The sequence below is a fragment of the Saccharibacillus sacchari genome (assembly GCF_037722395.1).
Classification (GTDB): domain Bacteria; phylum Bacillota; class Bacilli; order Paenibacillales; family Paenibacillaceae; genus Saccharibacillus; species Saccharibacillus sacchari_A.
In genome coordinates this window covers 115343-173013 of the sequence record NZ_JBBKAR010000043.1, presented here as the reverse complement: position 1 = coordinate 173013, position 57671 = coordinate 115343, and the positions used below count along the sequence as shown (strand labels likewise).

The following is a 57671-nucleotide window of genomic DNA, read 5'->3' as shown; positions in this document are numbered from 1 at the left end:
GCTTTCCTTTTTGCGGCTCACCTTCCCATTCCATCGCAATCCGTTCAAATGCCCCGGACATTCGGCCCAACTCGACGAGCGCGGTTCGTCCTCCTTCGCGAGACAGCGTATGCGCAGCAGCGATTGCTGTATGGGTTGCCCCGCAACCCTGAAAATTGCCGAGCACCGCAATTGTGGATGTTCCGCCGATCCCTCCATTCAACGCAGCTTCGCGCTCAATCGGTTCAGGTTGAAGGATTCGCTTGATATCGCCAATATGCGGGTAACGCTCTTCTCGTCGATAACTAAGCATCCGGCGAATCGCGGGCACCAGCGCCGAAGGAAGATCGGGCCGCAGCGCTCGCTGCGCTTCCGGTGTCCATTCGCTAAAACGACCACCCGTGGAGAGGTACAGCAGCAACGCACCCAGCGCATATTGGTCACTGGACGGATCACTTTGTCCTTCATACTGCTCGGGTGCGGCAAATCCAATGGTCCCCAGCTTCACCGTGTCGGCGCTCTTGTCCGGATTGGCACTGCGTGCAATCCCAAAGTCGATTAGACGGATCGTTCCGTCTTCACCGATCATGACATTGCCAGGTTTCAAATCCCGGAAAACGACAGGCGGGCTTTGCGTATGCAGATACTCCAGCGTTTCGCAAATTCGCAGGGCTAGCTCCAAGATAAACGGAATATCCAGGACGCCTCCGGCCCTGCTTGCATAATCGCTCAGATTGTAACCTTCGATGTACTCCATGACCAGAAATACTCGACCGTCCGCATCCGGCGCAAAAAAGTCGGCGACCTGAGGCAAGCTGCGATGACGCAACCTTGTTAGCATCCCCGCTTCGTTTTCGATCCGTTCATAATCCGCCGTATCGGCCATCGTCTCCTTCACGGCCCACCACTTGCCCGGAAGCTTGGCGTCGGAGGCCAGGTAGACCCGACCCATTCCGCCGCTCCCGAGTACGCGTTCCACCCGGTATCGATCTCCTATTACGGCTCCTCGCTCCAATTTCGGCGGGTACGGCATGAATTCACCCCTTTTCGGACAAAAAAAGAAAGCACCCCTCGCAAACTAGGTCCTAGGACCAAATTCGTGAGGGATGCTTTCCCTTTCCGTGCATATGATTTTGAAGTCATTATAAACCTATTGCTTGCTAAGTGTAAAGACCTATTTCTTAATATTTAATCATATAAAGCGTAATTTCTTCGCGGTTATGGAACAATTGCTTAGCCCGTTGGACCTGCAAACGCGAGTTTTCGAAAGAAGAAATGACCTCTTTGATCAGTGCCATCGGCTTTTTGTGCATCAGCTTGATCGTGACAATAGCCGTACCGCCCGGACTCAGTCCATGCAGCAGCCCCGATACCAATTGAACCATCAATTTGGGGCTCCAGCTCATATCGCATACCAGCAAATCAAACTCGTTTTCTTTGAATTTGATTTCGCTTGCGTTTTTGCGGATATACGTCAAGTTCGGCGATTTGAGCAGCGACGGATGCAGCTTCGCCGGATCGATCGCCGTGACTTTCAAACCGCGTTCAAGCAGCAGCGACGTCCAACCGCCCGGAGCGGCTCCGATATCCACAGCGCTGCGATAGGCCGAGAGATCCAGCCCGAATTCCCGTTCGGCTTCAAGCAGTTTGAACTTGGCACGAGACAGCTGTCCTTCTTCGCGGCGGAAACGAACGGCTCCCCCGCTCCAGTCGGACAAATTGTCTTCGGGACGCGAAATGCCGGCATAAATGCCCGAAGCCGTCACGTAAACGGAAGCGATCCAATCGGCGCTCGCCGTTACGAATTCCGCTTCGGACGCACTCAGCAATTCTTCCAGCCATTCTTTCAATTGCGACGCGCTTTCTTCACCCGCATCGGCGCTTTTGCGTACCTGAAGCGCGACTTTGACACCTGCGCCTACCACCGTGCTCGCCAGAATAAACGATGCGGCTTCCGCAAGCAATGCTCCGGCATTTTCGCCTTCACGTTCAAACTGCACAGGTTGAATATGACGCAGGAAAATAGGACGACTGTCCGTAATCTGCTGCACAGCTTCCTGTTCCGATACGTTCAATTTGACCAAAAGAACTTCGCGATCGCTCAACACGCTACTTTTTACCGAGCCGAAAAGTCGACGAAGCTCCTCTTGTGCATATGCTGCAAAGTCCCGATTGGCCGTGCAAATAAAAGAACTCTCATTTGGCTCCGGTTTCTGAACTTCTTCTATCCTTTGGTTTTCTTGTTGCCATTCATGCTCACTCAAAATACATTAACCTCCACAGAATCTGCGCATGCACGGACTCCCGCTATACGCAAATTCTTTCTTGTTCGTTATCGTCTTTTTATTTCGCCCAGGTGTCACGCTTTTGCTTTTGTCCGATAAACTCCAGCAAGTACGGAACGGAATGCATCGCATAAACCGTACGCGGTTCGCCAGAGTTGGCCGGCTCGAAAATACTGAGCGAAGGCGTGCTGCTAATCTGATAGTTGCGAATAAACTCGGGAGCGAAATTCAGGTCGAGCGCGTAAATATCGATCTCCCGGTCCATTTGCTCAATCACGTCCAACATTCTTCGCGCCGCTTTGCAGGTTCCGCAAAAAGGCGTGTGTCCAAATACGATGACTCGGCGATCCCTCGCTGCGATCCAGCCTGCCAGTTCGCGTTCAGTGACTTCTCTCATCGGGACTCTTCGGCGGCAACTTTTCTGCGGACTTCTTCCGGCATGGACCCTTTGTGCAAAATCACATCGTCAGGCTTACCCGCATACAGCGTCTGATACATGCTCCGTCGGCCGTATTCGCTGGAAGTATGCAGATAGATTTCACGCGGGAATGTTCCGTTGGCTACGATTCGCGCCGCAACCTCGCTACCGCTCAATTCGCCGGGACCCATCTCATGATCCAGCGACAAAATATCCACTTCGCACACTTTCAGCATTTCCAGACATTCTTCGCCCGTACGCGCCAATGCGAAGCCTTCCGGACAAGGACGCCAGTCGTCCATATACAGATGGATTTTCGGTTTGTTTTCGGTATTCGTCACCTTCTCACTCCTTCCCGAACCCTGACTCCCGTTTAAGAAAATACAGGAGTCTGCTCGTATTGGCATTGCGGGCAATAATAAGCCTTTTTACCCGACACATCCATCTTTTCAACTTTAGCTCCGTCTTCCGTGCAAGGCTGGCCTTCACGTTCGTAAACGCGGCATTGCGCCAAATATCCGCCCGTGACGGTATCCGTAGCGCTCAGCGGCGTTTGAATGCAGCCTCCTGCATCGATTGCGGCGCTCAGTACGCTTTCCAAGGCTTCATACAAACGAGCCGCACTTTCGCCATTAAGCTCCTGGACTTTAACCGAAGGCAGCAGGCCCGCGGCAAAAGCAATCTCATCCGCATAGCGAGGACCGATTCCGGCTACCAACTTTTGACCGGTCAACAGACTCCGAAGTGCTCCGCGACGTTTTTTGAGCTGGGCAACAAAGAATTCTGCGGTGAGTTGACGGGAAAATGGATCAGGACCCAACGTTTTAACTACATCGTCCAAGCCACGTACAGTCATCAGACGCAAAACGCTTGCTTTCCCGGATACGTAAAGCGTTCGTTCTCCGAATCCGATCTCGGCTTGCGCAGCAAACGGTGGCTTTTCTTCGCCTTCTCCGCAGTACAATGCACCGTCTTTTGCCAAAGCAATCAACAGGCGGTGACCGTTATCCAGATGGAAAATCAGGAAAGTTCCGCGACGCTCAAGGAAAAGCAAGCTTCTTCCTTCTAAAGCTCCCGAAAATTCCTCAGGCGTAACATCCGTGCTGCGTTCATTAGCCAAGAAAACCCGATCAATCGGACGATCAAGAATCCACTGGCCTAGTTGTCTGCGATAGTGTTCGATTTCAGGCAGTTCAGTCATCAATCATCGTTCCTTTCTTTTTTAGCTTAACGTTAACACCCATTCGTTCACTTCATGCAAATTACTCTTGATGATATCGGGCTCCGCGTCGGCAAGGCCTTTGTGACGCTCCAGATTATGCGGAGTCGTTACGCCCTCATGGGTAAGCAGCAATAACGAACGACAACCGGATTGGGCGCCCGCCTTGATATCGGTCATCATATTGTCGCCGATAACCGTAACCTGCGAGGCTTGTGCACCGAGTAAATCAAAAGCAAAGTTCATCATGACCGATGAAGGCTTTCCGATGACAACAGGCTGGACTCCGGTCATGGATTGCAGAGCCGAGCCCAATGTTCCTGCGCCCGGCATCAGTCCAGCCTCGGAAGGAAGCAGCAGGTCGGGATTCGTCAATACGAACTCTGCGCCAGCCAAAATCAACCGTCCCGCCTGTGCCAATTTTTCGTAGGAAAACTCCCGGTCAATCCCTTGCAGCACGTAGTCGGGATGAACGTTTTCATCCGTCCATTCTTTCAGTCCTGCCGCAGATACCGCACCCCGCAGCCCCGCTTCCCCAAATACAGCCACGGAAGCTTCTGGCTTGCGCTTCGCCATATAGGCAGCGGCTGCCATGGAAGAAGTACATACCTGTTCAGGCCGTGCAGGAATGCCCATTTTGTTCAGTCTTAACGCGACCGTTTCCGGTGCGGCCGAAGAGTTGTTGGTCAAAAAAAGGAACGGAATACTGCGCGTATTCAATGTTGCAATCAGTTCGTCCGCGCCGGGAACCATTCGCTCTCCATGATACAATGTTCCATCCAGATCGATTAAGATACAGTTTTGCGTCATAGCCATTCATTCCTTTTCTTATTCTACACCTTTTACGGCAGTAATCGGATAAGATTGGTGTTCGATCGCAAGCTGCGTACGAGGAAACACGGCTTGTGCTTCCGCTAACAGCGGTTGAAGTTGTTCAAGATCTTTATAGCGCGAACTGAAATGGGTCAGAATCAACTCGCCCACTCCTGCTTTTTGCGCCGCTTCGGCAGCTTGAACCGCGGTGCTATGGTAATACTTATAGGCCAAATCGGCAAACTCGTCCGTGAATGTCGCTTCGTGAACCAACACATCGGCCCCTAGCGCCAGTGGATGGATGCCCGCAGTCGGACGCGTATCGCCAAGAATGGTGACGATCCGGCCACGTTTTGGAGGTCCAAGCACCTGCTCCGGTTCAATCGTACGCCCGTTCACCGTAATAGGCTCTCCATTCTTAAGCTTACCGTATTCCGGCCCCGGACGCACGCCCCATTCCTGCAGAAGTTCCATATTCAAGCTGCCCGGACGATCCTTTTCGGTCACACGATAGCCATAGCTTTCGATTCTGTGTTCCAAAGCCTCTGCTTCAACCTTGATCTGCTCATCCTCGAACACCAATCCGCCCGAATGCTCGACAATCTCCAATCCGAAATCGATCCGGCTTTGCGTCGCCCGCAGCGTAGCTTCCAAAAAATCTCTCAGCCCTTGCGGGCCGTATACGGTCAATGGCGGAGAACCCTCATGCGAAGCCCGGCTGGATAACAGACCCGGTAGTCCAAAAACATGATCGCCATGCATATGCGTGATAAAAATTTTTTCCAATTTACCGAGTTTAAGCGGCGAATGCAGAATCTGATGCTGAGTCGCTTCGCCACAATCGAACAACCAGGAACAACGCCGTTCCTCCAACATGCGGAGCGCGACAGACGTAACATTGCGCTGCGTGGTCGGCAATCCTGCATTGGTGCCGAGAAAATAAAGTTCCACAGCCGCATTCCTCCTTCTTTCGACGCGATCATACACGCCGTAAATGCTAATTCAATACCCCAATCCAGATTCCAATAATCGGATTCGGCCGTTTTCTGCGCTCAAATCCTAAAGCGAAAAAAAGCCCGCCCGCCGCAGCGGGCGGACGGAATACCGGTTCGCCGATTTCTCAGGAATTGCGGACTCCCGCCAGTGGAAGAAGTTCGCGCAAGGACTCGATTTGGTATACCGGCACGATGCCGGAATGTGGCGGACGGCCTACACGGTTAATCCAAACGGAAGGAATTCCTGTATCCAGGGCTCCCCGAATATCCGTACTTTGCTTATCGCCAACCATCAACGCTTCTTCCGGTGCAACGCCCAACAATCCGAGCGCATGATGGAAGATCGACGGATCAGGTTTGCCTTTTCCGAACGTTCCCGAAATGACGATATGGTCAAAATAAGGCACCAGCTGCGGTACGCCATCCAGCTTTTCTTGTTGCAGCGACGGGCAGCCGTTGGTCAGCATAAGAAGTTTTACGTTCCCTTTGAGCTGATCCAGTACAGTATAAGTCTCTTCATAGACATGCGGACGCTTACGACGCTCGGCAGCAAATAGCGTAGACAATTCCAGGGCTAGCGCCTCGTCCTCAACCCCGAGATCGGCCAGTCCCTGACGCCATGCTTCTTTCCGATAAATTGGAGCGATCTCCTGTAATTTACGGAATTCAGGCTGCTCGCCTTTGTCAAAGTTCGCCCATAGACCTTCAAACGGACTGATGCCAATCATTTGGGTAAACGGATAGGTTTCGTAAGTCGCGTATAGATCACGGGCCCGGTCACGCACTGCTGTTTCAAGCGCTTCGGCATTGACTCCCGTACGACGCGATGCTTCTTCGGCAGTCGCTTCAAAAGCTTCTTTTACACTGCGTTCATCCCAGAGCAAGGTATCATCCAGATCAAAAATTACCGCTTTTACCGTCGTTTCCACCGTCATTTCCTAGTCCCCTCACTCTTCCATTATAATCGTCTATGCTTTGAACCTGGTCAACGCACTACTTCTTTTCAACCGGAATCTGATGCTGCTCGGCAAATTCGGTCACGCGCTGAGCAATCTCCTCCGTTTTGAACATTTTCAGGAAACGCGAGAAAATCCAGTTCGCGCTTTTCCCTTTGGTTTCGATGGTGACATATCCTTTTTCCACCCGGAACTTGGCAATATCCCCTGCCAACAGCGTACGTTCACGGTTAAAACGAATCGTCGACACACGGTCTTTGCCTACACGCAAAAACGGACGGCGCAGGAACATGATGACCGCCAAAATCACATACATTACGATGATAAACCAGTATGATGCGCCGGAAGCTTCCTCAACTCCGGACATATGCGCCCCAACCGTAATAACTGTCAAGAAAATGGCAATAATCATCAGGAACGTCGGGAACATATAGTTTCTGCCTTTGAACGTATCATAGGCTTGATTTACGGTTCCTGTTGCTCCAATCCGTTCTTGACCTGTTTTTTGTCTTAACGTATTCGTTTTTTGTTGATTTTTACGGACCTGTCTCTCCCATGAACGGGACATCTTTTTTCCCCCTTAGCGATCGTTCGCTCTACTTATGAATCTCTATACAAGAAAAGCTCGCCGGAACGCGGCACTCCCTGTCCGCGAACCGGTGAGCCATTTCCGTTTCGATAAAGCTGCTAACCAATAAAAATCAGTGCAATTTGCCGTCATTCTTCGGTTCTTCATCAACCCATTCAATCGAATCCAGCTCTTGACGGAAGTTGCGCCGTACGTTGCCGAGATAGATTTCACGAAGTTTGGTACGCTCTTCCAACTCTTCTTCGCTCAGTCCTTCGGCTTTATGTTTACGGGCCAGCTCATTGATCCGGCCTACCAAAGTATCGATATCCACTATACACCCTCCTTGTAACCATACTTCTTTATACTTTCACACGAAAAAAAGAGCTTGTCAAGGCGATTGCCCTGCAAGCTCTTTGCCCAATTTCTAACGCGCCGCTTACCTATTCGCACCCGTCACAGTCTCGTCCGCTTACGATTTAGAAATTAGGTAAAATCAATTCTTCTCCGGCATAAATCTCGCTGCTGCTCAGCGCGTTCTTCTGCTTGATTCCCGAGATAAAAATCCGAGTGTCCGTGCCTTCCGGCTTGTTGCTCTCGGCAATCGACCAGAGCGTATCGCCAGGCGATACCACAACCGTCCGCACTTCCGCCGGAGGCGTGTTGCTCTGAAGAGCATGCACCACTCCCGTGCCTGCGAACAGACCGATCAAGACGAACAGCAGCAGACGCGCTCTAGCCGCTCCCGCTTTGTTCCAACGGTATTTCGGCATACCGATGCTATGTAAAAGAGAAGGAATAGACGAAAAGATTCCATGGTTCCGGCCTTCATTATTGTTCCCTACTGTGTCATAGATACTTTTATAAGTTGTGTATTTTGGCATTTTCAACACTCTCCCAAACGTTTGTTCTGCCCTCTGCGAACAATATAGCACGAACATACGTTCAGATCAATAGGTTTTGGAACGTTTGTTCGCGAAAATTTGTTCGCATCTCCGTAGAACTTACGTTTGTACGAACGGAAGTTCTATGATATAATCGTGCCATATAGCATTTAAGATTTATTGTTCTTTTTTGAATGCTCATGCAAGATAGTCAACAATTAAAATGATTAATGGATGGGGTTGATACGAATGTCGAAGATTTCCGTACGCCAACAGGCTATTCTGGAATTTATCCGCACTGAGGTCAAATCCAAGGGATATCCGCCGTCCGTTCGCGAGATTGGCGAAGCGGTAGGTTTAGCTTCCAGTTCCACCGTTCACGGACATCTGGATCGCTTGGAGAAAAAGGGGTTGATTCGCCGAGACCCAACAAAACCGCGTGCTATCGAATTGCTGGGCATGGACGAGTCGGAAAGCAGCAATCTGTTTGCATCGACGATCCGCCGCGTTCCGGTCGTGGGCAAGGTTACCGCCGGTGTTCCGATTACGGCGACAGAGAACATCGAAGATTACTTCCCGCTTCCGCAGACGATGGTCGGCGAAGATCAGGTATTTATGCTTTCGGTCATTGGAGACAGCATGATCGAAGCAGGAATCAATAGCGGAGATTACGTCGTAGTTCGTCAACAGCAGACGGCCAACAACGGCGATATCGTCGTAGCGATGACTGAAGAAGACGAAGCAACCGTAAAAACGTTCTATAAGGAAAAGGATCATATTCGTCTCCAGCCGGAAAATCCAACGTATGAGCCACTTCGCTTGACTCATGTTACGATTCTCGGTAAAGTCGTCGGTTTGTTCCGTAATTTTCATTGAAGGACGGACGTCGAGTTGAATTTCAACGACGTCCCAATTAAAAAAACTCCCCGTGTAACGGAGGAGTTTTTTTGTGCGAAGCGATTTGTTTTTTTGATAAAATGATAGCTGGCAACCGAAATCTATAGCTCAAAGGAGTTTGCGTATGACTGACTTGATGACTGTTTCTTTTATCGTATGTGCTATTACAGGAATATTAGGTTCTGTAGCTGTATTCCGACGCAACAAAAAGCAGATTCGCCTTTACTTCGCTCTTTCATTGATTAGTCTACTGCTCGTTGTCGTCTCGACGATTGTTCTGGCCCGTTCGGGCGGCGTTTAGAGCGCGTTCGCTCTTCTTGCGTAGACAGATAAGGTGGGTTGAAAATGGTTTCATTGCTTTCGCGATTAAGCGACCGCGTGAATACCGCTTTAAGCGTGTAGGATTTGCGCAGTACGGAAATATGCTTGAGTGAGGACTTGTCCGGCCACCAAATGTATCCACCCTGCTCCAGGTTAACCAAAGTTATCGCGACATCTCGAAAAGCGCCTCCGCTGCGACGCATCAGTCCGGTCATCGACAGTAAACGGAAAGCAAACCAACGATGACGACGCAAAATCCCAAGAATTTTTCGTTCCAAGGCATTCATTTTTACAAACACACCCTCTCATTCGGAACATATGTTTGTATTATAAGCGAACATGAGTTCTTTTTCCAGACTAATTTTGGATTTTCGGATAAACGTTCAGCGCATCTTGGATATGGTAAGGCTTACTCCAGGGACTTCCGTCCGCGTCGGCGGTTACGAGCATATATTCCTTACCGTCTTTGACAGCGATCGAAGCCAGGCAAAGACCCGCGGCGCGCGTATAGCCAGTCTTCCCGCCCAGAATCTTCCCGCCTTTAAATTGCAGCGTCGGTGCGCTTTCGGATAATGTGCTGCGTACGGTCATACCCTGCGGATGGCTGTTCGTAGGCGACATTGAATAGCTGTGCGTGGTAACCAGCTTGCGGAAGGTCGAATTTTTCAATGCAGCCTTCATCAAGATGGACATATCTTTGACCGTGGTGTAATGGTTGGCGTTATGCAAGCCTGTAACGTTCGTAAAATTCGTATGCTTCATGCCGAGCTGCTTGGCTTTTTGATTCATCTTTTTCACAAACTCCGCTTCCGATCCGGATACCGCGTAAGCCAGCCCGACGGACGCGTCCGCTCCGGAAGGCAGCATGGAACCGTAGAGCAGATCGATCGCTTTGACTTTTTCTCCGCGTTTAAAGCCCGCCATCGACGCACCTTGCTTCTCCAGGCTTGCGAACATCCCGGCAGGCAGAGTCGTTTTCCGTTGAAGATCAGGCAGATTCTCCAGCGCAACGAGTGCCGTCATCATTTTGGTCATGGATGCCGGGTAGACTTTTTGGTTGATATTTTTCTTCATCAGCACCTGACCGTCGCTCATACGGATCAAGATAGCGTTGGAGCTGTACAGCCCCGAAGCCAGTTTGGAGGAGGTGGACGATAATAATGTCGATTCGTAACCAACCGTCTGAGCAGCAAGCGCTTGGCCAGGCACCATGCTCCCTGAAACGGCTATAGCCGATGCCATCACGATGACTGCCGCAGTTTTCCACATCTTTCGCGCATAGCCTCCGCTTGTTGCTGTCCGATTCAATTTCACGCGTAACGTTCTCCTTCTTTATTCAGATTTCCCGCAAATAAACTTCATGAATCCGATGGTCACGACCTTTTCTCAAGATCAGATCGGCCCGTTGACGCGTCGGCAAAATGTTTTCGTTCAAATTCAATAAGTTGATGCTTTCCCAGATCTGCGAAGCTCGCTGTACGGCCTCCTCGTTGTTCAAATCGGCGTAACGATGGAAATAGGACAACGGTTCACGGAACGCCGTCTGTTGCAAAAGCAAAAAACGGTCAATGTACCAGCTGCGAATATCTTCCGCGTCGGCGTCGATATACAAGGAAAAATCGAAATAATCGCTCACGAACACCGGTTGCCTTTTGCTTACTTGAAGCACGTTAATGCCTTCCACGATCAAAATATCCGGATTATCGATGACTTCAAACTGATCCGGCAGCACATCATACGTAATATGCGAATACAACGGAGCTTGAACATTGCGCTCCCCGTCTCTCACCTTGCTCAAAAAATCGATTAACTGCTTGGTATCGTAACTTTCCGGGAACCCTTTTCGAGCCATAAGCCCTTTCTCTTCCAATACACGGGTAGGGTAAAGGAAACCGTCCGTCGTCACCAAATCGACTTTCGGATGATGCTCCCAGCGGGATAAGAGGGTTTTCAGCAAGCGCGCGACCGTACTTTTACCGACGGCTACACTGCCTGCGATCCCGATAATGAAAGGCTTGTTTACCGGTTCACAACCCAAAAACGCACTGGTGACCTCTCGCAAATACTGTGCCGCCCTTACCTTCAGATTAATCAGGCGGGTCAACGGAATATAGATATCCTCTGCCTCGCGCAGCGAAATTTTGTCGTTCAGACCTTTGATTTTTTCCAACTCTTCTTCCGACAATAGCAGTGGAGTTCGACTCCGCAATGCCGCCCATCTGGCTCGATCGAATTCTTTGAAATTTCCATACGCATTCATCTTCAGCCGATCCCTCACTCTGACATAGTACCTTCAGTCTAGCAAATTACATCCCTTTTGAACACGCATTTTCGATTTGACTTTCTCTTTCAAAAAGGTTTACCCTAATAATGAACGTATCATTCACTATTGGAGTTGACGCCTTTGCAATCAAAAAAGGAACAAGTTAAACAAGAGATCGAAACCGCGGCTCTGCACGTTTTTTTCGAACAGGGTTATATACAGGCTCGCATGAGCGATATTGCCAAACGTTGCGGGATCTCGACGGGCAATATTTATACGTATTTCGTCAACAAAGAAGAGCTGTTCTATACGGTGGTTCCCTCCGCTTTGGTCGATCGGCTCAACGAGCTGCTTGTGCAGGCGATCCGCAAATACAACGAGCGCGACAGCAAGCAGCGTTTTTCCGAAGTTTCCGATCCGCTTTTGGATCTCGTGATCGACGAATTGATGGCAAGTCGGCAGCATATCGTTATCTTATTGGAAAAAAGCACCGGCACTTTATACGAAGGATACAAAGAACGGCTGATTCAGTTGATGATCGATACGAAACAGCCTTATATCAAACCCGGGCATAAACATTACGCGCTTAACCAAGCCGAAAACGATCTGTTGATGCGAATCGTCAGCGCAAGCATGGTCGATATGTTTTTGAACGTGCTGAAATCGGACCTGAATGCCGAATCGAGATTCGCGTTGCTTCAAGCGCTGAACGTATTCCGCCTGAGCGGCGTCAACGGATTGAACGAGTAGAAACAATAGCAACGGAGGACGCCATTCATGAAAAGTATGCGAGCTTTAACCCACTGCACAATCATTCACGGCCATGCGTCTATCCCGCCCGAACCGGATATGACGATTCTGATCGGCGAAGACGGCAATATTTTAAACGTAGGCAAAACGAACGAGCTTCCTCCACACGCCGACTGCGAAGTGATTAATCTGGGCGGAAAATTTGTGATGCCGGGACTGATCAATGCGCATGTTCACCTTTTCTCGGACGGAAAACCGATGCAACTGTCTGTAGGCGAAAATCTGTTGAATGCAGGTGTCAAGTTGCTTGGGACGGGATTGGGGAAACGTATTTTGATAAAGCGAATGCGTAAAAACGCGGAAACTGCTTTGCAATCCGGCGTAACTACAATGCGTTCGGTCGGCGAGTTTTTTTACCAGGACGTAAAGCTTCGGGACCTGATCCAAAACGGAAAAGCACAAGGGCCTCGTCTGATGGTATCCGGATTTTTCTTGAGCGTGACGGGCGGACATGGTGCTCCTTTTTTGGCTTTGGAAGGAGATTCGCCGTGGGAAGGCCGTAAAAATGTACGCAAAAACGTACGCGGCGGCGTCGATTGGATCAAAATATGTACAACGGGCGGCGTGACGGATGCAAAAGCGCTAGGCGAGGCAGGCAGACTTCAGATGACCGAGGATGAAGTCACTGCGATCTGCGACGAAGCGCATAAGATCGGTCTGATGGTCGCCGCACATGCGGAAAGCCCGGAAGGCGTTCGGGTGGCGCTGCGCGGAGGCGTGGATACAATCGAGCACGGTGCAGCAATGGACGCGGAAACGATCTCCCTGTTCAAAAACAACCCGCGGTCGCTGCGAGGCTACTCTTCCCTTATTCCTACGCTGCAAGCGGGTTATCCGACCGCACTGCTCGATCGCGATCTGACGAACGTATCCGATACGGTATACGGCAATGCTTGTCTGATTTACGAACATATGTTGAAAGGCTTTCGGCAAGCGCTGGAACACGGGATCACGATTGGGATCGGCACGGACGCCGCGATGTCGTATGTGACTCACTATAACCTTTGGCGAGAGCTGGATCATATGATTCGTTTTGCGGGAATTACAACGATGAAAGCTATCGACCTCGTCACACGCTCCAATGCGGAAATTTTGGGCCTAGGCGATGACCGAGGCACAATTGATCGTGGAAAAAAAGCGGATTTGCTCGTTTTGGAACAAAATCCGCTGGAAAACATCCGTGCGCTGGCCGATCCTTACCAGGTCATGCTCAATGGAGCTTTTGTGGAAAAACGCACGGTTCGGAAAATTCCGGAAGTCGATCTGTTGCTGGACCGGATCTGACGTTTAGTAGTTTTCTCCACGGTAATAACGTTCCAGCTTCTCCTCCAAACGGATCATCTGCCGCTTCTTTTCCTCAATATCCGCTAAAAGCTTCGCGCGTTGCGCTTGAACAAGCTCGGTTCGTTCGGGCAGCGTCCCTACTCCTTCTTTGACCAGTTCATAGTATCTTTGAATCTCTTCCAAGCTCATGCCGGTCTCGCGCAAACAACGAATAAATAGCAGCCAATTGATATCGTAGTCGCTGTAAAGGCAGTTATTGTTGGAATCTCGCTCGACCGTATCCAAAAGGCCTTTGCGTTCGTAAAACCGGATCGCTCCGATGTTGATGCCTACTTTTTCTGCGGTTTGCCCGATCGTGAACATTTTTAGTCCCTCCTTCATTTTCCCTCTTGCCCTACACTAAGTGTAGCATAGTAACTTGGACAAGCAGGCATATATCGAACTTGCGAAAAGGAGACTGGACATGGAAAAGATCGCATTTGTAACCGGGGCGAATAAAGGAATCGGATTCGAGGTTGCACGTCAGCTTGGCGGGCAAGGCTGGAAGGTGCTGGTGGGTGCCAGAGATGCGGAAAAAGGACATGCGGCTGTCGAGGAATTGAAGGCACAGGGAATGGAAGCTTCGTTTGTGCAAATCGACCTGACGGACGGTTCGAGTATCGAACAAGCGGCAAGCACTATTCGAAATGAGTATCGCGGACTGTCTTTGCTGATTAATAACGCGGGAATGCCGGGCGCCTTTTCCGCCTCATTCAGTGCGACTGCGGAGCAGGATTTGCGAAATGCTTTTGAAGTCAACTTTTTCGGCACGTTCCGGCTGAACCAGCAACTGCTGCCGCTGATCCGCGAGAACCAAGGAACGATCGTCAATGTGTCCACGGATATGGCTTCGTTGAACTTTATGCAAAATTCGCCGTTCGTGCTTAACTGCTTCGATTACAATGCTTCCAAAACGGCGAGTAGCGCTATGACGTTGGCCATGAGCATTGAGCTGCGAGACAGCGAAGCCCAAGTCTTTGCGGTGACGCCCGGATTCACCAAAACGGATCTGAACGGAAATGCGGAAGGCGGACAGTCAAAAGAGGATGGCGCGAAGGTAATCGTGGGCTATGCGACAGACGGACTGCGGCATAACGGGGAGCTTTTGGATGCGAATGGCGTGTATGCGTGGTAAAGGATTTTTTAAGGCAAAACAAAAACAGCTTCCGGCCTTAGGGCTCGGAGGCTGTTTGTCTAGCTGGATACTTTGAATACGTGCTTGTGACGCGGATAGCTGACGCCTTTGATCCATACGCTGAAATCGGTATACTTCTGCACGGTTCCGCCTTCGTCCACTTCCGACTCGTCGATAGCGTCGATGACGAAGATCGGCACTTGCATCAAGGCTGCTGCGAAAAACTCTTCGTTGCTGATTAGTTCTCTGTACGTTTTCATAAAAGGTTCTCCTTAACATAGAAAAATCGACTTCGCATCAGGATCGCGCGAGCCGATTCTTGAGTTGATTTCATTTTAGCAAGGGAGGAAATAAACGTCCAGATGAATTATTATTTTAGCTGTAGGTAATCAGTTCAATTATGTTACAAAGGTATGGATTTAATAGATTCTTTATTTCGTTTTTTTATATAGGTATAGATGAATATACTTCTGATAGCCTATTTAAAAGTAAGACAGCCCTACAGCAAACATGCCGTAGAGTCGATACTTTCGGTTGCTTAAATTATAATTTTCAAACCTGTGTATCGTAAAGTTCAATCAAGCGCATACTCACTCACTTCAAAAGTAAGAATGTTATTGAAGATTACGGAGTCAGTTCTTTTAATGAAAGGCCCCTTGTTGTTGGAGTATTTATCGATTGCAAAGCGTGAAGGTCCTATACCAGTATCTTTAGCATCGTACCAATTAATAAAAGCAGTGATATCAGACATCGGCAGATCATATTCTTTTTCTAAACCATTAAGCATAGTAATGACTAGTATAGCTCGTTCGCCTTCTTGCGACGGATCATCTGGTAAGGTCGGAGAAGATGAATTATCTTTTATTGTGTATTTTTCAACGGTATTAATTATTCCGCTCTGAGTTACTCCTCCGATTATATAGATTTCGTCATTAACCACTACGGACGAAATCTGACCTCTTGCAAACGAAAGTTTTTCAAAAGAAGAAGATTCATTTGTTTGAGGATTATAGACTAGAATATTGTCCAACGCATTGTCAACGTCATTATCATTGATTCCAGTAGTTCCTCCTACAACATAAATTTGATCTTGATATAAAAATGCTCCGCTACCATTTCGACTTTGAGGCATTACTGCTGTTTTCACCCATGTATCTTTTTCTAAATCAAGCCTGTACACTCCGTTATCGCGTTCGATTGGATAAGATCCACCAAGCGCATATATATTTCCTTTGTGATAAACGACCGATTTTGCTTGGGTTGCGACAGGGAAATTGTTTTTTTGTTGCCATGTTTGCGTTATAACATCAAAGCTTTCTACTGTATTCAGAAGCTTAGAATTATCATGCCCTCCGATAACATAAATTTTATTATCAACCGTTACGGCCGAAGCCCAAGAACGAGCGGAAGACATCGGAGAAGCAGTTCTCCATGTATCGGTTTTCGTATTGTACACTTCCACTTTATTCGTTCGTGTATTGTTGGTTCCATAGTAGCCGCCGATGACATAAATTTCATCGTTGTATACCGCCGCAGTTACAGCCGCGCGTGCAGTAGGCATAGGCGCTTTAATGCTCCACAAATTTTGAATGGGATCATAAACATATGTAGTGTCTCTTTTTGTACCTTTGGCCGATTCACTACCTCCTGCCGAACCTCCGATCGTATAAATTTTCCCGTTCACCGTTACTACAGCTGCAGCAGAACGCCCTTCCGGCAACGGACTCATTTCTTTCCATTCTTTTTGAGCAGCTAAAATATCTGTACTTTTAAACGCAGCTAATGTAACACAAATTAACAAGAGTAAAAGGTACTTTTTCATCATTAGATTCTCCCTATCTTTGAATTTATTTAAAAACAATTATTTTATATACTCAACGCATTAAAAAAACCCTTGCGATTTAGGCAAGGGTTCTTTTAATTTTTACCTAGTAAAGCGTCATATACTGGTCTCTCTCCCATTGATGGACTTGAGTCCGATACATATCCCACTCAATTTCCTTCAACTCGTAGAAATGCGTCAGAGCGTGTTCGCCCATCGCTTGCACCACGACTTCGTCGCGGATCAGTTCGTTAAGCGCTTCTTTCAGATCGGCCGGAAGGCTTGGGATGCCTTCTTCGATCCGCTCTTCTTCGGACATTACATAGATGTTGCGGTCGATAGGAGCTGGAAGCTTAAGCTCTCTTTTGATCCCGTCAAGACCGGATTTCAGCATAACCGCGAGTGCCAGGTAAGGGTTCGCCGCCGGGTCCGGGTTGCGGACTTCGATCCGAGTGCTCAGGCCGCGCGATGCCGGAATACGGATCATCGGGCTGCGGTTACTTGCAGACCATGCCACGTAACAAGGTGCTTCATATCCCGGTACGAGACGCTTGTACGAGTTCACAGTCGGGTTGGTGATCGCTGCGAATGCACGCGCATGCTTGAGGATACCTGCCATATAATGACGAGCCGTCTCACTCAGACCGAGTGTATCGCTCTCATCGTAGAAAGCATTCTCGTTACCGCGGAACAGCGATTGGTGACAGTGCATACCGGAACCGTTCATGCCGAACAGCGGTTTTGGCATGAATGTCGCATGCAGGCCGTGTTGGCGAGCGATCGTTTTAACGACCAGCTTGAAAGTTTGGATCTGGTCAGCTGCTTTCATCGCATTTTCGTATTTGAAGTCGATCTCGTGCTGTCCCGGTGCTACTTCGTGGTGGGAAGCTTCGATCTCAAAGCCCATCTCTTCAAGAGTGATCACGATCTCGCGGCGACAGTTCTCGCCCAGATCGGTAGGCGCCAAGTCGAAGTAACCGCCTTGGTCGTTCAATTCGTCGGTTGGGTTGCCATTTTCGTCTGTACGGAACAAGAAGAATTCCGGCTCAGGTCCTACGTTCATTGCGCTGAAGCCCATTTCTTCGGCTTCTTCCAATGCACGGCGCAGAACCGCACGAGGATCGCCGGCAAACGGTTTGCCGTCTGGCATGTAAATATCGCAAATCAGGCGTGCAACGCGGTTTTCCGTCACCCAAGGGAAGATTACCCAAGTGTCCAGGTCCGGGTACAGATACATATCGGATTCTTCGATCCGCACGTAGCCCTCTATAGAAGATCCGTCGAACATCATCTTATTGTCAAGCGCTTTGACCAACTGGCTGACCGGGATTTCAACGTTTTTGATCGATCCCAGCAAGTCGGTGAATTGAAGACGAATAAAACGAACGTTTTCTTCTTTGGCGATGCGCAAAATATCCTCTTTAGTGTAACTCAAGATACCCTCTCCTCTTCATGTCTTTTCTCCATCATCGCAGGTCATACTTACACCCCGATGAGCTGACCGTTTGTACTAATTCGCTAATGCGAAGAAAATCCCTGCCTTGTTTCGAAAAGATTCGACAAACGACTCCATAAAAACAAAAGCAAGATCTTCACGGAAAAAGCTTATACCTTATCCATACTAAAAGGCCATATATGCTTACTTTCTATTAAAGAATCGGGAAAGCTCGCCCTGAATCAACGAGACTTGACCCGGCTTCTTGCCGGAAACCAGTTGCTGCTTAAGCATACGGTGAAGCTGCGAGTCGGAAAGCTCTTTGCGCTTCTCTTCGGTCGCGGCGTTCAGAACCGTCGCTTCTTCGGATTCTTTCGTGACAGGGTTCATCACTTGTTTGATGCCAGCAATGTTTACGCCTTTTTCGATCAGTGCTTTGATCTCCAACAAACGTTCGACATCGTTAAAGGAAAACAAACGCTGATTGCCTGACGTACGTGCCGGAACAATCAAACTATGCTGCTCGTAGTAGCGGATCTGCCGTGCAGACAAATCAGTCAGTTTCATTACAATGCCTATCGGAAACAAGGCCATATTTCTGCGAATATCGTCGCCCATAGATTCATCAACCTTCCAGTGTACTATTCTAGGTTCCAACCCGAAAGCTGTCCTAACCCCGGATGCCTGGGCGCTTAGCACCCTGTCATTCAGTGTGGTTGTTTGGGGATGAAACCTTATTCTCTCTCTTATTGTACATAACCTGATAGGAAGCGTCAATGATGTGTTAGATTAACTCACAGTAAATTGCGATCGAAAAGTGTCTGCAAAGCATTAAGCACCCCATATTTCACATGCGAATAGGTTAATCCGCCTTGTAAATATCCGATATAAGGCTCACGAATCGGTGCATCCGCAGACAATTCCAAGCTTCCGCCTTGAATAAAAGTCCCTGCCGCCATAATAACCGGATTCTCGTAACCGGGCATATCCCACGGCTCCGGCACGACATGACTATCGACCGCGGCAGCCAACTGCACGCCTTGAACAAAAGCAATCAATTGCTCCGCCCGTTCAAATACGATCGCTTGAATCAGGTCTGTTCTCGGCGCGTTCCAAGCTGGGCTACTTGCAAATCCCGCCAGATCAAACATAGCTGCCGCGAAAATGCTTCCTTTTACCGCTTGTCCAACAATGGTCGGCGCCATGTAAAAGCCTTGGTAGATCCCGCGCGTTGTTCCAAGCATGGCACCCACTTCAGCTCCGATCCCCGGAGCGGTCAAGCGATAAGCGGCCAGCTCAACCAGATCTTTGCGTCCACAGATATAACCTCCGGTTTCCGCCAAACCTCCGCCCGGATTTTTTATCAAAGAACCTGCCATAAGATCTACGCCAACCTCGGTGGGTTCGATCTTCTCTGTAAACTCACCATAACAATTGTCTACAAACACAATCGCATTCGGAGCCAATTCTTTAACGCGGCGCGTCATGGCTCCGATCTCTTCTACCGTAAAAGGAGAACGCCAAGAGTAGCCGCGCGAGCGCTGAATCCCGATCACACGGGTATTCGATGTGACTTTACGCTCAACCTCCATCCAGTCAATGTCTCCGTTCTCAAGCAATGCGGCCTCCCGATATCCGATGCCAAAGTCAGCCAACGAACCGGTACCGTCGCCTTTTTTACCAATGACTTTATGCAGCGTATCGTATGGAGTTCCCGTGATATACAAAAGTTCATCGCCTGGACGGAGCACACCGAACAAAGCCGTAGAGATGGTATGCGTTCCCGATGCAAAATGAGGGCGTACAAGAGCAGCCTCCGCGCCGAATACTTTGGCATACAGTTCATCCAACACTTCTCGCCCGCGATCATTGTAGGCGTAGCCCGTCGAAGGATTAAAATGATAATCGCTGACTTTGCATGCCCGGAAAGCCTCGATCACCTTCCACTGGTTGTATTCAACGACCTCATCCACGAATTCAAAACGAGGACGAACCTGTTGTTCTGCTTGTTCTTTCCATTGTTCGATCCGTGTATCAAATGTTTTCATTGCGTCTCAATCCGTCCTTCGTATTGTATTCAAATTCACGATTCTCAACTTGTCTGCCTGCAACATTCTTTTAACCTCACATGTCAGACCTAAGTCTAACACTTCACAGAATTAACGCGTCACACCCATGTAACGTTAGAGTTTGGCAAAAAGCGCATTTCATACAGAGGGCGAACCTGCTTACCTTCAATATGACAGGTATGCAAAGTTCGCCTCGGCATTATTTTATCCACTTCAAACTTGATAATCTTCCAGCAAATAAGCGTATTTTTCTGCTTCGCCTTTGTGCAACCGCACCTCGTAGACGATATGTTCCTCATCGAATTCCTGCGAGATTACTTCTCCGATCTTATACAACTGGGAAGCCAGATCGCCCCGGGCAGCCGGGACGCGGTAAGTTACGGTTCCGCCGGTCAGTTCTTCTTGAAGACGATTCAGGAGCTTCTCCAGGTCCTTCTCTTCATAAGCGCTAATCCGCAAATTCCACTCGTCTTCCGGCAAAAGTTCCAACTGTTCCGGTGTACAGAGGTCCTTTTTGTTATAAATCTGGATCTGAGGCTTATCGACGGCGCCCAATTCTTGCAGCAGTCGATCGACTACCTTCATCTGATCGCTCAACATCGCCGAGGAAGCGTCTACAACATGCAGCACGAGATTGGCTTCGTTCACCTCTTCAAGCGTCGCTCGGAATGCAGCAATCAGATGGTGAGGCAGATTTTGAATAAAACCAACAGTGTCCGTCAGCACGATTTCCCGCCCGCCTGGCAGTTCCAACGTTCTCGACGTCGGATCAAGTGTAGCAAAAAGTTGATTCTGCACGTAAACGTCGGCGTTTGTGAGCTGACGAAGCAGCGTCGATTTGCCTGCATTGGTGTAACCGACCAAAGCGACCTGAACCGTTCCGCTTTTGATGCGACGCTGACGCTGCTGGGCACGATGCTTTTCGACTTCGGCGATTTGACGCTTTAATTCGTCGATCCGTCCGCGGATATGGCGACGGTCCGTCTCAAGCTTGCTTTCACCTGGTCCGCGCGAGCCAATCCCTCCGCCAAGTCTGGACAGATTGCGCCCTTGTCCCGCCAATCGCGGCAGGAGGTAACTCAGTTGCGCCAGCTCGACTTGAATGATGCCTTCGCGCGTTTTGGCACGCTGCGCGAAGATATCGAGGATCAGCTGCGTGCGGTCGATAATTTTCAAATCCAGTTCCTCTTCCAGATTGCGCACCTGCGCGCCTGAAAGCTCCTGGTCAAAGATTGCCGTATTGGCTCCCAGCTCGTCCGCGATAAGCTTTAGCTCTTGGACTTTACCTTTGCCGATAAACCATCTTGTATCTTTCTTTTCCCGGTTTTGCGACAGGCTGGTGAGCACTTCAACGCCTGCTGTCTCCGCCAGCGCGACAAGTTCTTCCAACGAGTAAACCGGATCAATACCGGAGCGTTTGACGTCATCCGTAACCAGACTCACCAGAATCGCCCGCGAGCTTTCCTCGGGAGTCGTATCGTAAGTTGTACTTTGCATGCTTTTGTTCTCCTTCTATCCGTATAGGGCTTTGCCTCGAAAACCCGGCATCCCATTATCCCCGATTATGTGCCGTCTGGCAATCGGGATTTGTCGAACAACCATTTGGTAAAAGCCAGCATTTCGCGCCCGCGTGTTTGCCAAATGTTCAACGCTTGGGTATCGGCCAGTACAAATTGCGGATCGTCGTAATGTAAAAACTGCGCAATATCCTGTGAACGGGCACCATGAAATTTATGGGTGACGATCGCTGCGGTGTGCACGTCCCGTTCCTCCATGATGCGACGGCTGAGTAGCAGATTTTCATACGTGCTGGTCGCCTCGTTTTCAAGCCAGATATTTTCTTTCGGCACGCCACGCCCGATGAGATATTCAGCCATGCCTTCTGCCTCGGTCAGCCGCATCTGCGGGCTATCCAGGCCTCCGCTGACGATCAATACCGGGTATTGGCCGCTTTTGTAGCCTTCATAAGCGGCATCCAACCTCTCTTTCAATGCAGGACTTGGCTTGTTGTCCCATAACCGCGCACCGAGGACAATCGCGACATCTGTCGAATGTTCCTGCGATAATGATGTACCCTGACCGATTCGAATCTGAATGTACAGTGTCCAAAACGCAAACAACAGGACACCGGATACCAAAACGATTCCTACACGCTTTTTCCAACGCCCGTCGCGCTTCGACTTCCGTTCCGGAATATGCACCGGTCCGGCCTGTCGAAACGCAGTTGCACGTTCTCCTTTTGCCACTTTCCGAATTCCCCTTTCCTTTGAACGAAGGCTAGCGCTACACCTTCAAAGCGGAAGCCGGGAACAGCCGTCTGCGATGTTCGATCGAAAGTCTGAAATAAGGGAATGCGTGGGCATCGATCATCCGCAGCAAACCGTGCGCTGTTTTTGTAGCCAACGCGTAATCCGCTTCCGTAATGACTCCGCGCCGCAGCGCATCATCCAATTCGTCCTCGTCAAGCAAAAAGACAGTCCCGTCTCCCAACACTACGATATCGAGATACAGATCATCGAACCAGGGAACGCCTTGGTCCGTTACGCCCTGCACTTTGCAGATATCGATATACCACTCCACCACTTCTCTTTTTTCGTTGAACATCGTCGTTACGATGAAGTGGGCGTCCTTGGGAAAGTATTGCAGCCAAGAATAGCCCTTGTCAGCCACGCAAAACGTAAGTCCCCCATACGTTTTCATTAGCGGTTCCTTCAATTTGAGCATGTTGTACAAGGTTACGTAGCCCGTAAAGCGGCGGCTGTCGATATACCGGCACAAGAATCTCCGGTCGGTTACGCGCCGCCAGTTGGCTCTGTCAGCAAATTTACGTTTCATAGGGAACCGACCCTTTCTCTATTCCATTTGAATCAAGCTTATCACATTCTCAGGTCACTTCACAAAAGAAGTGACTTGCTCATGCCTCTCTATTACCCGTTTTGAGCAAAAATGTACAAAAAAAGCTCCGGAAAGCTGTTTCCAGCTTCCAGAGCTTGCTTGATTTGGACTCCATTCACCAATCGCGATGTATGCGGGAAGTGAAGTTAAGGTTGGGTCGTCGTCCCGTCTTGCGTTCCTGTCGTCCCTTCTACAGTACCGGGATCGGTAGTTTGAGCATTGGGATCGGCAGCCGGATCGGTTGTCGGGTCCGGTTGCGACTGATCGGCAGGCGCTTCGGGAACGACCGTACCCGGAACAACATTCTCTTCGCCGCCGGAATCGCCTTCGCTTGGCGGAGTTGTCGTTCCCGGATCGGTAGTCTCTGTTCCTCCGGCATTTCCGTTGCCGTTCTCATTGCCACTGTTACCTGAGTTTCCATTTCCGTTATTGCCTGAATTTCCGTTTGTTCCGCCATCGTCTGTTGCCGGAGGCGTTACGGGCACTTCCCCTTGATCGGTTCCCGGATCGTCTTCGGTCTCATCCGGCGGAACCGTATCGTCCGGAAGGTCTTCTTCCGGGTTGTCCTCGGCCGGCACGGTCAGCGTAACGGTGTTAGAAGCTGCCGACTCGACAATAGGCTCTTCGCCTGCCCGATATGCCGTGACGGCATAACTGTAGGTAAGTCCCGCAAGAGCACCGGTATCGGACGTCGAAGCCGTCATCAAGCCGTCAGTGAGCATGGAAGGCTGAGCTTCCGATGACTCCTGCCGGTATAGGCGGTAACGGATATTTTCGCCGGATACCGGTTGCCACGACAACATGATCGTTTGACTTCCGACATCGTAAGAAGCTACGAGTCCGGACGGCGAAGCCGCCGGTTCAACCGTCTCCGGTTGCTGAGGTTCCGGTGTCTCTACGGTTTCCTGAGCAGGTGCATCCGGCGCTTTAAAGTCATTTACCGGCATGCCTTCCATCGCTTGCTTCATGATGCGGGCAAACATGGAAGCCGCCAATCCGCTGCTATTTTTGAGCATATGCTCCGAATTCGGCTTGTCGTAGCCCATCCAGACGGCACCTGTCCATTCCGGCGTATAACCGACGAACCATACGTCACGGTTTCCGCTATTGCCTTCGATTCCGCTTTGCGTCGTACCGGTTTTACCGGCCAACGGACGACCGATATCGGCTTTTTTACCTGTTCCGTCCGTAACTACGCTTTGCATCATTTGCGTCATTTCATAAGCGGTTTGATCGCTCATAACGGATTTTTTCTTCTCGATGCGGCTATAGATCTCGATTTCGTTCGAGTCGCGGATCGATTTGATCGCATAGGCTTCAACAAAGTTGCCTCCGTTGGCGAACGAATTATAAGCCTGGGCCATTTCAAGCGTATTGGTTCCCGTTTTCAAACCGCCGAGCGCGATCGCCAAATTATGGTCGTTTTCAGTCAAAGGAATGCCCAGCGACTCCGCAAATTGGAAGCCTGTTTCCACACCGATCTGATTGAGCAGCCATACCGCCGGAATATTGATCGACTCGGCCAAAGCTTCTTTCATCGAAACCGATTGACTGTAGCCATGCAGGTTTTTGGGACTATACGTGCCAAAGCTTTGCTGTTCGTTGCTAAGCGGCGTATCCACAGTAAACCCGTTTTCCAGCGCAGGCGCGTAAGACGCGATCGGCTTGAACGCCGAACCTGGCTGTCTACGGCTGTTAACCGCCCGGTTAAAGTCGCCTTTATGGTAATTACGGGCACCCAGTATGGCGACAATGCTGCCGTTCTGGTTGTTCGTGATCGTCATGGACGCCTGCACCGGCTGGTCGTCAGGACTTTGCTCGAACATCGCGTCGTCCTTGAATGCTTCTTCCAGGCTCTGCTGTGCTTTTGCATCCATCGTCGTGTAAATCTTGTATCCGCCGCGGTTCAGATCGTCTTCGGTCAATGCCGTCGTGTCTTCCGCTTCCTGAAGCACATAATCGATAAAGGCTTGGTAATGCGTTTCTTTCGTTTCCGGCGGCGTATACGTGTAATCGACCGCTGCCGCTTTATCTTTTTCGGCTTCCGTGATATACCCTTGCTCGTACATCAGTTGAAGCACGACTGCGCGGCGTTCTTTGGACTTGTCGGGATTGGCAATCGGGTTGTAACGTGTCGGTGCCTTCGGCATCGCCGCCAAGGTCGCCATTTCCCATAGTTCAAGTTTGTTCAGGTCGCTTTTGCCAAAGTAACGCTCGGATGCCGCTTTGATGCCGTAATACTGGCCGCCGAATGAAATTCGGTTCAGGTACATGGCCAAAATCTCAGGCTTTGAATACTGACGCTCCAGTGCCAAAGCGATCGACACTTCTGTTGCTTTACGGAAAAAGGTCTTATCCGCGGACAAGAAGATGTTTTTCGCTAATTGCTGGGTAATCGTACTGCCGCCTTCAACGGCAGAACGTGCAATGATATCCCGTACCGCCGCCCGGCCAATCGACCTTAGATCGACGCCGGAGTGCTCGAAGAAACGTTTATCCTCGGTTGCGACAAAAGCATCCTGAAGCAACTCGGGAATGTCCTGCGATTCGACTTCTTCGCCCCGCTGGATTTTGATTTCTCCAATCTGCACGCCTGTACGGTCATAAATGACTGTTGGCGCTTTGATTTCGATCTTATCTTTATTCTCTGCCAGGATTTTCTCTCCGCTCACCGTAATGAACAGATAACCGCCCAGCGCACAAAATACGGCAAACGCCGCTGTGAAAAACAACGTCCAAAATACGCGTTTCCCCGTTATTCTTTTCTTTTTTTTCGGGGAGGTTTTCTTCTTGGCGGTCGTCGGAGGTTTCTTGCCCCCGCCGTTACCTCCGCTACCGCTGCCTCCGGTTGTCCGGTTGGAGCGGCTCAGTTGTGGGTTAGGCATGATGTTTGTGACACCCCTTTTGCTTTCTTTGCGCATGCAGACTGTCTGCATACACGCCCTAACGAAAAGAACAACCTTTGAAGGTTGCTCTCATTCGCAGCTATGGACTTAGACGTTATGATACAGGAAAAGTTTCAAAAATGGCTGTTACAGGTTTGTCATTCGTTCGTCACTTTTGGTCAAAAGTAGTCCCGAATTACTCCCCGGATGTAGTCTCTTGCTGAGTCAGGGATACATTGCGCTGTGGCATGAACGTGGAAATGGCATGTTTGTACACCATTTGCTGACGTCCGTCACTGTCGATCACGATCGTAAAGTTGTCGAATGCCTTGATTGTGCCCCGAATTTGAAAACCGTTAGTCAAGTAGACCGTGGCCGGGATATTCTCTTTGCGCAGTTGGTTCAGGAACGTGTCTTGAATATTAATGGATTTGTTCATAACCGGTACCCCCAATTGTCATTTTACTGTCATTTTCTTTCAAAATCGGAGCTGAACCTTCCCGTAATTATACCATGAATCTTCTCGTAATTTGCAGAAAAGTTTTCCGGTTCGGAAACGTCTACCCATTGGATGTCTTGCATATGGCGGAACCAGGAGAGCTGACGTTTGGCGAAATGCCGGGTATCCCGCTTCAGCAAATACACAGCTTCCTCAAGCGTCGCGGACCCGTCCAGGTAAGGCCAGATTTCCTTGTAGCCCAGTCCTTGCATGGAAACCATGTCCGGCGCGTACCCGAGCGACCGGAGCGCTTGCACCTCTTCGATCAGCCCTTGTTCCATCATTTGGTCGATCCGCTCTTCAATACGGTTATATAGCATTTGGCGGCCCATTGTCAAACCGATCAAACATAGGTCGTAAGGCGTGGTCTTTTTCTGCCTGGCCAACTGTTCGGATAATGTCTCTCCGGTCAGCTTATAGATCTCCAATGCACGAATGACGCGGCGCGTATCATTGGGGTGCAATCTTTGTGCGGATTCCGGATCAATCTCCCGCAATTTGTCATGGAGCGCTTCTGTACCATGCGTTTCGGCAAACAAGGCTTGTTCAAGCCGGAATTCCTCGTCTGCCCCGCTGTCTGCAAATTCGTAACGGTAGCATAACGATTCGACGTAAAGACCTGTTCCTCCGACGATAAAAGGAAGCTTCCCGCGAGCCGCAATTTCCGGGATCAGCGTATTGCAACGTTCCTGGAATTCGGATACGGAAAACGGTTCGTCCGGCTCATGAATATCAATCAGATGATGGGGTATGCCTTCCATTTCGGCTTCCGAAATCTTTGCCGTGCCGATATCCATTCCCCGGTAAACCTGCATGGAATCGCCTGAAATAATCTCGCAGGAAAAAGCTTTGGCAAGCTCGATACTGAGCTTTGTTTTCCCCACGGCTGTCGGTCCGATCAAAACAAGTAATTTGGGCTTCTCAGTCAACTGTAATCACTCCATACGTAATTTTGGCATGGACGCGACCATCTGACGCGAAGCCGAGACGCTCCATTTCCCCGCTGCCTTTTTTCTCTTTCAAAACGACCGTTTTTCGCGCTACCCGAACGGCTTCCCGGATCGACTCTTCGCTCAGCGCCCGAGCATCCGCAAATGCACGCAGCGGCGAAATCGCCGAGGAATCATAAACAGGCTTGCGGAACATCGGATCAAAATACACCACGTCAAAGCTATTATCCGGCAACGATTTCAAATAATGCAGATGATCGGTATGGATTACTTCGACACGCCGCATGGCTTCCGTGACCGACGGCTTCTCGACCTCGTAACTGGCAAGCCCCTCGCGAAGCAACACCGATAGCTCTGCCGAGGCTTCCAGACAGCGAACCAGCCCCGTAGGTCCGACTTGGACGGCAAATACAAGCGAGTCGGTTCCAAGGCCTGCCGTACAGTCGAGAACCGTATCTCCGGCTTCTATCCGCGCAGCGTCGATCATCGGATCGGGTTCGCCTCTTAATAGACGCTTCGCGCGGACATAACCCATGCTTGGATGATACTCCAGCACCGGTTGGTCTTCACGGAAAAGACGAGCTTTGCCCTGAGTGACGATTAACACCGCATCCGCTTTATATTTTGAAAAAAGATTAGGAATCGAAGTCCGGCCTCTCGGCACAATCGGGATTCCCTGACGTTCGGCAATACGAGTCGCTCGCTGAAGCTCGGCTTCAGCGGGTTGAATGCCGGTTGTTACGATCATCATGAAAGGTGTTCTCCTTGCGTTAAGATGCTGGTTTGGTGGAACAAACTGAAACTTTTCTTCCCCAGTTGATTAGGACGCTTACGGGTTATTTTCGAAGCCAGTTGAAGCGTCTGGCTTCGAAAATTGGATTGTAATCGCTTTTGGGATTGGGGCGCCAATTCGATGAAGCAGAGCCTTCCCCCAGTTGATTAGGACGCTTACGGGTTATTTTCGAAGCCAGTTGAAGCGTCTGGCTTCGAAAATTGGATTGTAATCGCTTTTGGGATTGGGGGAAGGCTTTTACATCACTCTTTTAAACAATTTCTCCAAATCGTACGACGAGAAAGAAACGACGATCGGTCGGCCGTGAGGGCAGGTATACGGTTGCTTACATCTTCCCAAGCGTTCGATCAAGGTCTGGGCTTGGATATCGCTTAGACGTTGATTGGCTTTGATTGAAGCTTTGCAGGAGCAGAGCGTAGATGCCTTTTCCCGTAATTTAGCCAAATCGATCGCGCGTTCGCTGAGTACCCACTCGGCCATTTCTTCGATAATCGAAGATTCGTCGCCGGCCGGGAACCAGTGCGGATAAGCCGTAACCCGGAACGTTTGACCGCCGAAAGGCTCCATATATACGCCGGCCTGTTCGAACCAACCGAGTCGATCGCGGATCTTGGTACTTTCGGCAGACGTGAATTCCAGTGTGATCGGAAGCAGAAGCTCTTGCGAAGCCTCTTCCGGTTGACCGAATTTTTCGTAATAATATTCATAATTAATCCGCTCGTGGGCGGCGTGCTGGTCGATCAGATACAGACCTTGATCGTTTTGCGCAATCAAGTACGTTCCGTGATGCTGCCCGATTAACGTCATTTCCGGAAAAGCAGGACGTTTTGGCGCTTCTCCGCGACTGTACAGCTCCGCCGCACGTGCTAATGCCGCGCTGTTTTGCGCAGGTTGAGCAGCTTGTCGAGGATTGGACGCTCCAGAGTGGTTAGGGCGGCCCGTATAACCGAGTCCGTGTCCAGGTTCCCGCACCTGTTGAGGACGAGAGTCTTGTTTACCGTCAGCAGATGGATAGGATACGGAAGCTTTCAGGGCTTCTGGCACCTTCTCTCCGCCTACTGTTGCACTATTTTGCTTGGGAACAGAGGAGGCAGACGATTCATTGTCCTTATCGGCAGCCGGAGCGACATTTTGCTGATCGGCCACACTGGCCTTCGGTAATTGTTCGAGATTCGCATTTACAGACTGGACTTTATGGGTTAAGGCCGCATTGTCCAGATCGATCGAAGCGGCTGCGGACGGCACATCCTTATCCTGCGGCAGACCTGATGCAAGATCGCCCAGCAGCCCTTCTCGCTTCGGAAAATGAAACTGTTCTTGCACAATCGAGTTGCTTTTTCCGATTCGTTGGTTAACAGCCTTTGGAATCAATACTTCGTGCGACAGAGCTGCCCGAATCTTCTCTTCAACAAAAGCAACCAGCTCCGCTTCTTTACTGAAACGCACCTCCAACTTTGCAGGGTGTACGTTCACGTCAACAAGCGATGGATGCATGACCAAGCGCAGCACGACAAGCGGGTGACGCCCAACCGGAAGCAGGGTATGATACGCACGCATAATGGCTTGATTGAGAACATGGCTGCGAATATAACGTCCGTTTACCACCGTTGTTATGGCGCTGCGGTTGGAACGGGTAAAGTCCGGCAAGCTGACAAAACCCGAAACGGCAAAGTCCAGACTTTCTCCCTCCAACCCAATCATGGCTTTGGCACTTGTCGTTCCGTATACCGCCGCGATCACTTGAAGCAAATCTCCTCCGCCCAGCGTTTGCAGCAACGAATTGCCATTATGACGAAGGGTAAACGCTACCTCGGGATGGGATAACGCCATTCGGTACATGTAGTCGGAGATATGCCCAAGTTCAGTCTGAACAGTTTTCATGTATTTCAAGCGCGCCGGCGTATTATAAAACAGTTCCTTTACGCGGAAATCCGTTCCCCGTGAAGCGGGAGCGTCTTCGTTGCTTTTCAATGTACCGCCTTCGATAACCAGTCGGCGTCCGGCACCGTCTTCACCGCAGGCTGTCACCACTTCGACTTTGGACACCGAGGCAATACTCGGCAGCGCTTCACCCCGAAAGCCCAGACTGGTAATCTGAAACAAATCCCGGCCTCCCGAAATCTTGCTGGTTGCATGCCGATAAAATGCAGTCTCGCAATCTTCCGGATCGATCCCTGACCCGTTATCCGTAACACGGATCGAAGACAACCCACCCTCCTCGGTCCATACATCCACTTTAGTCGCACCCGCATCAATGGCATTTTCGACCAATTCCTTCACGACCGAAGCCGGTCTTTCCACTACTTCACCAGCCGCAATTTGGTTGGCGATATGCTCATCCAGCACTTTAATCTTGGCCATATCTTTTCTCCTTTCCCGAGCCGTGTCCAATCTTAGATTCAATGCGGCGAATACATAAATAGCTCTTCTACAGTCTCTGCGCTTCCAGCTTCAACTCATTCAGAATTTGCATGGCTTGAAGCGGGGTCATATTCATCACATCGACATCGCGCACGCGCTGAAGCATTTTCTTGACTTTGAGATCTTCTTTGGCCGGTGCCGTATGAGCCGACTTGGCAGGACGTTCATCGTCTCCGAAAATAGACAACTGTACAACCTCGTCTGAAGGGACTGCCGCAATATCTTTAGGCTCCTGAAGAGTTGAATGCGCGACTGTATCGTCTACGGCGCTCTCCAATGGCGAAGATTCTTCCCGAATCATATCCGTTTGCTTGACGCTGTCTACAGTTTGTTGCGCGTAAGATTCTTCGTCTTCTATCTTGGAAAGAGTTGGCTCGGACGCGGAAGCTGAATTTTTGGGAGCAGAAATGCCGCTTGTCTGACCCACTGCCACTTCAGCCGCTGCTTGCTCGAAACCTTGCAGCAAACCGTATGCCCGATCAATGATGCTGCCCGGAAGTCCTGCAACGCGCGCACAATAGATGCCGTAACTCGTGCTGGCTGCTCCCGCCACCAATTTGCGCAGGAATGTGACCTTATCGCCGCTTTCACGCACAGCCATGCAGTAATTTCGCAATCTTGGCAAGCTCTCTTCCAAATGAGCCAGCTCATGGAAGTGGGTCGATACCAATGCTTTGCAACCGATCGATTCATGCACGTGCTCAATGACCGCTTGGGCAATCGCCATGCCTTCGCTTGTTGATGTACCTCGGCCCAGCTCGTCGATGATGATCAGACTGTCTTTTGTTGCCTGTTGGGTCATGACCTGAATATCGGCCATTTCCACCATGAACGTACTTTGCCCGCCAACCAGATCATCCGCTGCGCCGATCCGGGTGAAAATGCGGTCCAGTAGCGGTACGCTAGCCCGATCCGCCGGAACAAAACACCCGATCTGCGCCATGATCGAGATCAGCGCGACCTGACGCATATACGTGCTTTTGCCCGCCATATTCGGCCCGGTGATAAGCATGATATTCGCGCCTTCTTCTGCCAGATCGGTCGCATTCGCAACGAATGATCCGCCTTCCATGACCGCTTCGACGACCGGATGGCGACCGTTATCGACATTAAGGTCATAGCCGTCATGAAGTTGTGGACGGACGAAAGATTTCTCCGCGCTCGCTTCCGCAAACGCCTGATACACATCCGTTTCCGCAACACGTTCCGCAAGCGCTTTAAGGCGCGGAATGCGTTCTGCTACCTGCTCACGCAGTTCAAGAAACAATCCGTATTCCAGATCCGCCATCTTTTCTTCGGCTTCGAGAATCAACGATTCTTTTTCTTTCAATTCGGGGGTAATGTAACGCTCGGCGTTCGACATCGTTTGTTTGCGCTCGTAACGTCCTTCCGGCAGTTGAGCCAGATTGGCGCGCGTCACTTCAATATAGTAGCCGAATACTTTGTTATAGCCGACCTTCAACGAACGGATACCTGTAATGCGGCGTTCTTCCGCTTCCAACTCCGCGATCCAGCGCTTACCGTTCACGCTCGCTTCACGCAATTGGTCCAAATGCTCGTGGTAGCCTTTACGGATCAAGCCTCCGTCGCGTACGGATACGGGAGGTTCGTCCGTAATCGCCGCAGCGATCGCTTCTGCCAAATCCGCGCATTCGTCCATTCGCTGAGCCGTTGCCGCTAGCGTCTGCGAACCGGAATTCAAACAAACTGACTTAAGTGCAGGAATCTGAATCAGCGAATCGCGCAGCGCGATCAGATCGCGTCCGTTGGCGCTACCGAAAGCAACGCGTCCGACCAACCGTTCCAGGTCATAGATTTCGCGCAGCGCTTCCTGTACGTCACCACGCAAAATCAGGTCGCGATGCAGATATTCCACCGCTTCCAAACGATCTTCGATCGTGCCGCGTTGCAGCAGCGGTTTATCGATCCAACGACGCAGCGTACGCGCGCCCATCGACGTTTTGGTCCGATCGAGCAGCCAAAGCAGCGAGCCTTTTTTCGAGCGTTCGCGCACAGTCTCCGTCAGTTCCAGATTGCGACGCGTAAACGGATCAAGGATCATATAGTGATTCGGCTCGTACACCGAAATTTTGGTCAGTTGTCCCAGTGCCCTTTTTTGCGTTTCGGCCAAATAGGCAAACAGACGCGCTACGCAGACACGACGCTCTTCGTCCAGTCTGGCCCAAGATGCTTCGCCGAACTGTTCGCGCGCGCCATCTTCTTTGCCTTTTTCCCAGGGTGTGCAGACCAGTCGGCGTTCCAAAGGCGCGATCTGGCTCTCCAACAGTTGCAGCAACTGCGCATCGCCGATCGCTTCGACAGGTTGGTAAACGCCTACTTCGCCTTTAAGCCATTCTTCGCTCTCCGGCGCAGAGGTCACATGCAAGTCTCCCGTCGAAAGGTCACAAGCAGCGATCGCCGTCATTCCGTGTGAGCGGGTGACGCAGACCAAATAATTATTGGACTTCTCCCCAAGCGCGCGACTCTCCATCAATGTACCCGGCGTTACGACGCGCACGATCTCGCGGCGCATCATCCCTTTGGACTCGCCAGGTGTCTCGACTTGCTCGCAGATCGCGACTTTATAGCCTTTTTCGATCAAACGCTGCACGTAACCTTCCGCCGCATGGTAAGGCACGCCGCACATCGGCGCTTTTTCTTCCAGTCCCGCGTTGCGTCCGGTCAGCGTAATCTCCAATTCGCGCGAAGCGGTAATCGCATCGTCGAAAAATATCTCGTAAAAGTCACCAAGACGAAAAAAAAGGATCGCGTCCTTCGCTTCTTCCTTGATCTTAACGTATTGTTGCATCATCGGCGTTAAAGTAGCCATGATTCCCCTCCATTTACCTGCTTCTTCTCTTCTTGATTATAGCAGACTTTTTCTAAAAAGCGCGATAATACGAACGTATGTTCATCTCTTTTTGAAAAAAGTTTTTTGATCAAAGTTCTGTTCGTTGAAAAACCTGGGCGCTGCGGGAGAAATTCGTTTCGGTCGCGTGTTGCCTTGAGTAAGCTGGATTGGATTTTATTAAGGAAGCTTCTTCAAGGCAGCTGTAATTCTATTTGAATATTTCTTTAGGGCGTGTACGCAAACTCAGGCGACGTGCATCTTGAGCTGCCTTTTCGCCCTCCTCTACGTCACTTTCCCTTGACGTGCCCCGGCACGCCTTCGGAAAAGTTCCTTGATGAGAACGAAAATTCAGCTCAATCTGCCCCCTTCGGAGTTTGCGTACACGCCCTAATAAACAAGTCCTTTCAAATAAAAAATGCCACAATCATTCACCGCTCCAGGTCATTTCCGACTTTTAAGCAGGAAATGCAAAAGCGATAAAAGACTGCAACACTTTCACTCACATTAAGAAACGACTTTATGAGGTTATGAACTTCAAAACCATTTTCCCATGCAACTTAAAGCAAGATTTCAAATCATCGTTTCGTTTCATTACTTTCCTGCCTACACCACCCTGGCTAGGAGGGCGGAGGGGTATTCGTGCAGTACAGTCTTTTCGAAGAAAGGCACATCGGAACCATATGCTAACGAATACCCCGCAGCCCTCCATCCGCCAGCCCCCTCACGTCACATGCGGAGCTTTATCCTTTTTCGACATCCCCAAATACCGATTCAGCTCGCGGCAAAGTTGCAGGATCGCGGAACGGACCTCGAATTCTTCGCGGGTATCCGGGAGGCTCATTTCTTTAAACCGCTCTTCCAGTTCTGTCAGCATTTCCGCCGCTTTTCCGGTATAATGCTCGCTTTTCACGTCTTTTTCCAACCGATCGAATAGCTCTGCCGTGAGTTCAGCCTGGGAAATCTGCCGATAGACTTGCGACACGAGCTGGGCCATCGTTTGGATCGATTCCAATTGTTGCTTGCGCATCACGAAATACACGCCCCAGAATTCATCGGACTTCAGCACCTGGTTTTCGCGGGAGCGTCTTGCCAGTTCCAGCCCTTCCGCTACTTTTTTATCCGCTTCGATCAGTTCTTTGCCGTCCCAGACATAATCGGGATTGCGAAGCGTTCGGGCGAACTGGGCAAAAATACGGGAAAATGTCTCGTCGGCTTCGCTGCGGATTTTGGACAGCTTTTCTTCCGGGTTCGGCATGTAGATCAAATTGACCAGCATCGCCGAGCCCAGACCGATCACCAGCAGTTGCAACTCGGTCCACAGTACGGGCCAAGTGATCTCTCCTGCATTAAACACATGGAAAACCACGACCGCATTGGTTACGATTCCGCCTTTGAACGTCGCTTTGACGATGATCGGAAAAGCAACCAGAATGTATAGCGGAATCACCCAATAATGAAAACCAAGTGTGCCGAATAAAACGCAAGCGACGATCAAACCGACAATCGAAGCAAAAAAGCGGTCGACGACCGTTTTGACGCTTCGCTTGATAGTGGTGTCCAATCCCAAAATCGCCAGCAACCCCGCTGATGTGGCAGACGGAATCCCTACAAAATGCGCAACCATGACCGAGGCAAAAGCTGCCAACGCCGTTTTGATGACGCGAAAACCAAACATGCGTGTCACCGAATCCCTTCTCCGTTTTTCAGAAATATTCTCTTCATTTTCAAAACTTCCATGTTCCTTACATTTCTCTTCGGAGACAAAAATCCCACCGTTCTCTAAAAGAATCGGCAGGATTTCATCTAACATTGGCTTACAGCTACACGGTTGTCATTCGCTTTGATTCCGATCACTCTATCAAGCCAAGACAATGTGTTACAGCTTCAGATTATACAGGCTTGTGTACTTCTGTTCCAGATAATCCGCCAAATAATCGGGATTCAATTCTTCGCCCGTCACGTCGAAAATGATTTCGGACGGTTTTTTCGATTTGCCGAAACGGTATACTTTCTCCGTCAGCCATTCTTTGATCGGCAGCAGGTTGCCTTGTTCGATCAGCTCGTCGAAGTTGGTCAGCTCTTTGCGCAGCGTGTGCATCATTTGCGCCGCGTACATATTGCCGAGCGAATACGAAGCGAAGTAGCCAAAAGCGCCGCCCGACCAGTGAACGTCCTGAAGCACGCCTTTGGAATTGTCCGGCGGCGTGATGCCCAGGTAACTCTCGTATTTGGCGTTCCACACTTCAGGCAGTTTTTTCACGTCGAGATCTTCATTAAAGAGCATCTTCTCGATTTCGTAGCGAATAATGATATGCAGGTTATACGTCAATTCATCGGCTTCGATCCGGATCAACGAATTTTCCACGCGATTAGCCGCAAAATGGAATTTCTCCGGTGTGATGCCTGTCAATTGGTCCGGGAACTGCTTTTGCAGCTCGCCGAAGTAACGTTGCCAAAATGGCAGGCTGCGGCCGATCATATTTTCCCAAAAACGAGATTGCGACTCATGGATGCCCATCGACGTGCCTTGAGCCAGCGGCGTACCGGTAAGTTTCGGATCGACATTTTGCTCGTACAGCGCGTGTCCGCCTTCATGCAGCGAGCTGAACGCCGCGCTAAGCACGTCGTGTTCGTGGTAATTCGTGGTGATGCGCACGTCGCCCGGATTCAAACCCGTCGCGAACGGATGTACCGTTTCGTCCAGTCGGCCTGCGTCGAAGTCGTATCCCATCTCTTTTAAAATGAAATGGCTGAACGCTTTTTGGCCTTCTTTCGGATAGTTTTCGTCGAGGAACGGCAGATGCGGCACGATTTCCGACGCCGCGATCGCTTCCGCCAACGGCACCAGACGTTTTTTCAACCGATCGAATACGTCATCAAGACGCTCGACGGTCATGTCCGGTTCGTACATATCGAGCAACGTATCGTAAGGCGTGTCTTTCGCTCCCCAATATCCGATAAATTTGCGCAATGTGCCTACGATCTCCGTCAGATAAGGCTCGAACGAATCGAAATCTCCGCTTTCTTTGGCGCCTTCCCATTTCGTTTCCGATTTGGAGGTCAGAATCGTATAGGCTTTGAACTCGCTCTCGGGGATTTTGCGATTTTGATCGTAGCTTTTTTTGACCGTTTCGACCAGTCTGCGATCAATATCGTCCAGTTGCGACGCGTTCGCTTCTTGCGTGAACAGCTCCAGATATGTACCCATTTCATCCGACGTTTCGAGCTTGAAAGCTTCTGTCGAGAGCAGTCCAATCGTTTCCGCACGCGTTTCCGCGCCTTTGGGTGGGGCTCCCGTACGAAGATCCCAATACATCAGACCTACAGCTTCATTGTAGCTTCCGATCTTGGCTACAAGCTCGCGAAATCCGTTCCATTGTTCCTGCAATTGTTGTTCCATCCGGAAAATTCACCTCGTTTGTTTAATGCCTTCATAAAAATGGTAAAAATTATTGTTTACCTCTTGATCATACGTTTTGATGGGTCTATAATCAATATCAATAAAAGGTTTTGCAAAATATAATTTCGATAAAGGAGTCTTGCATCATGTCAATCTCTTTCCGTATGACGGTTTCTCCCGATGCCCAAACGCTGCTGGACCAAAAATTTCAGGGCCGCCCCGGTTATCTCCGGATCGCTTACGATAACGAAGGTTGCGGATGTTCGCTTAGCGGAGCCATCGCGCTATGGCTCGTCGACGAAACGACACCTTCGGATTTGACGCTTGCTTCCGATAGCCCGATCACGTTTATCATGAACAAAAACGATTCCGTTTATCTGGATCAGAATTTGTTCATCACGATCAGCGGTTTCGATAAATCGTCGGTACGATTGGCCAGCGACGGTCAATCTTTCGGCTCCAGTATCCGGATCGAAGATCACCGCACGGCTTCCGAAGCACGCTTCTAAACGGCTTTCGCCTAATTTCGGCAAAATTCGGGCTTGAATTCTCCCTAGCGTGTTATGTAAAATTCGTGATAACGCTCCAGGGCGAAAAAAGGAGGAAGCGGCTTTGACTCAGATTACGGATATTTTGGACCACAATAAAGCGTTCGTCGAAAACAAAGAATACGAAACATTTATCAGCGGCAAGTTTCCAGAAAAAAAAGTCGTCGTGCTCACCTGCATGGACACTCGGCTGACCGAGCTGCTTCCGCGGGCCATGAACCTTCGCAACGGGGACGCCAAGATTCTGAAAACGGCCGGCGCCGTGATCTCGTCGCCTTTCGGCAGTATTATGCGCAGCATTCTGGTTGCTCTCTACGAGCTGCAAGCCGAGGAAGTGATCGTGGTCGGTCATCATGAATGCGGAATGGCTTCGCTGAACGCCGAGCATATTATGGGCAAAATGCGCGAACGCGGAATTTCGGACGAAGTGCTTGCCACGCTCGATCATTCCGGGGTACAACTGGGTCAATGGTTCAAAGGCGTAGAAAACGAGACTCAAGGCGTTATGCACAGCGTGAATATGATTGCCAATCACCCGCTGATGCCTGCCGGTGTGCCTGTACACGGTATGCTGATCGACCCGAAAACGGGTGAGTTGGAGCTTATTTCGAACGGTTATGAACGTACCGGTGAATCTTCGAAATAACAACAATTCGCCATCGTGCATCAGCAATGATGTGTCCGTAATGAATTATGAAAAAAGTTTAATAGTGCGGCGCGGTTCCTTTTCGGGACTGCGCTTTTTCGTTATTAGCAGGCTATTTAACCCTTTGCCCGTACTGGAGTTGGTTGCCCCGGCATCTTTTTATGTTGTACACTTTGGGAAGAGGTCGTGCGCCGTCCCTCGGCGGGACGCCCTGAATATGGAGAACGGGTGATTTCATGAATATACTTTCTTACGGCCTGCTTGCCCTGGTTTCACGCAAAGAAGCTTCAGGCTATGATTTGATGCTCAAGATCCAGCCCTTCTGGCAAGCCAAGCACAGCCAGATTTATCCTTTGCTCGGCAGCATGGAAGAAAAAGGATTGCTTAGCGCCACATGGATTCAGCAAGCAGACAAACCGGATAAAAAGCTGTATTCCATCACGCCCGAAGGCACGCTGAAGCTGCATGAATGGTTGCTCGAAGAAACGGCGGCTCCGGTCATGCGCGACGAATTCAATCTAAAATGCTTCTGTATCCATCTGGCAGAACCTGCCGAGGTTCGCCGTATGTTTGCGGATCGGCGCGCGTACCATGTCGATCGTATTAAATATTACAAAGATATTCAGGACAACATCCCCAAAGAACACCGCAATCCGGGCCATATCGGCTTTGAAGATTACATTCTGTTGCAAAAAGCGATTCTGCGTACCAAAGCCAGCGTAGACTGGATCGACTGGGTCGAGCAAGAGTATGGACAATGGACGGCCGAAGCTTAAAAATTGAAACGTTCTCGAAATTCCTCCGTATAAGGTCAGGGAAGGGCGAAATTTAAGCTTTGCCCATTATCCAAAGACCTTACTGCATTGACCCTTTTGAACTTACTTTCAATCGTGGTCATCGCAAAACTACAGGAGGAATTTCACTTATTATGAGTCGATCCAAAAAGTTCTTTTCCGTCATGCTGTCTTTCTTGATTATCTTCGGTGCTTCGGCCATCGTACCGGACCAAGCGGACGCGCGTCGCGGCGGCTTCAGCTCCGGTCCCAGATCGTATCAAAGCACGCCGAACAAATCGCAAAATACCGATAGTGTCAATTCGGGCACGCGCTCGAACTCCAATACGCAATCCAATAACAGCAGCTTGAACCGTAACAACACCAATAACCGTGGCGGCTTCGGCGGCGCTATGTTCCGCGGCATTTTGTTTGGCGGCATCGCCGGTCTTCTGTTCGGCAGCCTGTTCGCAAACATGGGAGCTTTCGGCGGAATCCTGGGTCTGTTGGTCAATGTTCTTGCTCTGTACATGTTGTTCGTTATCGTCCGCGCTGTTTACCGTAGCGTCAAAGAAAACCGTCGCCGTTCGCGCGAACGCGAAGGACGTTACTAAGCCATGCAGCTTACGATGGATGAAATTATCAACGCGGTCTGTCTGAATATCGCAGAACGCCGAGCGATCAAGCCTACGGAAGTTACCGTTGAAATGCTGTGGGATGAAGATCTCGGTTACAGCGCGCATATTACCGTACAAGGACGCGACTGGTATATCAACGAAGGTTCGCTGATCGAAGCGATTACGCAGTACCTTAATCGCGAATACGGGATTCGTGCTTTTCAGGATCAGATTAGGCTGGATTTGACGGATGAGATTATTGCTCATGTTTCTGCGTAAGGTCCTATTCGTTGGTGAGCTGGGAGGCTGCGAGAGAAATTGCCAGCGTATGCTGCCGAAGTGCATTTCTTCGAAATGCTTCACAAGCCGCTGTCTCACGTAGAAAGCTTACAGCTTTCCACGTTCAAAGGCGTCTTTCACTGAATTTCTCTCTTCGCTTGGCGCTTTGGTCAGACTCAAACCTTTTCTACAAACATTAAGCCCGGTCTTTATGGACCAGGCTTTTTTATGTACAAAATATTTGAAAGTGGAGTTTATGCTTCGCGCTGGACATTTAGCTCTGAGGAGATTCAGGTGGACTGGTTTCTTTTTAAAATTTCTATCTCGTGTTAAAGTGAACTTTAACGAAAAGGAGGTTTTTATGTTGTTCACGATCAAAGAAGTCCAAGAACAATTCGGTCTGCCGGCTTCGACTTTGCGGTTTTACGAAAAAGAAGGCATCCTTCCGCCGATCGGGCGGGATAGTGGCGGGCGTCGGCTGTATAGCGAACCCGAGCTGGAATGGTTGCAGTTGGTGGTCGCGCTCCGTGATACCGGGATGACGATGGACCATATCAAAAATTACGTCGAATTGGTCAAGCAAGGCGACGAAACACTCCATGAGCGGCGACTGATTCTGTTGGAGCATAAGCAGGATGTTGAGCGGAAGATGAATCAAACGCTTGAGCATTTGGAGAAAATCAATCGTAAGATGGCGATATATGATCTGCTTGCACATGGAAAAAAAGACTTTTTGATCTGAAATGAACAAGTGCGAATTTTATGGTCGTTACCAGCTTTTGATGAATCAAAAATTGTTACTTGACTTAAACTTCACTTTAATTTGTATGCTGGGAATATCCCCGTTGAAGGAGTGAAGTCATTTGTCACAGAAAAAAGTATGGTTCATTACCGGTTGCTCGACAGGATTTGGACGAGAGCTGGCAACTCAGTTGATCGAGCAACAATATCCTGTCGTCGTTACCGCACGCAATCCCGAATCGCTGCTGGAGCTTGCTGAAGGTCGCGAGGATCAAGTGCTTGCGCTCAAGCTGGACGTGACGAATACGCAGCAGATCCAAGAAGCCGTATCTGCCGCTCAAGCAAAATTCGGCCGAATTGACGTGCTGGTGAATAATGCCGGAATCGGCTATTTTGCTTCTGTCGAAGAAAGTCTGGAAGAAGAAACGCGTAAAATGTTCGAAATCAATTTCTGGGGACTCATGCACGCGACGAACGCCGTTCTGCCTCTGATGCGCAAGCAGAAATCCGGCCATATCATTAACTTCTCTTCGATCGGCGGCTTGACTTCGTTCCCTACGCTTGGTTATTACCATGCGACCAAATACGCGGTAGAAGGTGTGTCCGAGAGCTTGGCGCAGGAAGTAGCCGAAAGCGGTATCCACGTCTCGATCATCGAGCCGAGCGGATTTCGTACTGATTGGGGCGGTCGTTCTTCGGTCAAAACGCAAACCCAGATCCCTGAGTATGAAAATACGGTCGGGCGCATGTTGAGTGGCATTGGTCAAAGCGCGGGTCAGGAACCGGGCGATCCGGCCAAAGCAGCCGAAGCGGTCATCAAAATCGCCGAACTGGATGCTCCTCCTTTGCGCTTGCTTTTGGGCAACGGCGCTTATCAAGCCGCAACCCATAAGTTCACAACCCTATTAAGCTCGATTCAAGAATGGAAAGAAACGACGATTGGCGCAGACTTCCCACAGCAATCTTGATCTTTTTCGTTCGAATACATTCGAAGATAACCAAAGAAGTTTCATGCCAAAGACAACTCCCGCATTTTCTTCTTGATCCTGATTTGAACACAGAAGATCAAAAACCGCCTTTCGACTTGCTGAAAGGCGGTTTTTCGAAGATTGCGTTTGCCCAAATCCGTCACCGGTCAACGTTGCCTTCGGCTTCCTGATTCGTATCCGTAAACAGTCGTTCTTTCAATCGCGTCGCCAAATCGTCATCCGTGAGCGGTTCGCGGTGCGTATTTTCCAAATAAATATGCTTCTCCGTTTCCGGCATCAGATACAGTTTGTACCACAGGAAAAAATCCGGGCTGTCTCCGTGCATACGAAGAACTTTTCGCAGCGTATCGACATTTTGCGCCGTGCTTGCGATATTGGTCAACCAATCGGCGCGGTAAAAGTCGGCCCATTTTCCATGTTCGGCCGCGCGCAAAGTATCCAGCCCCCGCCGGTAATGCCAGAGCGACTCCGAAGCCAGTACGAACGCTTGCGGATATTGCTTTTGTCGATATGCAGCATAGGATCGGCAGAGTTGATAAAAGCCCTCGCTCCCCGACAAATGCAGCTCCCCGTGAAACCGCAAATGATCTTTAGCCCGCTGACGGTCGTCGTCATCGAGCTTCGCCAACGTCTCGTCACATTGTGCAAGCCAACTTTTCCATCTGTCGAGTGCAGGTGCAAGCCGTTTTTCGAACCCTTTTACCTGCTGCTCGAATGTGCCTGCACTCACCGCCCAGTCCAAACGACGATCACTCTCGGCTTCTTTTCCTTGCAACCAATGGCCGATGATCTGCCTCGCCGGATGATGATAATATTGCTCGCCTGCCAAGTCGTCAAGGTGCGGCCCGTAGGGCAGAGTCGTTTCGGCATACTCGCGATAAAGCCGCGCTAGCGCCTCATGCTCCGACGCGTAATAAGATCGGACGAAGCTTTGCAAATGCTGCTCCGTATCGATTGTGCCGTCATTCCACAGCGTGCTGACGATATCGAGCGGATACGCGTGAGGCCGAATGTTTCCGCTATTGAGAATCAGATAATCGGATGCTCCGACAGCAAACGCCCCTTCTAGCTCGCTTTTCAAAAAGTCGGCGCTCCCTGCGAACATCGTCAGATGATTCGAAGCTTGAAGGTCGTGGAACGTTACATGCACATATAGTCCATGACGGCCAGAATCTTTGACTCGCGGTAGCGAAGGAATCCGAAGATTGAGTTCGTCTCTGCGCCGCGATACCATTTTACCGTACCCGTTATCTGCCCAGACTCTAATCGTATGTTCGGGTAACGAGATGAATCCTTTTTGATACAACTCCGCGATTTCCCCGTACAACGCTACGCAGCAGACCGGATCTTCTACGTATTCGCGGATCATGTCGTACTGCTTTTGCATGACCTGACCGATTAGCTTGCCGCGCTTGAGCGGGGTATCGAAACTCGGATCGTCTTCCCAAAAAGGCTTGTCGCCCTGACCGCGGAACGATAGCACCCAGACGACTTTTCGATGCTGCTGCTCTTGGATCGCCTGCCGCCATAATTGTTCGTAACGCTCCGGTTCTCTCAAGTAGCTCATCTCGCGCCCAGGATAGGCTCTGGCGAACATCTCGGCGCCGAGCGGTTCGGCATGATGATGAGTCACCCACAGCCCCATTTCCGACGCCAATTCGTAATGGACGCCGTGGCGCGGCAAATCCGTTCCGGGAATGACCATATTGCCTCCGGAGCGCAGTAACGCTTCGAATACCGGCTTCCACACTTCGCGCGTCGGCGGATACACCGGTTTCCAGCCGATCAGACACACCTCGTCATTCACGAACCAGCCTCGATACCGCACTTTGCGAGGAGGAGAAACATAATCGACGCACGGAATCATAACTTCGTTTTGAAGTTTGATACTCTGATCCATCCAATACCAGAATGGCTGGATGCCCAGAAACCTTCGACTGAACTCCAGCACGCCGTACACGATCCCCAACTCGTCATGTCCGACGATATGCAATACGGTTCCAGCAACAAACCGAAATCCGAAGGCTTCCGGTGATTGGGGACAAGAGTCGTTTTCGCCAGCCAAAGCAATACGGATCTGCGCCTGTCGGGGATCGTCTACCCATTGAGGCTCGCTGCCGAGTACCCTGTTCAAGTCGCGTGTCAACATTCGCAGCACGTGGTTGATCGCCGTAGAATGGGATTCGGCAACGTGAATGCGCACTTGTCCGCTCAGATGCAGCTCCCGCTTCAACTCGGCAGTCATGGAGCAACCGCCGGCGCGCTTTTTCCTGCGTCGACCTGCGATTGAACATCGTCGAAAAGCTCGGAGACAGGTCGAACCTCCCGAATGCCGATCTCGGCCAACGCCTGTGCGGCTATTCGGGCGATTGCGACGGCGCCGTCTTCGTTAAGATGCGTGTCGTCCATAATCCCGTCGGGATAATTAGGATGCACGTCCGCTTCAAACTGGGTAAACCACTGCCGGGAACGCTGGTGGCCCATTTCTTTGTAAGCGGAAGCGCTACGTCCGGTCAGATCGATCAACGGTACATTTTCACGCAGCGCTAATGCTTCCATTGCCCGGGGATAATCGCCGTGCGTCTGCGTCAGCAATCCGTCGGCATCGAACCAGCGGCGGGAGATCGGAGTGAGCAGAACTGGCTTCGCCCCTTTCGCGCGTACTCCGTCTATGTAACGTTTCAAATATTCGCCGTAGCTTCCCCAGGGACTTGTATGGCGATCCGGGTCGTCTTTTTCATCGTTATGCCCGAATTGGATCAGCAAGTAATCGTCCTTCCCGATGAGCCGCAAAATACGATCCAGCCTGCCTTCGTCGATAAAGCTTTTACTGCTGCGCCCGCAAACCGCTTCATTCACGACATTCGTATCAGGTTGTAAAAAGAGTTGCAGCTTATTGCCCCATCCTTGCATCGGCGATCGATCCTGCGGATAATCCGCCATCGTCGAGTCTCCTGCCAGGTAAAACGTAACCGTCATTTCGACCTCTCCCCTGTTTGGAAATATACAGCCCTCCAAAAAAGGCTAGCCCAATTTCTGCCACATTACCCCGCTTATAACGCTTACTTGACGCAGACCCCGCTTTTTTTGCTAAAATAGAACGATAAAATGAAAGCGTATTACCGCAAAAGAACAGAGTCGGTGCGGACAGTAGCCAACTCGTGAAAGGAGCGTTGTGATGAACCTGCAAGCGATTCCTGATCTTCTGCATTACGGCGATAACGAGGATGAAATCCGGGCCGAATTCGATCGTCGCTGCGGACACTTTTCCATGATCCAGAATCATTACCATGCGAGCTATGAGCTGTATTATTTGTTCAGCGGCGAGCGCAATTATTTCGTCAAAGACAGCTCCTACCGAATCCGGGCCGGCGACCTGATTCTGATCGATTCCAACGCCGTACATAAAAGTACCGACTCCGGCATTCCTGACCACGAACGGATTGTGCTCTATTTCTCGACGAGCTATTTCGATCGCTTTTCGGCGGAAGAACGCGAGCTGCTGCGAACTCCTTTTATCCGCGGTTGTCCGTTGGTGTCATTGAACCTGCAAGAACGGCTGCACGCCGAAGAACTGTTGATTTCCCTGTTAAATGAGCTGCATGTGCGTCCTACCGGCTATCGTCTGCATGTTCGGCATATGGCCGGCGAACTGCTGCTTCTGGCGGCACGCGCTTCGCGTAAGCCAAGAGTATCGCCAATGCCCGAGATTACCCCCGTTCAGCGGAAAGTATCGGAAGTGGTGCGGCATATCAACGGACACTTCGCCGAACCGCTTGAGCTGGATGAGCTATCGCGCCGATTCTACATCAGCCGAAGCCATTTGAGCCGGACATTCAAAGAAGTGACGGGTTTCGGTTTTGCCGAATATGTGAATATCACCCGCATTCGTGAAGCTCAACGGATACTGCGCGAGACCAAAAACAGCGTGACGATCGTATCCGAGCAGGTCGGCTTTGAAAACTTTTCGCATTTCGGAAAAATGTTCAAGCGATTGTCCGGCGTCTCGCCGCGGGAATACCGCAATTTGGATCGTTGACAAAGACTTCCATGCTCGTTATGATGAAAACGTTAACATCCATAGTCGGGAGCGAAACGCATGATTACGATCAAAGACATTGCACGAGCGGCAGGCGTCTCGCACACGACCGTCTCCCGGGCGTTGAACGGCAGTCCGTTGATCAAGCCGGTCACGCGGGAGCGAATCGCGAAGATCGCCTCGGATATGAACTACGTGCCCAACTACAGTGCCAAAAACCTGGTTACGCGCAAGTCGAACACGATCGGATTATTCTTTTCCAGTATTGAGCAAGGGACTTCTTCAAGCTTTCTCGCCGATGCGCTCAAAGGAATCCGCCGAGAGCTGGACGAGCAGTATATGCTGACCGTCAGCGGCATCGACGATCCGGGCAGTCTGGACAGTATCAATCCCCGCCGCTACGACGGAATTCTGGTGATGAGCCAGAGCGAGTTAGACAATCGGTTTATCTATCATGTTCAGTCGGCCGGAATACCTCTAGTCGTCTTGAACCGCCAATTGGATGATCCGTCGATTCCCAACGTAGCGTCGGATGACCGGGTCGGCGGACATGCCGCTGCGGATCATGCGTGGCAATGCGGACACCGCTTGATCGCCATCATCGAAGGCAAGCCGGGGTTCAAGTCTTCTTCCGAACGGCGGCTGGGCTATATGGATAGTCTGATCGCCCACGGCCTATCGCCAAATCCGGACTATTTCGTGCCTGGAGACTACAGTATCGAGAGCGGATACGCGGCCATGAACACCCTGCTCGATCTCAAAAACCGTCCGACTGCCGTCTTCTGCGGCAACGACGATATGGCGATCGGAGCGATGAATGCCTGCTTCGACCGCGGGGTCCAGATTCCCGGCGAAGTTTCCTTGATCGGCTTCGACGATATGATCTTCGCCCAGTACACGAATCCGCCGCTGACGACGATCCATAAGTCCGTATCGGAGATTGCCGCCGAAGGAACCAAACTCCTGCTTCGGCGCATGGAACAGCCTGACGCCGAACCCGTTCAGCGCCTGCTCGGCAGCAAGCTGGTACAACGCCGTTCTGTAGCAAATTTGATAAACAAAGACGGTGACTGATTGCACCTGGCTGCCGGATACCCGTTGAGTGTTCGGCACTGCCGTCTTGTTCAAAGCAAAATGTTCACGTGTGCAAAAATTCATTTCAAAGGAGCCAAAAGCATGACAAGTTTACCCAGACTGTCGCGCAATATCGTGCCAAAAGTAGCCGCTTTCCCGGAAAAGGTCATCCAGTTCGGCGGCGGCAACTTTATGCGGGCATTCATCGATTGGCAGCTTCAGAAAATGAACCATCAAGGCTTATTCGGAGGCAATGCCGTTCTCGTTCAACCGATCTCGGAAGAAGTGAATACCAAATTCGCCGAGCAGGACTATTTGTTCACGGTGCTGTTGAATGGGATCGAAAACGGCCAAACTGTCGATTCCGCCGAAGTTGTAGGAAGCGTGAACCGTCTGGTCAACCCTTATATGGAGTACGAGACTTATCTGGCGTTGGCGGATAACGATCAGCTCTCGATCATCGTCTCCAACACGACGGAAGCGGGGATCGTATATCGTCCGGAAGATCACTTGAACGACAAACCTCCTGCCGGATTCCCGGCCAAGCTGACTGCCTTACTGTATCGCCGATATTCGCTGGGTAAATCCGGCTTCACCATCATCCCCTGCGAGCTGATCGACCGGAATGGCGAGAAATTGCTGGAAATCGTGAAAAAGCATGCCGAGGATTGGATGCTGGACGAAGGGTTCCATCTATGGCTGGATACGCAAAATACATTCTGTTGCAGTCTGGTCGATCGCATCGTCCCCGGATTCCCGCGCGGCAAAGAACAGGAACTGGCGCAGCGGCTCGGTTACGAGGATCAGTTGGCGGTAACCGCCGAACCTTATCTGCTGTGGGTGATTGAAGGACCGGAAATCATCAAAGAACAGTTCCCGCTTGCCAAAGCCGGCCTTAACGTAGTGGTGACCTCCGATATGACGCCGTACCGCGAGCGAAAGGTACATTTGCTCAACGGTCCGCATACGGCGATGGTTCCTCTCGGATTGCTGAGCGGTCTGGAAACGGTCGAAGACGTCATGAACGATGAAGCCTTCTCCACGTTCCTTCAATCCATGATCGAACAGGAACTGATTCCGATGCTCGACCTTCCGGTGGAGGAGCTTCAAAGTTACGCGCAGGCCGTGTTGGAGCGTTTCCGCAATCCGTCGATCCGGCATGAGCTGCGCTCGATCTCGCTCAACAGCATTTCCAAATTCAAAGCGCGCCTGCTGCCGATCCTGCTCCGCTACGTTCGGGAACGGGGCGAGCTTCCTCCGCGGATCACGCTTGCTTTTGCCGCTTTGCTGTACAGCTATCGCGGCGATCGGATCGTGCGGCAGGACGAAGCTTCGGTGTTGGGCGTTTTCGACCGGGCGTGGGCCGACCCGGATCAGTTCATCCCCCGTATTTTGAGTCAAACTGCATTATGGGGCGTTGATCTGAACGAGATTCCCGGCTTATCCGCTCGCCTCGAAGGCCATATGCACGAACTTGACTCTTCGGACTTACAGCTCCATCAATTTGTATAGGAGGACTGCCATATGCGGACTTTGATGAAAATGAATCCCCGCGACAACGTTGCTGTTGCTTTGCGTCCTTTGTCCGGCGGCGAGCATCTGGATGCGGAAGGAACGGAAGTGTCCAGTCTAAGCGACGTCCCGCAAGGCCATAAGATCGCGACCGCGTCGATCCCGGCAGGCGGAGTCGTCATGAAATACGGAGCGCCGATCGGCTATGCCGCCGAAGATATTCCGGTCGGCGGATGGATTCATACGCACAATATCAAAACGACGCTCGCGGGCGAAGAAGAATATCAGTATGAACCGGAGCTGCATCCTGTTTCCTATCCAAACCGCGGACTCACCTTCGACGGCTATCGCCGCAGTAACGGCAAGGTCGGCATTCGCAACGATCTGTTCCTCGTTCCGACCGTCGGCTGCGTGAACGGCGTCGCCGAGCTGATGGTTGCCGAATTCAAAGCGATCCATCCCGACCTCGGACCTTTCGACAACGTGACGGTGCTTAAGCATCCATATGGTTGCTCCCAGCTCGGCGACGACCACCGGATGACGCGCAGTATTCTGATGGACGCCGTCAATCATCCCAACGCGGGCGGCGTGCTGGTATTCGGACTGGGCTGCGAAAACAACATCGTCGCCGAATTCAAGCAGATGCTGGGCAACTTCGACGAATCCCGGGTCAAGTTCCTTGTCGCGCAGGAGGTCGGAGACGAGGTCGAAGCCGGGCTGGAACTGCTTGAAGAATTGCATCAAGCGGCTGTAGGCGATAAACGTGAGCCCGTGCCGTTAAGCGAGCTGAACGTAGGTTTGAAATGCGGCGGCTCGGACGGATTTTCCGGCATCACCGCCAATCCGCTGCTCGGCGCTTTTTCCGACTTCCTGATCGGTCAAGGCGGCAGCACCATTTTAACCGAAGTTCCCGAAATGTTCGGCGCCGAAAAAATGCTGATGGCCCGCGCGGAAAACGAAGAAGTGTTCGAAGATATCGTGTGGCTGATCAACGACTTCAAACAGTATTTTCTTTCTCACGGGGAAACGGTATATGAAAATCCGTCGCCGGGCAACAAAGCGGGAGGCATCAGCACGCTGGAGGACAAGTCGCTGGGATGCACGCAAAAAGCAGGAACTTCGGCTGTCGTCGATGTTCTGAAATACGGCGAGAAGCTGCGCAAAAAAGGACTGAGCCTGCTGCAAGCACCGGGTAATGATCTGGTCGCTTCCTCCGCGCTCGCCGCTTCCGATTGCCAGCTGGTGCTGTTCACGACCGGACGCGGAACGCCGTTCGGCAGCTTCGTGCCTACGGTCAAAGTCGCTACCAACAACGAACTGTTCGCCAAAAAAGGCCACTGGATGGATTTCAATGCGGGACCGCTGCTGGAACAGCCGATGGAAGAAATTTTGGAATCGTTTATCGCTTATTTGATCGAAGTCGCCAGCGGCCGCAAAACGCGGAACGAAGAAAATCAGGTGCGCGAACTGGCTATTTTTAAAACGGGGGTTACGCTATGAATACGAAAACGACGCACGCAGGTCAAACGGGGCAATCCGGTTCACCGGAAAACGCGGCTGTCACATCGGCTGGGAAAAGCGGCTTTTTGAACGACGACTTCCTGCTCTCTACCGAAACGGCGCGCAAGCTGTTCCATGAACATGCGCAGCATATGCCGATCATCGATTACCACTGCCACCTCGATCCAAAAGAAATCTATGAAGACAAACCGTTCGCCAACCTGACGGCAGCCTGGCTGTACGGCGACCATTACAAATGGCGGCTAATGCGGGCAAACGGAATCGACGAAGAACGGATTACCGGCTCCGCTTCCGACTACGATCGCTTCGTGGCCTGGGCGGAAACCGTGCCGAGAACGGTAGGCAATCCGCTGTACAGCTGGACCCATCTGGAACTCCGGCGCTTTTTCGGAATCGAGTCGCCATTGAATGAACGCACGGCTCCCGAGATCTGGGAACAAGCCAACGAAAAACTCAAGCAGCCTCAATTCACGCGCCGCGCGTTGATTGCCAATTCCAAAGTGCAAATCGTGTGCACGACCGACGATCCGGCGGACGATCTGGAGTACCATCGGCTGCTGGCGGAAGAAGAGCAACGCTTTACGGTGCTCCCCACTTTCCGTCCGGACAAAGCGCTCAATATCGATGCACCCGGATTCCGGGACTGGATCGCCCGTTTGGAACAGGCGTCCGGACGAACGGCTTCCTCTTTCGCCGAATTGACGGACATTTTGGAAGAACGCGTACGCTTTTTCCATGAACGCGGCGGACGGTTGTCCGACCATGCGCTGGACACGCTCAAATACGAAGCAGCGGATACGGAAGAACTCGAACGCATCTACGCCAAACGCTTGCACGGCGAAGAATTGAGCGAAGTCGAAGTGACGCGCTATCGTACCGAACTGCTTACCCGCCTGATCGGCATGTATACGCGGCAAGGCTGGACCATGCAGCTGCATCTGCACGCTTACCGCAACAACAATACGCCGATGTTCCGCAAGCTCGGCCCCGACACCGGCTACGACGCGCTGAACGATTTGCCGCTAACCCAATCGCTGTCCCGCCTGCTGGACCGCGCCGAAAGCGAATCCGGTCTGCCGAAGACCATCCTCTACTCGCTCAATCCCGGCGATTATCCGGCATTGCTGGCATTGATGGGCTGTTATCAAGGCGGAGGCATTGCCGGAAAAATGCAGTTGGGTTCCGGCTGGTGGTACAACGATACCCGCGACGGCATGCGCCGCCAGTTGACGCTGCTGGCCGATAACGGCCTGTTGTCCCGCTTCGTCGGCATGCTGACCGATTCGCGCAGTTTCCTGTCGTACACGCGGCACGAATATTTCCGGCGCGTCTTATGCGAGTGGATCGGCGAACTGGCCGATCGCGGCGAAGCGCCGGACGATCTGGATCTTCTGTCACGCATGACGGAGGATATCGCGTACGGCAACGCCGCTTCTTATTTCGGATTTAATCGGAAATAGATCAGAAAGAAATGGATAAGGTCCTGTTCGGGAACAGAGCTGATCTATTTTTACTTTTGGGTGTATTTGGGATAGATGGATGATTAGAGCATGTAAGCTGCGCTTCTACACTTGGCGTGGCTTTTTTGTGTTTGCGGAAAAGATATTTTTAAGGACGGGGATTCGAAACAACTGATTTTACTCAAGATTTTCATTACATTGCCGATTCGTCAATGTAGAGTTGAATAAAAGGGCAGGGATAGACTTAGATTGCTGAAAAAGCAATGTACAACGACTAATCAAGCAATTTAAGAACGAACCAAGTATCTACATTGCCTAAAGATCAATCTAGCTTTGTTTGCAGACGAAATGTTCTTTCCACGTTGCTTTTAAAGCATTGTAGCCTCTCCATGACATGGGTTATTAGCTTCCCAAACAGTATTTCATGAATAATCAAAATTCATACCCGAAAAACAGAATGCCTCCGCCGATACTCGCCCGGAGTCAACCCAGTCTCCCTTTTAAACAAACGAGAAAAATAATTGGCATCGCGAAACCCGCATTGCTCGCCAATTGCCGTAAGCGGTTCATCCCAATGCGTAAGTAGTCGTTTGGCACGTTCGATCTGCAAATGATGACGGTAAGCAAGCGGGCTCATCCCCGTATATTGCTTCAAACATCGGGACAGATAATCGAAATGATAATGCAGCTCCTGTTCCATTTGCCCGGAATCGAACGGAAGCGTCAACGTACGTTCCAGATAAATCGCACATTCTTCACCCAGCCGATCCGCACGCGAGCGCACTTGAGACACGGTAAGTCCTTTTTGCAATTCAAGCAGCAGTTGGCCGAATAAGATATGCAGTTCGTAAGAGCGCGCCAGCGTCGGGGTTTCGTGCAGCCGCAGCATCTGATCCAACAAAGGCCGCAGCGACGCAAGATCGACTCTGCCGAATTTGGGGATGCGGACGACACCTGGACCCGGAGCCGTCTCCTGACTGGATCGCGGCGGCAAAGGTTGGCCCGGCGCCAAATCTTCACGCGATTGCTGCCTACGTTCATTTGCAGCCGTATGCCGAAAATGAATCCAATACACTTCCGTATCGACCTCTGTCGGACGGTAGCCGCCGTGTCGCAACCCTTCCTCCAGCACCAACATCTCTTCTTGCCCGATCTCGTACCGCTCTCCGTTCTCTTCCATGTACAACACGCCCGATCCGCAGATAATCAGATCATACGCTCCAAAAACACGCTCGGCATGGATCATCCCCTGCCGCCAGATGCCATGTCCGATCGCGGCAATTTGCGGAAAAGGCGGTGTGTTAAACTCCAACGTACGCATAGGCTCACTCTCCTTTCCACACACTGATCACGCTGGCTAATCAGCACTTCAGTTTGTCCACCTTATCCGATCCTACTCTCCCATCCTGCTATCGTACCTACGTTCCGTTTAGGATGTAGAGATTGTACGATACATAGTCGATATTGTCAGCTTTTTTAAGCCCGAATATCCGATAAAGTGGTAGATATCGTACGATACTTTACACCATCGAGGAGGAACATGGAATGCGATTCCGTCAGGTTCATCTGGATTTTCATACGTCCGAAGCGATCGGGGACATCGGGCAACGCTTTTCCAAAAAACAATTCCAGGACATGCTGAAGCTCGGTCATGTGGATTCGATTACGGTGTTCTCCAAATGCCATCACGGTTGGGCCTATCACCCTTCCGAAGCGAACGAGATTCATCCGCAGTTGTCATTTGACTTGCTAGGCGCACAGATCGAAGCGGCGCATGAGATCGGAGTGAAAACGCCGGTATACCTGTCAGCGGGATTGGATGAAAAACTGGCTCGCCGCCACCCCGAATGGCTGATCCGCGATAAACAGGAGCGAACCAACTGGGCGGCGGATTTTATGCAACCGGGTTATCATCAGTTTTGCATGAACACGCCTTATTTGGAGATATTGGCGGATCAGGTGCGCGAAGTAGCCGAAAAGTACGACGTGGACGGGATTTTTCTGGATATCGTCGGCGTGCGCGAGTGTTACTGCCAATTCTGCGTCGCCGAGATTCGCAAGCGCGGATCGGACCCTCGGAATACAGCAGATATGCAGCAGCTTTGGGAAGAAACGTATCTGAAGTACGGAGCCGCGATGGACGCAGCCGTTCATGCGTCGAAGCCCGATCTGCCGCTGTTTCATAACAACGGACATATCCGGCGCGGACGGCGCGATCTGGCTGATCTGAACACGCATTTGGAGCTGGAATCGCTGCCGACGGGCGGCTGGGGCTATGATCACTTCCCGCTATCGGCCCGTTATGCGCAGGGACTCGGTATGAACGTGCTTGGCATGACCGGAAAATTCCATCAGTCGTGGGGCGAATTCGGCGGATTTAAGCATCCTAACGCTTTGCGTTACGAAGCAGCGCTGAGCCTGGCGAACGGCGCGGGTTGTTCGATCGGCGACCAACTGCATCCGCTCGGCGAAATGGACCCTGCCACGTACGCGCTGATCGGAGAAGCTTACGCGGAAGTCGAAGCCAAAGAAGAATGGTGCCGCGAAGTCGTATCGGTAGCGGATATCGCGTTGCTGTCGGCGGAAGCCGCAGCAACGGCGTTCGGTGCCCAAGCGCCCGACCCCGCAATCGTTGCGGCAGCCGATACCGGAGCGGTGCGCATTTTGCTTGAAGGGCACTATTTATTCGATATTGTGGATCTCGACAGTGATTGGCTTATGTATAAAATCATGATCCTGCCGGACTGTATCGGAATTACGCCGGAGCTGCTACGCAAACTGGACGCGTTCACGGCAAAAGGCGGAAAAGTTTTCGCTACCGGACAATCGGGACTGCTTCCGGACGAATCGCGTTTTGCTTTGCGTTTGGGAGCCGAGTGGGTAGGAAAATCACCTTTCAATCCGACCTACGCCCGTCCTCAGTTCGAGCTTTCTTCGCTTCGCCCGGCATCGTTTTTGATTGGGGCAAATGCGTACGAGATCGAATTGGCCGAGAACGCACAAGCGCTGGGCAGTCGGCAACATCCGTATTTTAACCGCGATCTGTTCACGTTCAGTTCTCACCGACACGCGCCTTCCGATCTGCAAGATGCGGGAACGGGAATCACCGAAGGCGCGGACGGCATTTATGCGGCATGGAATCTGTTCGCGGATTACGCCGAATACGGCAGTCTTCCAGTCAAACAAATGGTGCGGCATCTGCTGGATCGACTGTTGGAATCGGCGGCTGGAGAGCGGACGCTGAGCGTCGATCTGCCTGCGCAAGGCATCGTCACGCTGCAACGGCAATCCGCCGCCGACCGCAACGTGCTGCATCTGCTGTATGCCTCTCCCGTACGTCGCGGTAAAGATACGGAAGTCATCGAGGATCTTCCGCTCGTCAAGTCGACGGATATCCGATTGGCCGAGCAGCGTACGGTACGCAAAGTATATCTGGCGCCGCAACGCCTTCCCCTCCCGTTTTCGCAGGAAAACGGACAGATTCGCTGCACCGTACCGGAATGGTCTTGTCACCAGATGGTGGTGTTCGAATTTTCCAGCATTTGCGACGTTTAAAACTACAAAAAAGACCGCTTCCCCGCCAAATGACGGAGAAGCGGTCTTTTTTCAAAACCACTTTTACTGCATGCTTACTCTTGCGCCGACAACTGCTGCTCGCCAACTTCGAAGCCCGCAGGCTTCTGCCAGCTTCCTTCGGCCGGCGCCTTCTCGACTTTGCCGCCGCTCACGACGATATGGCCGCGTACGACCGTTCCGATAACGGTCGACGGGAACGTATGGCCGATATACAGGCTTTCTTTATGCTTGGCATAATAGTTTTCCGGCGTTACGGTAAAGCTTGCGTTCAGATCGACGATCGCCAGATCGGCGTCCATGCCGACGGCGATGGTGCCTTTGCGATCGGCCAGATTGAAGCGTTCCGCCGGGTTGGATGCGGTCCAAGCGGCGATTTTTTCCAACGGAATACCGTTCGCGAGCGCGACTTCCAGCGCAGCCAGCAGCGTGAACTGCCCGCCGCTGATTCCGCCCCAGGCCTGGAACAGATTGAAGTCTTTCGGGTCTTTCATATCGTACGGGCAAGGCGAATGGTCGGAAGTCAACATATCGAACTTGCCTGCCGCCAGCAATTCGATCAGGCGCTGCTGTTCTTCTTTTTCGCGCAGCGGAGGCGCACATTTGGCGATTGCTCCTTTTTCGCGCAGATCGTCATGGTTGAACAGCAGGTAATGGGCGCAGGTTTCGACCGTCACGTCCATGCCCCGGGCTTTGGCCGCTTCGATCTTCGCGACCGCCGCCGCCGAGCTGATATGCACGAAATGCAGGGCGCAGCCGGTGATTTCGGAGTAGTACAGCGCACGCTCGACAGCTTCGACCTCGGCGATAATCGGGCGCGTAGCCAGATAATCGTCGGCGCCGAATTGTCCTGCGGCTTCTTTTTCCGCTTTGAGCCAGTTGGTGATCGCCGCGCTTTCCGAATGCAGCGCCAGGATTTTGCCGAGCGCCGCGATCTTTTTCATCCCGGTCAGCAGCGTCATATCATCCACCGCTTCGAATTCTTTGTTGCCCGTGGTGGAAATGAACGCTTTGAAACCGATCACGCCGCCTTCGGCCAACGGCTCAAGATCGTCTTCGTTGCCCGGAACCAGTCCGCCCCATAGACCGAAATCGACAACCGACTTCTCGTTGCCCAGGCGGGCTTTGTCCAGCAGCGCTTCTTCAGTTACCGTTGACGGAATCCCGTTCAGCGGCATATCGAAAAAGGTGGTACAGCCTCCGGCGGCCATCATGGCCGAACCGGTCGTGAATCCTTCCCAATGCTCGCGTCCCGGCTCGCTGAAGTGAACATGCACGTCGATCATGCCCGGCAGCACATGTTGGCCGTCCGCGTTCCATTCCTGCGCTGCTTCGCCTTCAAGCTCGGCCGCAATCGCGGCGATTTTGCCGTTGACGACGCCGATATCCGCTTGCGCTACGCCGGTCGGCAGCACCACGCTGCCGCCGCGTACGATCAAATCGAACTTTTCCATATGATATCTCCTTTTGAATCAGTTTGAATGGGTATCGTAAATGGTTCCTTTTTTAAACGAAGAGCCTTTGAACGCGTATTTGCTGAGCAGCACGTAGGCGATGCCCGCCGTGACGAAACCGATGATCCAGCCGATATCCACCAGCAGGAACGCCGCACCCGCTCCGATCAGCATGGCGAGAATCGCACTCGGATTATAGCCTTTGAAATCGCCGTCTTCCCGGTACAACTCGGCCGAATCCACTTTTTGCTTGCGCAGAATGTAGTATTCGACCAGCAAGATCGCGACGATCGGACCGAGGAAAGCGGAGTAGATTAAGATAAACGTGTTCAAGCCTTTGGCCGAAGAGTCTTGCACCAGCACCCAAGGGAACGAGCAAAGAGCCAGCAGACCGGTAATCACAACGGAAGCTTTGTATTTCAACTTGGTCACGAGCGAGATCACGTAAGCCGGAGGCACGATATTGGCGACCATGTTGACGGCTACCGCGCCGATGACGATAAACGCCGATACCGCGACCGTAATATACGGATTGTCCACGATGACCGCAAAAGCTTTGACCGGATTCGAAATGCCTGTCGCGGCCGCCATCATGGCGCCGATCGTCAAAACGAAGCCGTAAGCCACAATGATCGGGACGAAGTACAGCGCGCTGCGTTTTTTGTCGCTGATTCCGGACTTCAGTTCACGGGAGTAATCGGCGGCGCTAAGGAAGATTGCCGCGTAGTTGCCGAGGAAGACCATGATGAACGCGAAGAACGGAAGTCCCCATGTTCCTTGCGCGTTGACCCATACGTTCGTGATATCTTCGCTATGCTGGGTGAGCAGCAGACCGAACACGTAGACCAGAGCGAGCATGATCACGACCGAGGCAAGCGTTTCCACCCATTTGATCGCATGGAACCCGTATAGCGACAACACGATCTGTACCGCCTGCAATACGATGAAGCAGATCGGAACGCTATCGAAAGCGCCGCCGCTCAGCACTTTGACGATTTCGTTCAATGCGGTACCGCCGACCCAACTCTGGAATCCGTACCAGACGATCGCGGGTATGCCGCGCAGGAATGAAGAGATGACCGAACCTTTAATGCCGAACGACATGCGCAACTGAACTACATAAGGAATGCCGGTCCGATAACCGAATCGGTCGTTGAGCGCGAAGATAACCGAGATGATGCCGATCGCCAAGATCGCGGCAACGAACGTTTGGAACGCGTTCAACGTCGCGACCCCCACCGCGATCAAGCTGGCTCCGAGCGTCATGTTGCCGAGATTGACGCCGTCCCCGATCCACATGAACATGTACGCGATCGGGCCTACCGTTCTTTCGCCGTCCCGTTTCGGTTTTAAAGAGTCGTCTACATTGGTTGCTTCCCGTACCTGTGTTTCCTCCACTGATTTCCCCGCCAAATTTGTAGACATGTTCGCTCCACTCCCTCTTTTTGGTTGCCTGCGCCGATGTATCGTTTACGAATAATCGGGTTCCGGTAAGATAACATCACTGCTTTGTGTAATGTATTCTCACCTTCTTGATTTATGGTTCTTATTTTATCAGC

53 protein-coding genes (1 of these 53 cut by a window edge) are annotated in these 57671 nt (G+C 51.2%); 17 read left to right on the top strand and 36 right to left on the bottom strand.

Annotated features, from left to right (window positions below):
• The 11 genes from WKI47_RS16685 to WKI47_RS16635 form a co-directional block, all read right to left on the bottom strand.
• Window positions 1–958, bottom strand: partial view of a serine/threonine-protein kinase gene (locus tag WKI47_RS16685; RefSeq protein ID WP_340228292.1) — the 5' portion only. The gene continues 437 nt to the left of window position 1, outside the view; only the first 958 of its 1395 coding nucleotides appear in the window; its start codon is at window positions 956–958; the stop codon falls past the left edge of the window.
• 202 nt (window positions 959–1160) lie between these two features.
• Complete coding sequence (locus tag WKI47_RS16680) at window positions 1161–2243, bottom strand: SAM-dependent methyltransferase (protein WP_425355474.1); 1083 nt, start codon at window positions 2241–2243, stop codon at window positions 1161–1163.
• 79 nt (window positions 2244–2322) lie between these two features.
• Complete coding sequence (locus WKI47_RS16675) at window positions 2323–2661, bottom strand: thioredoxin family protein (RefSeq protein WP_340228291.1); 339 nt, start codon at window positions 2659–2661, stop codon at window positions 2323–2325.
• Entirely contained in the window at window positions 2658–3023 is a 366-nt protein-coding gene (locus WKI47_RS16670; RefSeq protein ID WP_340228290.1) for a cyclic-phosphate processing receiver domain-containing protein, read from the bottom strand. Before WKI47_RS16670 ends, WKI47_RS16675 begins: the two co-directional genes overlap by 4 nt.
• 32 nt (window positions 3024–3055) lie before the next feature.
• Window positions 3056–3883: an Fpg/Nei family DNA glycosylase gene (locus tag WKI47_RS16665; RefSeq protein WP_340228289.1), complete on the bottom strand. Its 828-nt coding sequence runs from the start codon at window positions 3881–3883 to the stop codon at window positions 3056–3058.
• A gap of 21 nt (window positions 3884–3904) precedes the next feature.
• Window positions 3905–4717 carry an HAD-IIA family hydrolase gene (locus WKI47_RS16660; RefSeq protein ID WP_340228288.1) on the bottom strand — a complete coding sequence of 271 codons (813 nt, stop codon included), beginning with the start codon at window positions 4715–4717 and terminating at the stop codon, window positions 3905–3907.
• Window positions 4718–4729: 12 nt separating this feature from the next.
• Window positions 4730–5665 carry a ribonuclease Z gene (gene rnz / locus WKI47_RS16655; RefSeq protein ID WP_340228287.1) on the bottom strand — a complete coding sequence of 312 codons (936 nt, stop codon included), beginning with the start codon at window positions 5663–5665 and terminating at the stop codon, window positions 4730–4732.
• A gap of 169 nt (window positions 5666–5834) precedes the next feature.
• Complete coding sequence (locus tag WKI47_RS16650; protein WP_340228286.1) at window positions 5835–6644, bottom strand: HAD family hydrolase; 810 nt, start codon at window positions 6642–6644, stop codon at window positions 5835–5837.
• Window positions 6645–6702: 58 nt separating this feature from the next.
• Window positions 6703–7233, bottom strand: a complete 531-nt coding sequence (locus tag WKI47_RS16645; protein WP_340228285.1) for a methyltransferase — start codon at window positions 7231–7233, stop codon at window positions 6703–6705.
• Window positions 7234–7366: 133 nt separating this feature from the next.
• Window positions 7367–7567, bottom strand: a complete 201-nt coding sequence (locus tag WKI47_RS16640) for a DUF896 domain-containing protein (protein WP_340228284.1) — start codon at window positions 7565–7567, stop codon at window positions 7367–7369.
• Window positions 7568–7712: 145 nt separating this feature from the next.
• Entirely contained in the window at window positions 7713–8117 is a 405-nt protein-coding gene (locus tag WKI47_RS16635) for a LysM peptidoglycan-binding domain-containing protein (RefSeq protein ID WP_340228283.1), read from the bottom strand.
• 249 nt (window positions 8118–8366) lie between these two features.
• Here WKI47_RS16635 and lexA point away from each other — a divergent pair, with 249 nt between their 5' ends.
• Window positions 8367–8993, top strand: a complete 627-nt coding sequence (lexA, locus tag WKI47_RS16630) for a transcriptional repressor LexA (protein WP_172239199.1) — start codon at window positions 8367–8369, stop codon at window positions 8991–8993.
• Window positions 8994–9256: 263 nt separating this feature from the next.
• On the opposite strand, the gene WKI47_RS16625 is transcribed toward lexA, so the two are convergent.
• The 3 genes from WKI47_RS16625 to coaA form a co-directional block, all read right to left on the bottom strand.
• A complete protein-coding gene (locus WKI47_RS16625; RefSeq protein WP_340228282.1) occupies window positions 9257–9622 on the bottom strand; it encodes a hypothetical protein in 366 nt (121 codons plus the stop codon).
• Between the two features lie 70 nt (window positions 9623–9692).
• A complete protein-coding gene (locus tag WKI47_RS16620) occupies window positions 9693–10649 on the bottom strand; it encodes a D-alanyl-D-alanine carboxypeptidase family protein (protein WP_340228281.1) in 957 nt (318 codons plus the stop codon).
• Between the two features lie 22 nt (window positions 10650–10671).
• Window positions 10672–11595, bottom strand: a complete 924-nt coding sequence (gene coaA / locus WKI47_RS16615; RefSeq protein WP_340228280.1) for a type I pantothenate kinase — start codon at window positions 11593–11595, stop codon at window positions 10672–10674.
• A gap of 144 nt (window positions 11596–11739) precedes the next feature.
• Here coaA and WKI47_RS16610 point away from each other — a divergent pair, with 144 nt between their 5' ends.
• Both WKI47_RS16610 and WKI47_RS16605 read left to right on the top strand, forming a co-directional pair.
• The gene (locus tag WKI47_RS16610; RefSeq protein ID WP_340228279.1) at window positions 11740–12348 is read left to right on the top strand and encodes a TetR/AcrR family transcriptional regulator; all 609 of its coding nucleotides are present in this window, start codon (window positions 11740–11742) and stop codon (window positions 12346–12348) included.
• 27 nt (window positions 12349–12375) lie between these two features.
• Complete coding sequence (locus WKI47_RS16605; protein WP_340228278.1) at window positions 12376–13692, top strand: amidohydrolase family protein; 1317 nt, start codon at window positions 12376–12378, stop codon at window positions 13690–13692.
• A gap of 3 nt (window positions 13693–13695) precedes the next feature.
• Here WKI47_RS16605 and WKI47_RS16600 read toward each other — a convergent pair whose 3' ends face one another.
• Window positions 13696–14055 (bottom strand): MerR family transcriptional regulator, encoded by a 360-nt coding sequence (locus WKI47_RS16600; RefSeq protein WP_340228277.1) that lies wholly within the window; start codon window positions 14053–14055, stop codon window positions 13696–13698.
• Window positions 14056–14155: 100 nt separating this feature from the next.
• On the opposite strand from WKI47_RS16600, the gene WKI47_RS16595 reads away from it, so the two are divergent.
• Window positions 14156–14866, top strand: a complete 711-nt coding sequence (locus tag WKI47_RS16595; RefSeq protein ID WP_340228276.1) for an SDR family NAD(P)-dependent oxidoreductase — start codon at window positions 14156–14158, stop codon at window positions 14864–14866.
• 59 nt (window positions 14867–14925) lie between these two features.
• Here WKI47_RS16595 and WKI47_RS16590 read toward each other — a convergent pair whose 3' ends face one another.
• The 16 genes from WKI47_RS16590 to WKI47_RS16515 all read right to left on the bottom strand — a co-directional run bounded on the left by WKI47_RS16590 (window position 14926) and on the right by WKI47_RS16515 (window position 36886).
• Window positions 14926–15126, bottom strand: coding sequence for a hypothetical protein (locus tag WKI47_RS16590; protein ID WP_340228275.1), 201 nt, complete (start codon window positions 15124–15126; stop codon window positions 14926–14928).
• A 314-nt stretch (window positions 15127–15440) separates the two neighbouring features.
• Window positions 15441–16691, bottom strand: a complete 1251-nt coding sequence (locus WKI47_RS16585; protein WP_340228274.1) for a Kelch repeat-containing protein — start codon at window positions 16689–16691, stop codon at window positions 15441–15443.
• 103 nt (window positions 16692–16794) lie between these two features.
• Window positions 16795–18123 carry a type I glutamate--ammonia ligase gene (gene glnA / locus WKI47_RS16580; protein WP_340228273.1) on the bottom strand — a complete coding sequence of 443 codons (1329 nt, stop codon included), beginning with the start codon at window positions 18121–18123 and terminating at the stop codon, window positions 16795–16797.
• Between the two features lie 204 nt (window positions 18124–18327).
• A complete protein-coding gene (locus tag WKI47_RS16575; protein WP_018977629.1) occupies window positions 18328–18741 on the bottom strand; it encodes a MerR family transcriptional regulator in 414 nt (137 codons plus the stop codon).
• Between the two features lie 176 nt (window positions 18742–18917).
• A complete protein-coding gene (locus WKI47_RS16570) occupies window positions 18918–20171 on the bottom strand; it encodes an aminotransferase class I/II-fold pyridoxal phosphate-dependent enzyme (RefSeq protein ID WP_340228272.1) in 1254 nt (417 codons plus the stop codon).
• A gap of 234 nt (window positions 20172–20405) precedes the next feature.
• Window positions 20406–21689 carry a GTPase HflX gene (gene hflX / locus WKI47_RS16565; protein ID WP_340228271.1) on the bottom strand — a complete coding sequence of 428 codons (1284 nt, stop codon included), beginning with the start codon at window positions 21687–21689 and terminating at the stop codon, window positions 20406–20408.
• Window positions 21690–21754: 65 nt separating this feature from the next.
• Window positions 21755–22438: a YdcF family protein gene (locus WKI47_RS16560; protein ID WP_340228270.1), complete on the bottom strand. Its 684-nt coding sequence runs from the start codon at window positions 22436–22438 to the stop codon at window positions 21755–21757.
• 37 nt (window positions 22439–22475) lie between these two features.
• Window positions 22476–23027 (bottom strand): DUF402 domain-containing protein, encoded by a 552-nt coding sequence (locus WKI47_RS16555; RefSeq protein ID WP_340228269.1) that lies wholly within the window; start codon window positions 23025–23027, stop codon window positions 22476–22478.
• Between the two features lie 206 nt (window positions 23028–23233).
• On the bottom strand, window positions 23234–25972 hold the full coding sequence (locus tag WKI47_RS16550) for a PBP1A family penicillin-binding protein (protein ID WP_340228268.1): 2739 nt from the start codon (window positions 25970–25972) through the stop codon (window positions 23234–23236).
• A gap of 196 nt (window positions 25973–26168) precedes the next feature.
• Complete coding sequence (gene hfq, locus WKI47_RS16545) at window positions 26169–26411, bottom strand: RNA chaperone Hfq (RefSeq protein ID WP_037288808.1); 243 nt, start codon at window positions 26409–26411, stop codon at window positions 26169–26171.
• A 29-nt stretch (window positions 26412–26440) separates the two neighbouring features.
• Window positions 26441–27400: a tRNA (adenosine(37)-N6)-dimethylallyltransferase MiaA gene (miaA, locus tag WKI47_RS16540; RefSeq protein ID WP_340228267.1), complete on the bottom strand. Its 960-nt coding sequence runs from the start codon at window positions 27398–27400 to the stop codon at window positions 26441–26443.
• Window positions 27393–28172 carry a class I SAM-dependent methyltransferase gene (locus WKI47_RS16535; RefSeq protein ID WP_340228266.1) on the bottom strand — a complete coding sequence of 260 codons (780 nt, stop codon included), beginning with the start codon at window positions 28170–28172 and terminating at the stop codon, window positions 27393–27395. The genes miaA and WKI47_RS16535 overlap by 8 nt, the downstream gene beginning before the upstream one ends.
• Before the next feature lie 279 nt (window positions 28173–28451).
• A complete protein-coding gene (mutL, locus tag WKI47_RS16530) occupies window positions 28452–30575 on the bottom strand; it encodes a DNA mismatch repair endonuclease MutL (RefSeq protein ID WP_340228265.1) in 2124 nt (707 codons plus the stop codon).
• 67 nt (window positions 30576–30642) lie between these two features.
• Window positions 30643–33465, bottom strand: coding sequence for a DNA mismatch repair protein MutS (gene mutS, locus WKI47_RS16525; protein WP_340228264.1), 2823 nt, complete (start codon window positions 33463–33465; stop codon window positions 30643–30645).
• A 742-nt stretch (window positions 33466–34207) separates the two neighbouring features.
• Complete coding sequence (locus WKI47_RS16520) at window positions 34208–35161, bottom strand: aromatic acid exporter family protein (protein WP_340228314.1); 954 nt, start codon at window positions 35159–35161, stop codon at window positions 34208–34210.
• A gap of 201 nt (window positions 35162–35362) precedes the next feature.
• Window positions 35363–36886 carry a carboxypeptidase M32 gene (locus tag WKI47_RS16515; RefSeq protein ID WP_340228263.1) on the bottom strand — a complete coding sequence of 508 codons (1524 nt, stop codon included), beginning with the start codon at window positions 36884–36886 and terminating at the stop codon, window positions 35363–35365.
• A 146-nt stretch (window positions 36887–37032) separates the two neighbouring features.
• Between WKI47_RS16515 and WKI47_RS16510 the strand changes: the two genes are divergently transcribed.
• From WKI47_RS16510 to WKI47_RS16480, 7 genes are all read left to right on the top strand, one after another.
• Window positions 37033–37395 (top strand): iron-sulfur cluster biosynthesis family protein, encoded by a 363-nt coding sequence (locus tag WKI47_RS16510; protein WP_340228262.1) that lies wholly within the window; start codon window positions 37033–37035, stop codon window positions 37393–37395.
• A gap of 103 nt (window positions 37396–37498) precedes the next feature.
• Entirely contained in the window at window positions 37499–38080 is a 582-nt protein-coding gene (locus tag WKI47_RS16505; protein ID WP_340228261.1) for a carbonic anhydrase, read from the top strand.
• A gap of 236 nt (window positions 38081–38316) precedes the next feature.
• The gene (locus WKI47_RS16500) at window positions 38317–38856 is read left to right on the top strand and encodes a PadR family transcriptional regulator (protein ID WP_340228260.1); all 540 of its coding nucleotides are present in this window, start codon (window positions 38317–38319) and stop codon (window positions 38854–38856) included.
• A 152-nt stretch (window positions 38857–39008) separates the two neighbouring features.
• A complete protein-coding gene (locus WKI47_RS16495) occupies window positions 39009–39467 on the top strand; it encodes a hypothetical protein (protein WP_340228259.1) in 459 nt (152 codons plus the stop codon).
• Window positions 39468–39470: 3 nt separating this feature from the next.
• Complete coding sequence (locus WKI47_RS16490; protein WP_340228258.1) at window positions 39471–39749, top strand: DUF2653 family protein; 279 nt, start codon at window positions 39471–39473, stop codon at window positions 39747–39749.
• Window positions 39750–40110: 361 nt separating this feature from the next.
• Window positions 40111–40491, top strand: a complete 381-nt coding sequence (locus WKI47_RS16485) for a MerR family transcriptional regulator (RefSeq protein WP_340228257.1) — start codon at window positions 40111–40113, stop codon at window positions 40489–40491.
• Window positions 40492–40612: 121 nt separating this feature from the next.
• Entirely contained in the window at window positions 40613–41458 is an 846-nt protein-coding gene (locus WKI47_RS16480; protein WP_340228256.1) for an oxidoreductase, read from the top strand.
• 160 nt (window positions 41459–41618) lie between these two features.
• Here the strand turns inward: WKI47_RS16480 and WKI47_RS16475 are convergent, their stop codons facing one another.
• Together WKI47_RS16475 and WKI47_RS16470 are read right to left on the bottom strand one after the other, a co-directional pair.
• A complete protein-coding gene (locus tag WKI47_RS16475) occupies window positions 41619–43724 on the bottom strand; it encodes a glycosyl hydrolase 115 family protein (RefSeq protein ID WP_340228255.1) in 2106 nt (701 codons plus the stop codon).
• Window positions 43721–44458, bottom strand: a complete 738-nt coding sequence (locus tag WKI47_RS16470; protein WP_340228254.1) for a rhamnogalacturonan acetylesterase — start codon at window positions 44456–44458, stop codon at window positions 43721–43723. The genes WKI47_RS16475 and WKI47_RS16470 overlap by 4 nt, the downstream gene beginning before the upstream one ends.
• Before the next feature lie 199 nt (window positions 44459–44657).
• On the opposite strand from WKI47_RS16470, the gene WKI47_RS16465 reads away from it, so the two are divergent.
• From WKI47_RS16465 to uxaC, 5 genes are all read left to right on the top strand, one after another.
• The gene (locus tag WKI47_RS16465; RefSeq protein WP_340228253.1) at window positions 44658–45518 is read left to right on the top strand and encodes an AraC family transcriptional regulator; all 861 of its coding nucleotides are present in this window, start codon (window positions 44658–44660) and stop codon (window positions 45516–45518) included.
• Window positions 45519–45578: 60 nt separating this feature from the next.
• Window positions 45579–46592: a LacI family DNA-binding transcriptional regulator gene (locus WKI47_RS16460; protein ID WP_340228252.1), complete on the top strand. Its 1014-nt coding sequence runs from the start codon at window positions 45579–45581 to the stop codon at window positions 46590–46592.
• Window positions 46593–46694: 102 nt separating this feature from the next.
• A complete protein-coding gene (locus tag WKI47_RS16455) occupies window positions 46695–48104 on the top strand; it encodes a tagaturonate reductase (RefSeq protein ID WP_340228251.1) in 1410 nt (469 codons plus the stop codon).
• Between the two features lie 12 nt (window positions 48105–48116).
• Window positions 48117–49604, top strand: a complete 1488-nt coding sequence (locus WKI47_RS16450; protein ID WP_340228250.1) for an altronate dehydratase family protein — start codon at window positions 48117–48119, stop codon at window positions 49602–49604.
• Complete coding sequence (uxaC, locus tag WKI47_RS16445; RefSeq protein WP_340228249.1) at window positions 49601–51085, top strand: glucuronate isomerase; 1485 nt, start codon at window positions 49601–49603, stop codon at window positions 51083–51085. The genes WKI47_RS16450 and uxaC overlap by 4 nt, the downstream gene beginning before the upstream one ends.
• A 439-nt stretch (window positions 51086–51524) precedes the next feature.
• Here the strand turns inward: uxaC and WKI47_RS16440 are convergent, their stop codons facing one another.
• Complete coding sequence (locus WKI47_RS16440) at window positions 51525–52406, bottom strand: AraC family transcriptional regulator (RefSeq protein ID WP_340228248.1); 882 nt, start codon at window positions 52404–52406, stop codon at window positions 51525–51527.
• Window positions 52407–52630: 224 nt separating this feature from the next.
• Between WKI47_RS16440 and WKI47_RS16435 the strand changes: the two genes are divergently transcribed.
• Window positions 52631–54640 (top strand): alpha-amylase family protein, encoded by a 2010-nt coding sequence (locus tag WKI47_RS16435; protein WP_340228247.1) that lies wholly within the window; start codon window positions 52631–52633, stop codon window positions 54638–54640.
• Between the two features lie 74 nt (window positions 54641–54714).
• Here WKI47_RS16435 and WKI47_RS16430 read toward each other — a convergent pair whose 3' ends face one another.
• Window positions 54715–56112 carry an allantoinase gene (locus WKI47_RS16430; RefSeq protein WP_340228246.1) on the bottom strand — a complete coding sequence of 466 codons (1398 nt, stop codon included), beginning with the start codon at window positions 56110–56112 and terminating at the stop codon, window positions 54715–54717.
• 18 nt (window positions 56113–56130) lie between these two features.
• Entirely contained in the window at window positions 56131–57537 is a 1407-nt protein-coding gene (locus WKI47_RS16425) for an NCS1 family transporter (protein WP_340228245.1), read from the bottom strand.
• Window positions 57538–57671 lie beyond the last annotated feature (134 nt).

Coding starts and splice junctions, on each gene's coding strand:
- WKI47_RS16465 (WP_340228253.1), top strand. CDS start 44,658: ATGAACCTGCAAGCGATTCCTGATCTTCTGCATTACGGCGATAACGAG.
- WKI47_RS16520 (WP_340228314.1), bottom strand. CDS start 35,161: ATGTTTGGTTTTCGCGTCATCAAAACGGCGTTGGCAGCTTTTGCCTCG.
- WKI47_RS16600 (WP_340228277.1), bottom strand. CDS start 14,055: ATGTTCACGATCGGGCAAACCGCAGAAAAAGTAGGCATCAACATCGGA.
- WKI47_RS16425 (WP_340228245.1), bottom strand. CDS start 57,537: ATGTCTACAAATTTGGCGGGGAAATCAGTGGAGGAAACACAGGTACGG.
- WKI47_RS16460 (WP_340228252.1), top strand. CDS start 45,579: ATGATTACGATCAAAGACATTGCACGAGCGGCAGGCGTCTCGCACACG.
- mutL (WP_340228265.1), bottom strand. CDS start 30,575: ATGGCCAAGATTAAAGTGCTGGATGAGCATATCGCCAACCAAATTGCG.
- WKI47_RS16430 (WP_340228246.1), bottom strand. CDS start 56,112: ATGGAAAAGTTCGATTTGATCGTACGCGGCGGCAGCGTGGTGCTGCCG.
- WKI47_RS16645 (WP_340228285.1), bottom strand. CDS start 7,233: ATGTCCCGTTCATGGGAGAGACAGGTCCGTAAAAATCAACAAAAAACG.
- WKI47_RS16535 (WP_340228266.1), bottom strand. CDS start 28,172: ATGATGATCGTAACAACCGGCATTCAACCCGCTGAAGCCGAGCTTCAG.
- WKI47_RS16515 (WP_340228263.1), bottom strand. CDS start 36,886: ATGGAACAACAATTGCAGGAACAATGGAACGGATTTCGCGAGCTTGTA.
- WKI47_RS16605 (WP_340228278.1), top strand. CDS start 12,376: ATGAAAAGTATGCGAGCTTTAACCCACTGCACAATCATTCACGGCCAT.
- mutS (WP_340228264.1), bottom strand. CDS start 33,465: ATGGCTACTTTAACGCCGATGATGCAACAATACGTTAAGATCAAGGAA.
- WKI47_RS16635 (WP_340228283.1), bottom strand. CDS start 8,117: ATGCCAAAATACACAACTTATAAAAGTATCTATGACACAGTAGGGAAC.
- hflX (WP_340228271.1), bottom strand. CDS start 21,689: ATGCAAAGTACAACTTACGATACGACTCCCGAGGAAAGCTCGCGGGCG.
- WKI47_RS16435 (WP_340228247.1), top strand. CDS start 52,631: ATGCGATTCCGTCAGGTTCATCTGGATTTTCATACGTCCGAAGCGATC.
- WKI47_RS16585 (WP_340228274.1), bottom strand. CDS start 16,691: ATGATGAAAAAGTACCTTTTACTCTTGTTAATTTGTGTTACATTAGCT.
- hfq (WP_037288808.1), bottom strand. CDS start 26,411: ATGAACAAATCCATTAATATTCAAGACACGTTCCTGAACCAACTGCGC.
- WKI47_RS16500 (WP_340228260.1), top strand. CDS start 38,317: ATGAATATACTTTCTTACGGCCTGCTTGCCCTGGTTTCACGCAAAGAA.
- WKI47_RS16495 (WP_340228259.1), top strand. CDS start 39,009: ATGAGTCGATCCAAAAAGTTCTTTTCCGTCATGCTGTCTTTCTTGATT.
- WKI47_RS16440 (WP_340228248.1), bottom strand. CDS start 52,406: ATGCGTACGTTGGAGTTTAACACACCGCCTTTTCCGCAAATTGCCGCG.
- WKI47_RS16570 (WP_340228272.1), bottom strand. CDS start 20,171: ATGAAAACATTTGATACACGGATCGAACAATGGAAAGAACAAGCAGAA.
- WKI47_RS16475 (WP_340228255.1), bottom strand. CDS start 43,724: ATGACTGCCGAGTTGAAGCGGGAGCTGCATCTGAGCGGACAAGTGCGC.
- WKI47_RS16660 (WP_340228288.1), bottom strand. CDS start 4,717: ATGGCTATGACGCAAAACTGTATCTTAATCGATCTGGATGGAACATTG.
- WKI47_RS16625 (WP_340228282.1), bottom strand. CDS start 9,622: ATGAATGCCTTGGAACGAAAAATTCTTGGGATTTTGCGTCGTCATCGT.
- WKI47_RS16595 (WP_340228276.1), top strand. CDS start 14,156: ATGGAAAAGATCGCATTTGTAACCGGGGCGAATAAAGGAATCGGATTC.
- WKI47_RS16470 (WP_340228254.1), bottom strand. CDS start 44,458: ATGACGGTTACGTTTTACCTGGCAGGAGACTCGACGATGGCGGATTAT.
- WKI47_RS16450 (WP_340228250.1), top strand. CDS start 48,117: ATGCGGACTTTGATGAAAATGAATCCCCGCGACAACGTTGCTGTTGCT.
- WKI47_RS16590 (WP_340228275.1), bottom strand. CDS start 15,126: ATGAAAACGTACAGAGAACTAATCAGCAACGAAGAGTTTTTCGCAGCA.
- coaA (WP_340228280.1), bottom strand. CDS start 11,595: ATGAATGCGTATGGAAATTTCAAAGAATTCGATCGAGCCAGATGGGCG.
- WKI47_RS16490 (WP_340228258.1), top strand. CDS start 39,471: ATGCAGCTTACGATGGATGAAATTATCAACGCGGTCTGTCTGAATATC.
- WKI47_RS16675 (WP_340228291.1), bottom strand. CDS start 2,661: ATGAGAGAAGTCACTGAACGCGAACTGGCAGGCTGGATCGCAGCGAGG.
- WKI47_RS16510 (WP_340228262.1), top strand. CDS start 37,033: ATGTCAATCTCTTTCCGTATGACGGTTTCTCCCGATGCCCAAACGCTG.
- WKI47_RS16555 (WP_340228269.1), bottom strand. CDS start 23,027: ATGAAACGTAAATTTGCTGACAGAGCCAACTGGCGGCGCGTAACCGAC.
- WKI47_RS16650 (WP_340228286.1), bottom strand. CDS start 6,644: ATGACGGTGGAAACGACGGTAAAAGCGGTAATTTTTGATCTGGATGAT.
- WKI47_RS16485 (WP_340228257.1), top strand. CDS start 40,111: ATGTTGTTCACGATCAAAGAAGTCCAAGAACAATTCGGTCTGCCGGCT.
- WKI47_RS16550 (WP_340228268.1), bottom strand. CDS start 25,972: ATGCCTAACCCACAACTGAGCCGCTCCAACCGGACAACCGGAGGCAGC.
- WKI47_RS16455 (WP_340228251.1), top strand. CDS start 46,695: ATGACAAGTTTACCCAGACTGTCGCGCAATATCGTGCCAAAAGTAGCC.
- lexA (WP_172239199.1), top strand. CDS start 8,367: ATGTCGAAGATTTCCGTACGCCAACAGGCTATTCTGGAATTTATCCGC.
- WKI47_RS16665 (WP_340228289.1), bottom strand. CDS start 3,883: ATGACTGAACTGCCTGAAATCGAACACTATCGCAGACAACTAGGCCAG.
- WKI47_RS16575 (WP_018977629.1), bottom strand. CDS start 18,741: ATGGGCGACGATATTCGCAGAAATATGGCCTTGTTTCCGATAGGCATT.
- uxaC (WP_340228249.1), top strand. CDS start 49,601: ATGAATACGAAAACGACGCACGCAGGTCAAACGGGGCAATCCGGTTCA.